Below are 57,671 nucleotides of genomic sequence, written 5' to 3' on the forward strand. Positions count from 1 at the left end.
ATCTTAAAGGCTATCGTGTGGTCGAGCGTCAACCCGTCCAGGGCGAGTATCGCGGCTACCAGGTGATCTCCATGCCGCCCCCCTCATCCGGTGGCATACACATTATCGAGATGCTCAACATGCTCGAGCCTTATCCCATCGCCAAGTTAGGCCATAATACGGCCGATACCCTGCATTTGATGGCCGAGGTGATGAAACGCGCCTATGCCGATCGCAGCGAATACCTGGGGGATCCCGATTTTGTTGAGGTACCGGTGAAAGCGCTCATCAGTAAGGAGTATGCCAAGTCCCGCGCCAAGGGGATCGCCATCAACCGCGTCACCCCAAGCAGCGAAATTGCCCCGGGCAAGCTCGCCGGTTACGAGAGTCCACAGACCACCCACTACTCTGTGGTCGACAAGTGGGGCAATGCGGTGGCCAACACCTACACCCTCAACTTCAGCTATGGCTCGGGCCTGGTGGCCGAAGGCACGGGCATTCTGCTCAACAACGAGATGGACGATTTCTCAGCCAAACCCGGCGTGCCTAACGGTTATGGCCTGATCGGCGGCGATGCCAATGCGGTAGAAGGCGGCAAGCGCCCCCTCAGCTCTATGAGCCCCACCATAGTGATGAAAGACGGCAAACCCTTCATCGTTACCGGCAGCCCAGGAGGGTCACGCATCATCAACACCACACTGCAGATCATCATGAATGTGATCGATCATGGACTCAATATCGCCGAAGCCAGCTACGCCAGCCGGGTGCATCACCAATGGTTGCCCGACGAGCTGAGAGTGGAGAAGAGCCTCAATCGCGACACCATCTCGCTATTGGAAGCCAGAGGCCACAAGGTCAGCGTCAAAGATGCCATGGGCTCGACCCAGTCGATCATGATCACAGACGAAGGCCTATTTGGCGCCTCAGATCCTCGCCGCGCCGGCAGCGCGACTGCGGGTTACTAGTATCATTCGCACTAGAATGACCCACAAAAAAGGGAAGCTAAGCTTCCCTTTTTTCTTTACTCAATATTGCTACTCAATGTTTTATCACTTAATGCGCAGACTCTGACGCCAGAACTGCTGAGACAGGTGATGAGTCTTGGCCGACAGGCGCGCCACCTGGCCGCCCCGTTCTGCCGCGGCCTGGGTCTGACTCAGGCTGGCCAATGCTAGCTCGTTGATCAACTGAATCGACTGGCTGATCTCACTGGCCACCGCCGTCTGCTGGCTCATGGCAGCAGCGTTGGCATCGCTCATCTGATTGATCTTATCGATAGAGGCGCGCAGCTCCTCGAAGGAGGCATCCACCTGCTGGGCCAAGCCTACCGAGTGCTGTGCCTGACGCTGACCCGCCTGCATGGTCTGACTCGCCTTTAAGGTGCTGTCTCTGAACTTGCTGACGATCGCCTCGATATGGCTGGTCGACTCGCTGGTGCGGCTAGAGAGCTGGCGCACCTCATCGGCCACCACAGCAAAGCCCCGACCCGATTCACCTGCACGGGCCGCCTCGATGGCGGCATTGAGGGCCAACAGGTTGGTCTGCTCGGCGATACCCCGTATCACCTCCAGCACCTCGTTGATCTCCTGACTGTCCTGCTCGATTGAGGCCACCACGGCGGAGAAGTTACTCACCTCCTGATGCAGCCCCTTGATGGCCTGGATCACCTCGACCAGCAGCTCATGGCCCTTCTCGGCCGCCTCATGGCTCATCGACATCTCTTCGGCCGCATGCTGGATATTCTGGCTCACCTCGTTAAAGCTAGCGCTCATCTCCTCCACCGCGGTGGCCGCCTGGCTGGTCTGCTGGCTCTGACTGTCGGCGCGGTCCCGGGTATGGCTGATGGTCTCATTCAGGCTGACACTGAGTTCCTGTATCGACTCGGCCGAGTCCGCCATGCGACCCACGGCGCCGCCAGTTTCTGTCAGCAGATACTGCAGGGCGAAACTGAGTTTGCCCAGCTCATCCTGACGGCCACAATAGACAGCGGTCGCCAGTGGATCGTCTATGATGCCGCTCGCCTGTTCTACCAGCGCATTAAAGGGCTTGAGGATCAGAGCGAGTCCGCCAAGTCCCAGGCCCGCAGCCACCAGCAGTGCCAGCAGGGGCGAATAGCCGGCGAGCGCGACGCCGACGCCGAGGCTCAGCAGAAGGACCAAGCCCAAACGCTTGCCAAAACCGAGGCGCGCCGCCTTGAGGGCACGGGGCTGTTTACCGGCGTTAAGCTCGCCATAGAGTGCCTGGGCGTTATCTATCTGCGTCTGGGTGGCCTTTCTGCGCACCGATTGATATTCGTGCACCTGGCCACCTTCGAACACGGGAGCCACATAGGCGTTGACCCAGTAGTGATCTCCCGACTTAGCGCGATTTTTCACTATGCCAATCCAGGGCTTGCCCTGCTTGAGGCGAGACCACATGGATTCGAAGGCCGCCGGCGGCATGTCAGGGTGGCGCACAATATTGTGGGGCTGGCGATAGAGTTCATCCTGGGTAAACTCAGACACCTGAGTGAAGCCAGCATTAGCGTATTTGATCTTGCCCTTAAGGTCTGTGGTCGACAACAAGATAGTGTCGGCGGCAAACACCTTCTCTTTCTGGGTGACAGGTTGGTTATTTTTCATATTATTGTTCTTCTGGGTACAAAGACGTTAGCTATGCTTATCTAACGCAATTTAAAAGTCATTGATAATTATCAACAAAGACTAAATTACCTTAAAAACAGTCAGGTTATTTTGCAAGCCTTAATCGCTGGTGCGCTGCGCCCCAGTCTTAGTCGCTTGCCCAGTCCCTTGCTTAGCCTGCTCAGATAACTCCTCTGTCGATACGGCCAGCTCGACGAAGGCGGCGGTATACATCTGTAGATTGAGCATAAACTGCGCCTTGGTGATGAATTCGTGCTCGCTGTGGCCGGTATATTCGACGCCAGGCATGGCGGGGCCAAAACTTAATGCATTGGGAAACAGCTTGCTGTTGGTCGAGCCACCGATAGCCACAGGCTTAGGCGATGGCGTATCGGTAAAGTGACCAAATACCGACAGCAGGGTCTGCAGATGCGGCGCCTTGTCCATCAACTTAGGTTCGCCCCAATAGGTCTCGACCCCTTTAAGTGACACACTTTGCTGCGCCTGCCAGCTCTCCAGTGCCTGATGGGTTTCCAGATCCAGCTGCTCGGGCGTCTTACCCACGGGGCGCCTCAGGTTAAGCACTATCTCTGTGCCCTGATCATTTGGCTTCACCAGGGTTGCGGCCAGGGTCATGGGCCCCATGAAATCATCTGCATAGGCGATATCACCAAACTGTTCACCATAGAGCCCTAACCCCACCATTTGCTGAATGAACTGCGCCGTCAACGCCGACTCGCTACGCGCAAATTTGACACCCTTTAACAGCGCTGCCAGATGAGTCACGGCGTTGACCCCCGCCTCAGGCGTAGAAGAGTGGGTCGACTTGCCCTCGGCAGTGATGGTTAGCTGTCCGTTAACCTGACCCGCCGATGAGGTCTGCTCAAATTGATACTTCATCCCCAGCTGTTTGCTGGCCTTCTCCTTTAGCGCAGCGATTGTTTTCTTATCTAGCCCAGAGATCTTGGCCACCGCTTGCTGGGGCACCTGGCTGTCGAAGGCGCCGCCAGAAAACCTATCTAGGCTGGGCAGCTGGTCTCGAACAGCTTTCGTCTCATTAGCCGTATTAGGTATAGTCAGGCGGATCTCGCTCCAGCCCTTCTCGGCGGTCACCACCGGGTACTCGGCGTCTATGGTGATATTGATATCGGCAGGGGTAAATTCGGTCAAAAAGGCCTTCAGCGGCGCCCAATCTGACTCTTCGGCCAGATAGACCAGCAGCTCGATGCGCCTATTCAGAATTAGCCCCTTGTCCTTTATCGCCTTCATGGCATACATGGCGGTGACTATGGGCCCCTTGTCATCTTCGGTGCCGCGACCAATCAAAAAACCTGGCTGTGACTGACTGTCCAGGGTAAAGGGGTCTTGCTGCCAGAAACTGGCATCGGCGGGCTGCACATCGCCGTGGGTGATCACCCCAAGTTTCTGCTCCCCTTCCCCCAGACCGATGAGCACCACATAGCCTTGGTCGCTGTAATCTAGCCCCAGGCTCTGACTCAGGGACTTTAACTGCGCCTTGAAACCGACAAATTCGGGATGGGTCAAGGGGGTCATACCCTCTGTTTCCACCGTCTTAAAGGGGATCAGGGTCGATAGCGCGGAGATGGTCTCACCGCCATAGGTATTAAGGGCATATTGAGCCACTCGGTCAGCCAGGGCCGAGACCTTAGGCGCGGCTTGTAGAGGGGGTTTAGCACTTACAGCTGAATCGGCTTGGGCACTAAGATGTGAATCGGCTTGAGAGGTGGCAAAAGTTAAGCCGCTGCACAGCAATAGACTAAGGGCGCTGGCGGCTTTAAGGGAGAGTTTAAGAGTCATCTGTTATTATCATTTTTAACGTCGAATTGACGCATTTTGCCACATTTATGTGCATCTAGGGTGCAAAAACAGCCAACTCAAAACATTTGTTACAAACAAAACACAAAATCGATAGATTTAACCGTCAGAAACCTGATAATGAGCAGTTTAATGTCGCCGCTTAAGCCAATTTAAGCGCAGATATTTGCGGTCAATTTGGCCGCTTAACGAGTCGTGACACCAGATCGCGGCCTAAAACAAGCCAATCATCGGGGAATTTAACTATGAAGGGATTGACCCTCAAGCCAATCGTGTCGGCCATGGCACTCGCCATCGCCTTAGGCGGCTGTAGCGCCCAGCAAGGTAGCAGCCAGCAAGCGGAAGTCGCACCCAACGTGGTCGCGCAGCGCATCATAGACAACAACGCCAGCAACCCCTTCTTTAAGCCCTACGATACCTTCCTGGGTATGCCAGATTTCGACAAGATCAAGCCAGAGCACTACTTGCCAGCCTTCAAGGCGGGTATCGCCCAGCACAAGGCTGAGATCCAGGCCATTATCGATAACCCGGCGGCCCCTACTTTCGCCAATACCATAGAAGCCATGGAATTTGCCGGCGATCTCACCACTAAGGTGGCCAGCGTCTTCTATAACCTGACCAGTGCCGACACCAACGAGCAGCTTCAGGCGATTTCTAAAGAGGTTTCGCCTATGTTGTCTGCCGCCGGTGACGACATCCTGCTCAACGACCAGCTGTTCAAACGCGTCAAGGCCGTATATGACCAGCGCGATAGCCTGGCGCTTAATACTGCCCAGCAGAAGCTACTGGAAGATACCTACAAGTCATTCACCCGCGGCGGCGCTAACCTGAGCGATGCCGACAAGGTTAAACTCAGAGCCCTGAATGAGAAGATCGGCAAGCTGAGCCTGGAGTTTGGCGATAACCTACTGGCCGAAACCAACGCCTTCGAGCTGGTGATCGACAACGCCACCGATCTCAAAGGTCTGCCGCAAGATGTGATCAACACCGCCGCGCAAACCGCCGAGAAGAAAGGTCATCCGGGCAAATGGGTATTCACCACTCAGCGTCCATCTATCACCCCTTTCCTCACCTACGCCGACAACCGCGAGCTGCGTGAGAAGATCTACAAGGGATACGTTGAGCGTGGCAACAATAACAACGCCCACGACAACAAGAAGATCCTGGCTCATATGGCGGCCCTGCGCGCCGAGCGCGCCCAGCTGATGGGTTATAAGAGTCACGCCCACTTCGTGCTGGAAGAGCGCACCGCCAAGACCCCTGAAAATGTCTATGGTCTATTAGATAAGGTCTGGCCGGCAGCCCTTGGTCAAGCCAAGGCAGAAGTCGCCGTAATGCAGGAGCTGATCGACGCCGAAGGCGGCAACTTCAAGCTGGCGGCCTGGGACTGGTGGTACTATGCAGACAAGATCCGTGTGGCCAAGTACAGCTTCAACGAGCAGGAAACCCGCCCATATTTCTCGCTGGAAAACACCCTGAAAGGCGTGTTCTACACCGCCAACCGTCTCTACGGCATCACAGTTAAAGAGCGCACCGACCTGCCTAAGTACAACGACGAAGTGCGTACCTGGGAAGTGTATGACAAAGATGGCTCGCTGATGGCGATCTTCATGGGCGACTACTATGTGCGCGACAGCAAGCGTGGTGGCGCCTGGGCCAACGCCTATCGCAAGCAGTACAAAATGCATGGAGTCGAGTCTAAGCCGATTATCGTCAACGTGCTCAACTACCCACGTCCGGTAGGCGACGAGCCGGCGCTGCTCACCTTCGATGAGGCCAGCACTCTGTTCCACGAATTTGGTCATGCCCTGCACGCCATGCTGTCGGACGTCGAGTATCGCTCACAGGCCGGCACCTCAGTGCCGCGTGACTATGTGGAGTTCCCATCACAGGTGATGGAAAACTGGATGACCCAACCTGAAGTGCTGGCGCAGTTTGCCAAGCACTACAAGACGGGCGAAGTGATCCCTCAGTCGCTAGTTGAGAAAATTCAGGCGGCCAGCAAGTTCAACCAGGGCTTTGCCACGGTTGAATATATGGCGGCCACCAAGCTGGATCTCGACTGGCACACCCTGAGCGACTTCGAGCCTAAGGATGCGGCTAAGTTTGAAGCCGACTCACTGAGCAAGATGGGCTTAATTGAGGAGATCGCACCGCGCTATCGCAGCACCTACTTCTCACACATCTTCTCCGGTGGTTACTCGGCCGGTTACTACAGCTACCTATGGTCTGACATTCTGGGCGCAGATGCCTTCGAGGCCTTCAAAGAGAACGGTATCTTCGACAAGGCAACCGCCGACGCCTTCAGAAACAACGTACTGTCTCAAGGTGGCAGCGAAGATCCTATGCTGCTCTACAAGCAGTTCCGCGGCAAGGAAGCGGGCATAGAGCCGCTGCTTCGCAGTCGTGGCCTACTCGCCAAGTAAGCAGCACACGTCAATCGACAAGAAGCACGCTCCGGCGTGCTTTTTTTATCCCATCAAACCGCAAGATTGCGCAATTCCCGCGCAACTTGCTCAAGGGTTCACCGATTCATAGCAAGTCGATACAAACTGTCACATAAACAGTCGCTTACTGTCACAGTTTTTACATTTCATCTCTCTATAATTCGCCAGGCGGCACTCGGGGTTAAGCAGGCCAAAGATAAGCCTGCCCAGGCCTTGCCGCACAAATGAAGCCCAACTGAAATTAACAGCGGCTTCGGGGTCAAACAATAATTAATAGAGATTGATGGATATGTTTAATAAAAAACTATTAGCCGTGGTTATCGCATCGAGTATCGGACTCACCGCCTGTAGCTGGAACGACGATGATGAGGATACGATCACCTCGGCAAACGTGGAGCTCAGGGTACTGGAAACCACAGATCTGCACACTAACATCATGGACTATGACTACTACCAGTCTAAGGTCGATCCCACCATTGGCCTGGCGCGCACCGCCAGCCTGATCCACGCCGCCCGTAAAGAGGCAACTAACTTCGTGTTAGTGGATAACGGTGACCTGTTGCAGGGCAGTCCCATGGGCGACTACATGGCCAAGATCGGCCTGAAGGAAGGTGATGTCCATCCAGCCTACAAGGCGATGAACACCTTAGACTATGAGGTGGCCAACATAGGTAACCACGAGTTTAACTATGGCCTGGATTTCCTTGAGAAGGCCCTCAGTGGCGCCGAGTTCCCCTATATCAACGCCAACGTCTACTGCGCGGCCGATGACTGCTGGAATGACATCAAGAAAGGCGACAACCTGTTTACCCCTTACCTGATCAAGGAAAAAGTGGTTATCGACACCCAGGGCCGTGAACACACCATCAAGATAGGTTACATAGGCTTCGTGCCACCACAGATCATGTTGTGGGACAAGCAGCATCTGACCGGTAAGGTCGAGGCCAAAGATATCATAGAGACCGCCAAGCTGTTCGTGCCTAAGATGAAGGCCGAGGGCGCCGATGTGATCATCGCCATCCCCCACTCGGGCATTGGCTCGACGGAAAACCCAGGCGATGTCATGGCCGAGAACGCAACCTTCGCCCTCACCAATGTCGAAGGCATCGATGCCATCATGTTTGGCCATAGCCACTCTATCTTCCCACACGCCAACTATGCCGATCTGCCCAATACCGATGTCGAGAAGGGTCTGCTCAACGGCGTAGCCGCCGTCATGCCGGGCCGTTGGGGCGACAACTTAGGGGTGGTGGATCTTAAGCTGACCCTTAAAGATGGCGCTTGGTCGGTAACCGATGCCCAAACCGAGGCGCGTCCTATCTATGATGGTGCCAAAAAGGTAGCGCTGGTCGATGCCGATAAAGATATTCACGATGCGGTCGAGCTTGAGCATCAAGGCACCCTGGCCTTCGTTGATCAGCCCATAGGAGTCGCCGCGGCGGATATGTATAGCTTCCTGACTCTGGTACAGGATGATCCTACGGTACAAATCGTCTCGGATGCACAGATTGCCCAGGTGAGCGCCAAGCTACCCGAATCGCTGCAGGGGATCCCTGTCCTCTCAGCAGCGGCCCCCTTCAAGGCGGGTGGGCGTCACGCCACTGAGGCCGATGCCTCACAGTTCGTGCAGGTGGATGCCGGCGATCTGACCTTTAAGAACGCCGCCGATCTCTACCTCTACCCTAATACCATGGTGGCGGTGAAGATCACAGGCGTCGAGCTGAAAGACTGGTTAGAGTGTAGTGCCAACCAGTTCAATCAGATCGATCCAAGCTCGAGCGAGCCTCAGTCGCTGATCAACTGGAATGGCCATCCCACCTACAACTTCGATGTGATCGACGGCGTGACCTATAAGATAGATGTCACTCAGCCAAGCAAGTTTGACCGTGACTGCGCCGTTATTGCTGGCAACGAGAACGCCCAGCGTATCGTCGATCTGGCCTACACCACGCCAACGGGCGAGGTGTTAACCGGTGAGGCGCTAAGCGCTCAGGAGTTTATCGTAGCCTCTAACAACTACCGCGCCTTTGGCGGCAAGTTTGCCGGTACGGGCTCAGAGTATGTGGTGATGGAGCTACCAGACACCAACCGTGAAGCCCTGGCCGCCTATATCACGGCGCAATCCAAGCCAAACGATCAGGGGGGCTATGATGGCATGGTCGACCCAAGAGCCGACTACAACTGGGACTTCAAGACCATCAACACTCAGGTGGCGCTGGACATCCGCTTTGAGACTCAGAACAGCGACAAGGCCGACAAGTTCATCAGCGACAACCAGCTGCGTAAGATGGAAAAGCTGGCCGAACCAGATGCCCTTGGCTTTGCCATCTACCGCATCGATCTGACCAGCGACCCCGTCGCGAAATGATCACGCTGTAAAGAGCGTCATAGCTAAATAGCCAAAAGCGCCTGCGGGCGCTTTTTTATTGGCTTGCGAACAGGCGCTGAAATATCGTAGATTGACACTCTCTGCCCACAATTAACATGCATTATGTCTCTCAGCCAACTGCCCTTTTCACAATCCTGCGAAAACAACAAGGCGCCAATTCTGGCGGTACTGCAACAAAGCTTTAGGACCACACGGCGAGTGCTTGAAGTCGGCAGCGGCACGGGCCAGCACGCGGTATTCTTTGCGGCGCACCTGCCCCATCTCACCTGGTGCCCCAGCGATCAGCCGCGATTTATCGAGCCGCTCGAGAAGCGAATCACCCTGCAGGGCGGCGATAATATCGCGCCGCCCGTTAGCCTGGATGTCACCGCCCCCTGGCCCCTGGCCCAGGGAGAGGTCGACGGCATCTTCAGCGCCAACACGCTGCATATCATGAGTGAGGCCATGGTGACCGATTTCTTCAGGGGTGTTGATCGACACCTTAGCGAAACTGGCAGCCTCTGCGTCTACGGCCCCTTCAACTACAACAACCAATACACCAGCGAGAGCAATCGCCAGTTCGATATCTGGCTCAAGCATCGCAACATCCACAGTGGCATCCGCGACATAGAATGGATAACTGAACTCGCCGAAGCTGCAGGCCTATGCCTAGAGGCCGACCATGAGATGCCCGCCAACAATCGGCTGCTGCATTTCATGCGCTAACGACATCCCCCTGTCGCTTACTCTTTAAATCGGCAAGTGAATGGGCATTAAAAAAGGGCCTTGCGGCCCTTCTTGCTAGATCGAATCTGGCTCAATCCTAACTTGCCCATTCGAATCTGGCCGAATCGAATCTGGCCTAGTCGAAATCGCTGTCTTGTAACTGAGTCAGCAGCTCACAGCTACGCTCCATCTGGTAGCGAATACTCCTGGTCTGAGGCGCCCAGTAACTCATGTAGAATTTCGCCGTCACTAGCTTGTTGGCGTAGAAGGCCTCCTCTTCGCCCGCCGCCATGGCCTGATGAGCCTTGACCGCCATCCGCGCCCACATCCAGCCCAGGGCCACTATACCCAGGATCTGCAGATACCCCATGGAGGCGGCGCCTATGATGTCTGGATTCTTAACCCCATTAGCGACGATATACTGGGTCGCCTTCTCGAGATCTGTGGTGGCCTCCATCAACGGCATCAGGTAAGGTTTTAGCGCCTCATCCTCGAGATGTTTAGCCACGAACGGCTTAACCATCTCAGACCAGAGCCCCAGCGCCTCGCCTTTATCCGCAAGCAGCTTACGGCCAACGAGGTCCAGCGCCTGCACGCCGTTGGTGCCTTCGTAGATCATGGCAATACGACTATCGCGCACAAACTGCTCCATGCCCCACTCGTGAATATAGCCATGGCCTCCATAGACCTGCTGGGCATCGACACAGGCCTTAAAGCCCTGATCGGTCACGAAGCCTTTCACCACTGGGGTAAAAAGCGCCGCTAACTTGGCCGCCATGGTCGCCTTGGCCTTGTCCTGATGACGGTGAGACTCGTCGAGCCAGAGAGCCTGCTGGCCCATCAGGGCTCTGGCGCCCTGGTTGAAAGCCTTCTGGGCCATCAACATGCGTCTGACATCGCCATGAACCAAAATCGGGTCGGCCGGTGACTCGCTTGCCTTGACCCCACTTAAGGCGCGCCCCTGCAGACGTTCTCTGGCGTAACTCAGGGCATTTTGATAGGCGATCTCAGAGACCCCGAGCCCCTGCACGCCCACGCCGAGTCTCGCCTCATTCATCATGGTAAACATGGCCCTCAGCCCCTGATGGGGTTCGCCCACCAGCTCGCCGATGGCGCCGTCGAACACCATGACGCAGGTAGAGTTACCGTGGATCCCCATCTTATGCTCCAGGGCACTGGCCTCGACGCCGTTGCGGCAACCTAAGGTGCCATCGTCATTTACCAGGTATTTGGGCACAGCAAACAAGGAGATCCCCTTCACGCCATCGGGCGCATCGGGCAGACGCGCCAGCACCAGGTGCACTATGTTGTCGGCCAGGTCGTGATCGCCAGATGAGATAAAGATCTTCTCGCCGCTGATGGCATAGGTGTCTTCGCCCACCGGCTTAGCCTTGGTGCGCAGCAGTGCCAGATCGGTGCCCGCATGGGCCTCTGTCAGGTTCATGGTGCCGGTCCATTCACCCGACACCAGCTTCTCGAGGTACTTGGCCTTGAGCGCGTCGCTGCCATGGGCATGGATAGCCGCATAGGCGCCGTGGGTTAAGCCCGGATACATGGCAAAGGCCATGTTGGTCGCCGTCTTCATCTCGGTGGCAAACACCCCGATACATTCGGGAAGACCCTGACCGCCATATTCTGGGTCGCTGGTGAGCGTCGCCCAGCCGTTATCCACATATTGCTGATAGGCGTCTTTAAAGCCTTCGGGGGTGCGCACCTGACCATCCACCAACCGGCAGCCCTGGGTATCGCCCTGGCTGTTGAGCGGCAGCATGATCTCTGTGGTGAAGTCGGCGACCCCTTGAAGAATGGCCTCAGTCAGCTCGGCGTCGATCTCATCGAATCCCTGAAGGTCATCGCGCCCATAGATGTTAAGTAGCTCGGAGAGAATAAACTGATAGTCGCGCAGTGGAGCTTGATAGATTGGCATTCCTTAATCCTTCTTTTGTCGAAACCCAAAACGAACAGGCGCTAGCCGGGACATTAGCGCTCGCTCAACTATAGTGCTCCGACCACTTTACCCAAATCTGTTCAAAAATACAGCCCTTAAACTCGGCTGTTTTATTTCAATCGTCAAAAAGCCTAAAAACAATCAAGGTCATACTACAGCTTAGCGCGAAAACTCTGTAAGCTAGGTCATCAGCTAAATGACCAGCCCGGCTTAACTCGTGAGGAGCATTTATGGGTTCTGTAACCGTAAAAAAACATCCCCAGGGACTCGAATATGTCGAGGTCGATACCGATCTCTGTCAGGCGCGCATCTTCATGCAAGGCGCCCAGATAGACAGGTTTCAGCCTAAGGGCCAAGCCCCGCTGCTCTGGGTGTCGAGCGCCGACGACTATCAGCCGGGTAGCGGCATCCGTGGCGGCATCCCTGTCTGCTGGCCCTGGTTTGGCATGCATGAAAACCCTCAGTGGCCGCAACACGGTTTTGCCCGTACCCGTCTATGGAATTTAGATTCGGTGCAGATGCTGGATCAGGTCGTGGAGCTCAGATTCAGCCTGACGGTAAGCGATGAAGACAGGCAGTACTGGGCGCATCCAAGCAGGGTCGAGCTCATCTTTACCTTAAGCGATAGCCTAAGCGTCAGCCTGGTCAACACCAACCTGGGGGATACCCCGTTCAATCTGACCCAGGCGCTGCACACCTACTTCCCTATCGAAGATATTCATCAGCTTAAGGCCAGCGGCTTTAGCGGCGCCCGCTATATCGAGTTTGGCGAAGGCCCCTTCGAGCAGGAGGGAGATGAGGTGCACTTTGATCGGGAAACCGACCGCGTCTATACCCAGCTTGGCGACTGCCAGCTACTGCATACCCCACAGGGGATCATAGAGGTGCGCCGTGATAACAGCCGATCGGCGGTGCTGTGGAATCCCTGGATAGAGAAATCTAAGCGTCTGTCGCGCTTTAACGATCAGGATTATCTCACCATGGTCTGCCTCGAGGCCGCCAATGTATTAGAAGATAGGGTCGAGCTGGCGCCGGGTGAGTCCCATACCCTGAGCACCCATATCCGCTGGCAACCTCAGGGCTAAACATGAGATTCTGGGCACCAGGTGAATAAGGAGCCCTCTTTAGCCCGGTAGACTAGCGATTCATCGACGCCGCTCTCTCCTATTGATCAAAGATTTTACTGGTGGTCATAGGTTTTACTGCATAGGTATTACTGCATAGGTTTTAGTGGATAGGTTTTACTGGCAAGAGCGCTAAAATGAAAAGGTTAGTTTCAATCATTGAGACCTCAGTAGGCAGAGCTAACAGCTAACGCTAAATAATCAGAGACAGGGACAGATGTCGCGACGCTTTTTTACCTCCCGCAGCATAAAATGGATAGCCGGCGCCATGGCGCTGTCCCTGCTGCTGTTGCTGCTGCTCCTTGTGCTAGCGGCGAGTCAACTGGAATACCTGGTTAAACGTCTCGCCAATCCCTATCTTGCTGATGCTGGCATCAGCATAGAAGCGCTGCGCTTAAGCTCCAGCGATCTGATGGCGCTTAAGCTGCCCATGGCGCAGCTTAAGGTCGATGGCAACCTGGTGAGACTCGACGATCTTCAGCTTACACTCGCCGAAGACTGGTTATCGGCGCCAATGGGTCTCACCCAGATAGACTCGCTTTCGGTGCGCCGCGCCGAGGTGTCACTGAGCCAGGACTATTTCGATAATTTAGGTCGTGAGCAAGAATCAGGCGCCAGCAGCGCCCTCAATCTGGGCGCCCTGCCGCAGATCGCCCTAGGCGAAGTCAGCTTCAACCTGTTAGGCAAACAAGCTAGCTCCTCAAAGACGCACCCCCTGGGCCTCAAGCTGGATTATCTTAACCTGGATAACCAGGGTCAGCTTACCGGCGCCCTCAGTTTCTATCAAGCGCCACTGCTGAGCCTAGCTGCTACACTCGAGAAGACCCGCTGGCGACTCGATAGCCGCCTCGAATTCGAGCCCCTTGGCCAGCTCATCGGCGAGCTCAGCATGCTTACCTCAGCCGGCCAAAGTGACCAAGAGCCAGACACTTCAGCAGCGAAACAGACATCTAATGTTTCAGAGGCGTCTGGCGTTTCAGAGGCGTCTGGCGTTTCAGAGGCGCCTGGCATTTCAGACATGCCTAGCCTTTCAAAGGCTCCGGCATTAGTCACGGCCCTGCATGATGTTAATAAGCGTTTAACCGAAATCTTTTCCCTAAGCGGCAGCCTCAGCTCCCGCGGCGAATTAGACCTTATCAAGGGCGAACTGCATTCAAGCCATGAATTTGATGGGCTCAAGATCCAGCTAAAACGGCTAGGTGGCCGGACGCTATCGCCAGAGCTAAGCATTACCGTGACGGGCCAGGCGCTAGCTAAACAAGAAAGCGCTTATCTGACTCAATCAAGTCATGCTCAATCCAACCAGGCTCAGTCCAGTCAGAGCACGATACTTGGACTGAATGGCCCCCTTAACGATCTGCATCTCACGCTGTCGCCAACTTTAGTCACCAGCAGCACATCGCTGGAGCAGCTTGGAGAACTGGCAGGTGAATCAGAGTCCATCGCCGCCCTGCTCACGGTACTTAAGGCCCAGTCTCATGATAAAAAGTCTCATGATAAGCAAGCACATGATAAGCAGGCGCCAGACAAGCGCTCAGCCGATGAACACACGACTAAGCTTTCTCTGGAGCTTGGCCAAAAGATGATTGGTGAAGATGTGCTCGATTTTTCGCTCCAAGATGTAAACTTACAGCTAGGAGCTCTCACCGCCAAGGTTGAAACTCAAGGCCTGGTGCTCGCAGCTAAGCTTAAAAAAGCCAGGCTCGAAAGGGCTAGGTTAGAAGAAACCAAGCTCGAAAACGGTCCTGAACCGAAGCCGACTTCGGCCTGGCAGCTCACCGGCAACTGGCAACTTGATGCAGCGCTTAAACAGCCGCTATGCCTAATCCTGCCACCCTATCCAGAGACAAGCAACGGTTATCAGGATCGGCCTAAGAATAAAACAGACATAGACAATCGCCTCACGCTTGCTAAAGCCAATCTACAGCTCGAAGGCGAGCTGGATGCCAGACAAGCAGATGCGACAGACGATTCGACAAATGATTCGCAAAAAAATAGCACTCTCAATCTAACCCTGGCGGGCGAGTTGGACCTAGCGCAACCCGAATTTAATCACAGAGACCTAAAGGTGGGCGCTAGCCAAATCACCACAGAAATTCCGGCGCCACTCAATCTCAGCCTCGAAAAGGGGCCAGAACTTAAGCTAAACCTCGATTGGCAAGGGCTAAAAGTTGCGATCGATGGGCATCATCTAAGCTGGCCTGCGATCCAGATGGCAAGCAAGGAGCCAAAAGCAGAGCAATTACAAGGTGATGTATGGCAAGGGCAAGCAGAAGCCCAGCTGACCAGCGAGCAGACTCGCACCACTTTTGGCGCCGGTCATTTTACCTTTAGCCCAGGCAGGCCGCTTCTGGTCGAGCTAGCGAGCTTTATGAGTGTCACTCACTCCCCTCATCTGACGCTGCCACAGGCCTCAATACCTGAGGTCTCATTGGCTAACACCTCAATAACAGACGCCTCAAAGACAGGCGCCTCAAAAACAGAGAGAACAGCAAAGCCGCTGGAGCGCGAACTTACCGCCAGTGAATTTGTACTCGAAACCGCGCAGCCACTGCGCCTCGATGCGCAAACATTGGTGATCCCGCCCGTCGGGTTAAAGGTTATTGCGCTGGCCACCAGCGAGCAAAAAGCCGTTCAGGGAAAGGGCCAAGAACAGGCTCAAGCTCAGGTGAAAACCACTCAAGTTAAAACCACTCGAGTCAACCTGGATGAGTTAAGCCTTGCCACCCAGACCATAACGCTAACGCCAAAAACTACCAAGGCTGAGAAAAATACAGGTACAGAAAGCGCCGCGGCGACGCTATCTCAGTCGACACTATCACAGTCGACGTTATCACTGTCACCAGAAGCCCTGTTAGCCTCCCCCTGGCAGGGTGAGGTGAACTACCAGCTGACCAATCTTAAGGTGAGCGAGGAGAGTGTTCGCCTCAATAAATTGCGCCGCAAGACGCTAATTAAACTCCCCAGCGCCAGCCTAAGTCAGTCGCTTCGTTGGCAAGGAGCCCTGCAATCAGGGGCCGCCCCAAGCACTAAGTCCTATTCAGAGCCTGTAGCTGAGTCATCAAAAAATTTGATCCAAGCTGAGCGCTTTGGCTTAAAAACGGATTCATCGCCAGGCTATGAGCTCGCGACCGAAGAGCGGTGGAACCTGGATGGCCTGCCGTTTTACAGCGAGCATCTTCTTGCGCTGACTCATTCACTTAAGCCAAGCCTGCTTACCGGAGAGTTCACACTAGCAAGTGATGCCAACGAGCTGATGAAGCGTTTATCTCGAATGCAGGGCGCAAGCCTAGAAAATCCCTTAATTGGCGATATCAATCTCACCAGCCAGCATAACCTCAAATGGCATGGCGATAAGATGGACTTTGCCTTTGCCTTGACCCCAGAGGTTAAGCTCAGCGAGGGTAGCTATAACGCCCTGCCGTTCGAGCAGGCAGAGTTTATTGGCCAATGCCAGTTAGATGGTGTCAAAGCGCCTCACTCTCAAACGGCAAAGCTTGCCTGTGAGCCGCTGTCACTCAAGGTCGCCGCCTTCAATCCAGGGGTGTTGATCACCGACATAAACGCCCACGCCAGGCTAGAGTTAGATCTGACCCAGGGAGAAACAGAAGCTGCACTCGGTGCTCAAACAGGTGCTGAATTGGCGCTCAGCGGCGCCGATGTCAAGCTCGATGCCAGGGCCAACACCTTGGGGGGCGAGATCTTACTGCCCATCTTTAACCTTAACCTCGGCGCCCCCTCCTCCGCCTATCTGGTACTGCAGGGGCTGGATCTCGAGCAGCTGCTCGCCGCCCAGCCCCAAACCGGCATCTATGCCGACGGCATCTTCGACGGCGTGCTGCCGGTGCAACTGGAGCATGGTCAGGTAAGCATCACCAATGGGCAGCTCGCGGCGCGCGCCCCCGGTGGCCTCATCAAGGTGGATGACAATCCGGCCGTGCTGCAGATGCGCCTGTCGCAGCCCTATCTCGATTTCGCCTTTTCGGCGCTGGAGGAGCTGCACTACACCCAGCTATCCAGCAGTTTCGACATGGCCCGCAACGGCGATGCCCTGCTAAAGGTTCAGGTGAAAGGCCGGGCCAAAGATATTGAACGTCCTATCCATTTAAACTACGCTCAGGAAGAAAATATGTTGCAGTTACTCAAGAGTTTACAAATCGGTGATAGACTGCAGACTGAAATCGAGCGGGCCATGGCCAACTAATTTCGCACAAGCATCGACATAAGAGTCATAGCCAGCGACAAATGCAAACGTTCAGCCTATGGTCATCTTAGGGATCTACACTAAGACCATAGCCAATAGAATTTTCAACCAGATTAAGGAAGCACTGTGAAGAAATTGCTAACCTTGCCGACGATAACCCTGAGCCTGGCTGCCCTGCTGCTCATGGGCGGCTGCACGCCAACGGTCAAGATAGAGCCACCTGAGAAGCCTATCGTTATCAACCTTAACGTTAAGATTGAACATGAGATCAAGATTAAGGTGGATAAAGAGCTCGATGAGCTGATCAACAACGATGAACTCTTCTAATCAAGGTATAAGGTGATCCCAATGAAAAGCAAAATACTCCTCCTCATGGCCGGACTTCTTCTCAGCCTCAATGCCTTCGCCATCTCGTTGCAAGACGCCAAGGCGCAAGGGTTAGTGGGCGAACAGGTCAACGGCTATCTAGGTGTGGTGGTCAGCAATAGTGAAGCCAGCGCCCTGGCCAAGTCGGTCAACGCCAAGCGTAAGGCGCACTACGAAAAGATCGCCCGCAAGAACCAGATCAGCGTAGATGATGTGGCCAAGCTAGCCGCCGAGAAGGCGATAGCGGCCACCGCCAAGGGCCATTACATTCAGACTCCCCAAGGAAAATGGGTCAAGAAATAAATGGTCAAAGAATAGATGGGGTAAAAATAGATGGGCAAAAAGTCGCCGTTGATAGTCCTGGCTGCTAGTTCCCCTCAATTTATGATGAGTGCCTAACCAATAAGCGACGCCTAATGCGTCGCTTATTGGTTTCTTTAACTCTCATTTATCTAACCGACTAACCACCTACTCTCACAGTGGCTCATTCAACTAAAAAAACTAGATGGCGTGAGCGCTTTGGGGTTTAACCACCAAGAGATCGCACTGGATCCTGTCGATCACCTGCTCCCCCACATGACCGCACATGTTGGAAAACATGCTGCCATTGCCGGTATCGCCGACGATCACCAGCTCAGAGTCCACCTCCTTGGCTAAGGACTCGATGGCATCTTCCGGCAGTGACTTGGCCAAATGAAGATGATGATTACTCACCGCCGCCCCTTTTGGCTGCAGGTGATAGCGGCTGGAATAACTGGACATCTGCTGCAGATGGTAGTTCTCATCATTGGCAGGGGCCAGCGCCTGATGGAAGGAGATGCTTGGCGTCTCACCATAGTAGCAATCGATAAGATGACAATCCCCCGCCAGCAGCAGAGAGAAATGCTCAGAGGTCTGCAGCACGGCGTCATTGAGCGCCCTATGGGTAACATCATCGGCGCAGGGCTCAACCAGGGAAAGAATGTGCCCGCCGGGTTGCCACAGATGGTCCTTAACCACCACCACGGGGCGGGAAGACTCGCGGATCAGCCGCACATCCAGCGGTTTGATGGTCAGCCAGTTCCATAGCTTATGGCGCGAGGCGGCCAAGATCACCGCATCCACCTTGAAGTCGTCGCAAAACTGCAGCACATCGTCGCTGCTATGACAGGCGATAGACGCCTTGGAGATAGAGAGCCCCGATTGGGCGGCCTGACTGATAAAGGCATTTAAGCAGCTCAGCTTACGCTCCTTGGTCAGGGGTTGGGTCTGCCCCTCGTTGCCATCGGCCTCGAAGGTGTCCACCAGACGATTGACGAAATGGCTGTGCTCTAACATCATCACTATGATTGCCGCGTGGGTTTTACTGGCCAGATACACGGCGCGGGAAACGGCCTTTAAACTGAAATCGTGTTCATCTACAACCACTAAAAGTCTCTGATAGCTATCCATAACTTTGCTCTCACCTAGGATTCGCACCTAATTGTAGCTCAAGCCAGAGGCGCCAAAATGGCGCTAGCCCTTTATTGGCGTGGGTTTGCGGCAACTTTATGATAATAGAAATGATTATTGTTAAGAACATTTTTAGCTAACCTAGCCCCAATGCAAACCTTTAGCTATTAGCTGAGCGCAAAATGGCTTTTTAACCATTAAAATCACCAGATTACATAGAATTTGATATATATTAAGCATAAAAAAGGCCACCCTAGGGCGGCCTTTTCAAACTGTATTAGCTAAACATTAGAAGTTTAACTTAGCCTTACCCTTGAGGCCGTCGTTATCCTCAACGGTCAGCTTCACCTTACTGGCGCGGTGACCCAAGCTGATGGCCACAGGGCCCGTCTGCTTGCCGCCATTGTTAAACTTCCACGACTGCGACACTATCTCACCGTCAGTGTCATAGCTTAGCGAGACAAACAGATGCATAAACCAGAGATCCAGATGCTCGATAACGGCAACAGGCTTTTGCTGCTTCACCTGTACCTTCACCACCTGAGTCACGCTATGGCTCAAACCATCGTTGTCGGTTACCGTCAGGGTCACTGGGTACTCACCGGCCTTGGCATAGCGATAGCTTAGCTGCTGGCCGCTGGCGGTCTCACCATTGCCAAGATCCCATTGATAATCGACAATCTCGCCATCTTCATCCGTGGCGCTGCTCACCAGGCTCAGGGTGCGGCCCTGCAGCTCATAGCTAAAGCTGGCAACTGGCGCTATGGTCTCACGCTCTAGTAGCAGGGAGATCACCACAGGGTCATGGTCCGAAGAGCGATAGGCATCGCTGCTGTAGAGGGACTCAATCTGACCGGCAGACTTAAACTCTTCGTTGTAGTCCAGCAGTCTTGGCTCGTCGGTATTGATATGCCACTCGGTCACATCGACAACCCTGTCGGCCAACTGGGTATTGGCCAGTGCATGATCCAGTTGCCCCGTCTCACCGGAGAAGACATAGGAGTATGCTCCCGACTTGCCCAGATGGTCGAACAGCTCGAGGTATCCTGCGCCACGTAGTGCATCGATTGGATCTTCTTTGGCATAGGCGTTCATGTCACCAATCACCAGGGTCGGCAGCTCACCATACTCGCTGGCCAGCCAAGCCCCCAGGGCGGTCGCCGCACGGGTACGAGTCAGGTTACAGTTACCCTGACCGTCGTTGAGATCTGGGTCGCCCAGACTGACACAATCACTGCCCTTAGACTTAAGATGGTTCACCGCCACCACAAGTTGTTGCTCTTCACCCAAGACCTCGAAGGCCTGGGTCAGACTCGGACGATTCTTACCATCGTTAAACAGCACCTCACCCTGCTCATCCAGCGGCGAGTTGGCGCTAGACAGCACCTTGGCCGCGCCCACGGGCGTGACGCGATCGCTACGATACAGCATGCCCACGGTAATGGCGTCAGTACCTATGGTTGGCGTTGGCGCCGAGATAAACTGGTATCTTGCCTCACCCACCGCCTGGTTCAGACCGCTAACCAGGTCATTGATGGCCGACTCAGTACCAAAGCCGTCGTTTTCTATCTCCATCAGGCCGAAGATATCGGCGTCTATGCTCACCATGGCACTGATGATCTTGGCGCGCTGACGGGCAAACTCGCTCGGCGTGTCGGCGCCGCGATCCGTCGGGAAGCCGCCGCCCAGGCCATCGCCGTTAAAGTAGTTCAGCACGTTGAAGCTGGCGACCTTGAGGTTACCGCCGGCGACCAGGGCTGGCTCGCTGCTTCTTGGGTTGGTCGCCACGAAATTAACCGTATCGATTGGCATCAGACGGTACTTGCCAAAACCATAGTGCATCACGGCGTGAAGCTCGGTAATTGAGTCGCCCACACGCACAGTATTATCGGCGCTCAGGCCAGGCGCTGGATAACGCACAGGATCTGGGTTTTGCGAGGTTAATCCATCGTCCAGCAGCACTGAGTCTAAGGCGTTGGCCTGACTCACCGCCAGCGCCTCGCTGCCAGGCTCGGCCACCTGAGTCCCGATGAAGTGACGCTTGCTTCCAAGCAGGATCTCGCCGTAGCGTCCCAGGTTATAGACCTCGTTCACCACCAAGTTCTGGGTAAAGTGTACGCGCATGCCTTCGACCGCTTCCAGGTCGCTGCTCTGGGCCAGTGGCAGGCTCACCTCGGCGGCGCTCGGCAACTCTTGAGCGCTGGCACACAAGGCGTGCTCGCTGACATTGGTCAGCTCGGTCAGGCCGTTGTACTCCTTGACCGTGGCGGTCAGACGCACGCGATCGCCCGCCTGATAACCCAGCGAACCACCGGTATAGACGAAGACCCCCTCTGAGGTGTTGATGTCAGCGTCAGCCTCAGCATCGGCCATCTGCAGGAACAGACCCTTGAGGCCAGCTTCCTGATTGCTGGTGACGATCGCCTCGACCGTTACACTTTGACCATTGAGCGGGCTGATATCGCCACTGCCCTGAACTTCTGAGATCTTGGTGGCCGGATCATGACAGACCAGGCTCTCTGGCGGCTCGGTAGGATCCGTCGGGTCGGTTGGATCTGTCGGTCCCTGACCGGCAAACTGGCCGAGATCGCTAAAATCATCCTGTGCATGCCCTGTCCAGGTGGCCAGGGTCACGGCATCATCGAGCTGAGTATCGGCGATCAGCTGGTTAGGATCCCGGCGCAGGGTGTTATTCTGGGTCGACAGATCGCCGCTGCCCCACTCTGACCCCGGATCTGTGCCCAACTGGCCAAGGCTGTCGATCACCTGGCCCTGCTTGCGCAGCACTAAGGTGTCGTCACCATTGAAGAAACTGGCGGTGCTTAGCTGGTCGGCGACCGCTAAGATCTCACCGGCGGCATCGTTGTCGGCCAGAACATAGGTCTTGCCGGCGGCCAGGCTACCGGTAAGGGCTATGGTAGAGCCGGCACTGGTGCTGCCGTTAAAGTAGAACTCGAGTTGATATTGACTTAAATCGATGGCGGCGCCGGTGGGATTGTAGAATTCGACGGCCTTGTTGTTGCTGCTGCCTTCTACATACTCTGAAATGATCAGATCGTCTGCGGCCTGGGCAAAGGTGGAGACACCACCAATCGCCAAGGCAAGCGCGCTTGCTTTGGTAAACATATTAACCCCTAAAATTATCCATTAACCTAGTGTTTAACTAGTGCTGTGCTAGACAGTATCCGAGTCTTATCGCTCAAATTACTGCGGTGCTGATCCTTCGACCAGCGCACACTATAAATCAGCTTAGTGACAAAGAGGTTACAAATTTTACATAAAGTTAATGCGTTGGCTGTTAAGCACAATTGACAGCTTAGAGGCGATTTTGCAGCACAATTCTCTTTTATCAGCGGCTCAATGAAGTCATTCAATAGAGGCTTACAGAGGTAGACGGATTTAGAAGCTGACGTGAAGAAGTACGAATAGGTATTTGAAATAAGGCTAAAAAGAGATGTTAGAAGCAAAAGCCAGACCCAAAGCTTAACGCCAGGGCCCGGCTAAAAACAAGCCAATACTTTAGATAGCTTATTGTTGAATGTACTGGTTGTTAAAAGTGCTTAGTTGTCCTGCCAGATCATCACCTTGGCCGGCTCGCCGCCCTTGCGGGTCGCGCGGTACATGCCTTCGGTGTTAAATGGGGTGGCGATGTTGCCGCGCTGATCGATAGCGATCACCCCGCCGGTACCACCTGCGGTGATCAGGCGCTGATTGATCACCTCATCCGCCGCCTGCAGAATCGATTTTTGCTGATACTTCACCTTGGCGCAGATATCCCCCGCCACATGGTAACGAATGAAATACTCACCATGGCCGGTGGCCGATACGGCGCACACCTGGTTTTCGGCGTAGGTGCCGGCGCCGATCACCGGCGAATCGCCAATACGGCCAAAACGCTTGACCGTCATGCCGCCGGTCGAGGTGCCGGCAGCCAGGTTGCCTTGCTTATCCAGGGCCACGGCGCCCACGGTACCAAACTTGTAATCCAGATCCAGATAGTTAACCGAGGCCTGATAGTCTGGCTTGCCCGCCTCCTTGCTCTCGGCCGCCTTCAGCTTGGCCTTAGCATCGATAAGCTGCTGATAGCGGCTGTCGGTATCAAAATAGGTCACAGGAACCAGGCTAAAGTCCTGGCTCAGGGCAAACTCCTCCGCCCCCTGACCCGATAGCATCACGTGGGGCGACTTGTCCATCACGGCGCGCGCAAGGTTAATAGGGTTCTTGATATGCTTCACCCCGGCCACGGCGCCGGCATTGAGGCTGCGGCCATCCATGATGGAGGCGTCCATCTCATGGGTGCCGTCATAGGTGTAAACCGCGCCTTTCCCCGCATTAAACAGCGGACTGTCTTCGAGAATATTGATGGCAGTGGTCACCGCCGTCAGGCTATCGCCCCCCTTCTCCAGCACCTTATAGCCGGCGTCCACCGCCTCTTTTAACTTGTCGCGGTAGGCTTGCTGCTGGGCCTCGGTCAGATTGGCCTTAGAGATAGTGCCGGCGCCGCCATGGATGGCGATGGAAAATGGCTGGGTTTCGGCCACAGAGCTAGTGCTGATCAACAGGCCCATCAGGCCGGCCAGTAGGGAGGGGGTAATAGTGCTTCTCACGGTAGGCTTCCTCGTTATTGTTTGCCTTCTTTGTACCGATTTTCATCATTAATTACAATCACCATCTTGCTTGGCCTCTATAATCTGCGACAATAAACAGCAACAAACTTTTCAACTAGATAGAGCCTTTTTCTTGCGGATCTTTGCGACCTTATCCCGGCTATCGATACTCGCCCTACTCAGCCTCAGCGTGGGTATCTCCCCCGTCTGGGCAAACGACTGGTTGAAGGTAGAGGTCGACGGCGCGAATGAGTCGCTTAAACGCAACATCACGGCCCACCTCGGCGCCCTGCCAGGCTCAGAGGTGCAGCGCCGTGCCTATATCTTCAACGCCGAAGAGAACATAGAGGCCGCGCTACACTCCCTTGGCTACTACAAGGGCAAGATAGACCAGCAGCTGGAGAGCCCGGAATCCGGCCCTTGGACGCTCCGCCTCACCGTCACCCCGGGCGCCCCGACGGTGATCCAGTGGATAGATATTCAGCTCTCTGGCGAGATCCTCGATGATGAGGTGATCAACGCCTGGCTCAGGCAGATAAAGGTTAAACCCGGCGATGTGCTCAATCATGGCGAATATGAGGCGATCAAGTCGCAGCTGCTCACCTACGCCCTGGCCAGAGGCTACTTCGAAGGCAAATATCTGACCAATAAGATAGTGGTCAACCGGGATCTGGACAGCGCGCAGATCAGCCTGCACTACGACTCGGGCCCGCGCTATCGCATCGGCGAGGTAAGCTTCAATGGTCACGACCTGGTGCCTGGGTTTCTCGACAAGCTGATCCCTTTTGAGCCAGATTCTCACTACAGCACGGGTAAAATAGGCGCCCTCAATCGTGAGTTGGTGGATACCGGCTACTTCACCAATATCAAGGTGCTGCCGCAGCTGGACAAGATGCAGGATGACAGGGTGCCCATTCGGGTAGAGGTAACGCCTAAACCCAGCCACTCCATCGAGCTAGGTCTGGGCGCCGACATAGGCAACTCCATCGACAATAACATAGAGCCGAGAGTCAGGGTCACCTGGCGCACGCCACAGATCAATCGCTATGGCCACTCCCAGGAGACCAGCCTGGAATGGTCGCCGGATAGGCCTAAGTTTCTGACCACCTATACCATTCCCCTCACCCATCCGTTGGACGATCAGCTCAAGCTACGCCTTGGCCTGCTCAGGGACAAATATGGGGTGACTCAGATCTACGACCCCGATAAGCGCGACTATCGCAACACGGGTGAGCTGGAGTCGGTCAAGAAACTCGTGGGTGTCGTTAGGCAAAAACGCCTGCACAATCAATGGCTGTTTACCTATTCGTTAGATGCCATTAACGAAGAGTATACCCAGTCGGATATCAAGTATAATCCCGATATCTTGCTGCTCGGCACCAGCCTCTCCAAGACCAACAGGGGCGATAAGAGCCTGGATCCCAAGTCGGGCTTCTTCCAGTATTACAGCCTGGAGCATGCCGACCCGAGTCTTGGCTCAGATCTGCGTCTGACCCGGCTACAGGCCAAGTTTAAGTGGATAGACACCTTCTTCGACAAGCACAGGTTTGTCTCCAGGCTGGATCTGGGCGCCAACTTGGTGGGCGAAGAGGATCTGCCCATGGTGCCCCCTTCGCTGCGCTACTTTGCCGGCGGCGATCAGAGCATCCGCGGCTATAGCTACCAGGAGCTAGGCCCCTATATCGAATATACCAACAGCCAAGATCAGCTGGCCCGCATGGTAGTGGGTGGCCGCTACCTGATGGTCGGCAGCCTGGAGTATCAGTACTACCTCACCCCCACCTGGCGCCTAGCCACCTTCGTCGATGCCGGTAACGCCTTCGACAATCAACAGTTCGAGCCTATCGTTTCTGTGGGCGGCGGTGTCCACTGGATCTCCCCTATCGGCCCCATCAAGCTCGACCTGGGTGTCGGCCTGAAAGAGACTGAGACAGTTGATCGCAGTTGGCGCATCCATATCACCATGGGGGCCGAGCTATGATAGAGCGGCCAGATGGAATCGACCAAGGCCAGATGACGCAGGAACAGCTGCTATCGTCGCAGAGCGGCAAAGCGCCGCCGAGATCTTTGCTATACCGCCTGCTCTGCTGGCTGCGTAACCTGGTTAGGGTGCTGCTCTATCTGCCACTGGCCCTGCTCATCCTGCTGGCCATCTTGATAGGCACCCCTTTTGGCAGTCGCATCGCGGTCAACCTCGCCGATCTCTTGGTGCCGGACTTAAGCCTGAGCTATGGCGGCGGTACCCTCAATGGCCAGCTGCAACTGGAACACGCCAAATGGCAGATGACGGGCATAAAGGTCGAAACACAAGGGCTTAGCCTCAACTGGCGCCCCCTGTGTCTGCTGCAGCGCCAGGTGTGTGTCGACTCGCTAGGCGCCGATGCGGTGCGGGTCGATATCGACACAGACGAGCTCACCTCAACATCGCCAGACGCTCCTCTCGAGGAGACAGCTCCGACTGACGAAACAAGCGAGCATGGTCCGCTCACCCTGCCTATCGGCATCATACTCAATCAGAGCGATCTCAATCAGATTAGGGTGCGGGTCAATGAGATGCAGTTTAACGCCGAGCAGCTCGCGGCCAAGGCCAGCTGGTTAGAGACAGGCCTGAGGGTCAATCGGCTCGACAGCAGCGGACTCTTGGTCTCGATTCCCCTTGGGCAGAGCGAAGATGGCGCGCAGCAAAATCAAACTAATAGCCAAATGCAGGCTCAAAATCAGGTAAAAACTGACCAGCAAGAAACGAAGGCGAGTTGGCCCTTGAGTCAGCTACCCAAGGTCGAGATCCCCATGCCCATCTTCGTCGATGGCGCGCATCTGGTTGACAGCGAACTCAGGCTCGGCGAGCGCATAGACAAATTTTCCGCTATCGATCTTGCCGGCAGTTACCTTGGCTATAAGATCACCGTCGATAGCCTGGCCTTCAGTCATGACTATGGTAAGGCGCGCCTCGATGGCGAGATGAGCCTGACTCAAGACTATCCCATGGCGCTGCATCTCGAGGCGGATCTCACTGCCAACAAGGTCAGCGAGCTGCCGGAACTCAAGCACCAGCGACTGAACGCCGAGATCAACGGCGGTTTCTCGGCCCTTGCCGTCAAGCTTAAGGGCGAGGGTCACCTCGAGCTGGATCTCGACGCCAAAGGGAATCTGAGCACGCCTGCGATGCCCTACGAGATGACGCTTTCCAGCCCGCACCTGATGTGGCCACTTGCCCAGGCGCAATATGAGGCCAAGGCATTGACCCTGGAGTCCAGCGGCAACCTAGCGTCCCAAAATCTCAAACTGACGGGAGAGCTTAAGACCCCTTATCACCCCTGGTTAAGCCTGAACACCCAGTTGACCCATCAGGACCAAAACGTCGAGGTGGCGGTGCTTACCGTCGACAGCGAGATGGGCAAGCTGGATCTTAAAGGCAAGCTGGGTTACGGCGAGGCAATTAGCTGGCAGCTCGAGGCCGACACCCAAGACCTAGATCTTGCCCAGCTGGATGTGATGCCAGACAAGCCCCTGCCCGAAACTCAGATTAGCGGCAGCCTGCATAGTCAGGGACGCTTCAGCGACAAGCAGTGGTCAGTAGGCATCAGCCAGGCAGATCTCGAAGGCCAGGTGGATCAATATCCCCTGAGACTTCAGGGGGATATATCCCTGAACGATAAGTTCCAGCTTAACGCCGAGCATCTACAGCTCGACGCCCTTGAGTCACAGCTCACCCTCTCCGGACGAGTAGATGAGGCCTGGGCGCTGGACGGACAGCTAAGCGTGCCCGCCCTGAGCCTATGGGATCCGAGCGCCAGCGGCGCCATCAAGGCGGTGATCAACGTCTCGGGCGATGACGAGCACCCGGAAGTGGCCATCAACGCCGACACCATAGAGTTTAAGTACGCCGATATCACGGTAGATAAGGCTAAGCTTATCGCCTTCTATCGCCCCCAGGATGCGCACCAATTTGCCCTGTCGCTAAAATCTTCGGGCATCAAGGGGCTAGGCATGGCGCTGAGCGACCTCACCTTGGGCTTCAAGGGGGATATCGCCAAACAGAAACTGGGCCTGCAGACCTATGGTGACCTGCAGCTCAACACCTCTATCGCCTCGACCTTCGACGAGAAAACCCAGCGCTTCGACGCCAAGATAAAGCGCATTAGCTTCAATTCTCGCCTCGGCGCCATGGCGCTGGATGAACCCTTTGACCTCTATTGGGACAACAAGCACGCCAAGGGCGAGATCTCTCCCTTCTGTTGGCGCCATGACGCCGCCAGCCTGTGCCTCACCGACACAGCAGAACTTGGCGACAAGGGCGATACCCGATTGCAATTTGCCGGCGATCTCGGCGCCCTGCTGGCACCCGTGCTGCCGGAAAACCTTAAATGGAAGGGGCCGACTCAGCTCGATGGCGAGCTGCAATGGGCCAAGGGCGCCAAGCCCACGGGCCAGCTGACACTGGCCATGGCGCCGGGACAGTTTGATCTCACGACCACCAAGCGTCATATCGAAGCCCAGTACCATTACCTCAACCTCACGGCCCGCCTGGATGAGCTGCAACTGGCCATAGACACTCAGTTGGAATCTGAGCGTTTTGCCAAGATAGACAGTCAGCTCACCATAAGTACCGATCCCGAACACAGGCTGAGCGGCAAGATAGATCTCAAAGATATCGACCTGCATGCCCTGGCCGACTTTACGCCCCAGCTTGAGGTGCTCGACGGTAAGGTCTCCAGCGCCATCATCTTGGGCGGTACGCTGAATGAACCTGATCTCAGCGGCACGGTAGATCTCATCGACGGCCAACTAGCGGCCGCCGCCAACCCGACCCTCTTGGATAACATCAAGCTCAAGCTTACCCTGCTGGGGCAGACGGGCCAGGTGAAGGGTCAGTGGACCATGGGCGATGGCAAGGCCAAGGTAGATGGCGTGATTGGCTGGCAAGAGGGACTCAAGGGGGATCTTAACTTTAGCGGCGACAAGCTGGCGATCATTCAGCCCCCACTGGCGATACTGGATGTGTCACCGGATCTCGACATCAGCTTTAGCGATAAGCACCTGGATATTCGCGGTAAGCTGGATGTGCCCTCGGGCCATATCAAGATCGTCCAGCTGCCCGAGGGCGGCGTGGCCGAGTCCAGCGATGTGGTGTTCAACGACAGCCTGGCCAGCCAAGCCCAAGTAAAAGATCCCATCGCCGTCACCAGCCAGATAGCGGTCAAGGTAGGCGACAAGCTCACCATAGACGGCATGGGGCTGCGAGGCATGCTGGTGGGTACCCTGGAGCTGCGCCAGGCCGCCTTTAAGCCGCCACTACTCTATGGCGACATCAAGGTGGTTAACGGTAACTACAAATTTATGGGCCAGACACTGTCGATCAAGGCGGGCGAAGTGCAATTTATCGGCCCCATGGCGGTGCCTAACCTGAATATCGAGGCGATCCGCGAGATCAAGGATGAAGATGTGGTCGCCGGGGTGCGCATTACCGGCACGCCGCTAAAACCTGTGGTCACCCTCTTCTCCAATCCCGCCAAGGAGCAGGCGGAGATCCTCTCCTACATCATCAAGGGCACAGGGCTGAATAACTCAAGCTCAGATCAGAACAATGCCCTGATGATGGGCGCCGCCCTCACCCTGGGCAATCAGCTGGGGGATAACGCCTTTAGCAATCTTGGCAGCTCAGCCTCCGGCATCATAGAGAAGTTCGGCATCTCCAACGTGCAGTTCGACGCCAACGACGAAGGCAAGGTCGCCATCAGTGGCTTTATCGGCGAAGATCTCATGGTCAAATATGGCGTCGGGGTGTTCAACCCAGGCTATGAGATGACGGTGCGCTACTACCTGATGTCCCAGCTCTATCTGGAGAGCGTCTCGGGCACCATCTCCAAGACCCTGGATATCTACTACAACTTCGATATCGATTAGTGCCGCGAGAAACTATCAGATAAAAAGACGCCATAAAAAAAGCCGCTTCAATGAGCGGCTTTTTTATCATACGGTTTTGCGACTGGCGCTTAAGCCTTGCTCGCTTCGGCCGACTGCATCAGGTTGGCCTTATAACGCTGCCACACCTTACCGCTGTTGATGCCGTAGCTACGCATCAATACAGGCACGTCGTTGTGGTTGTGATCTTTGGCCAGGGCTTCGAGCGCCTGGTAGAAGTCCAGCGCCAGCTCGCGCGCCTTCTCGATGGCAAAGTACTCTTCACCCACACGGCTATAGAGGCCCTTGAAGCCGTTGAGGATCAACACATAAAGCGGGTTACCCGAATGGTACGCCAGGGTGTGATGCAGTTGGTAATCAAACTCGATGAAGGCCTTGGCATCGTCTTTCAGCGTGGCCAGTGGCGCTAACGCCTCAAGCACCTTGTCTGGGTTGTAACGCACGGCGCCCTTAAAATAGATGGCGCTGATGTTGGTGCGGGCAGATAAAAGCTGCTCTAGCAGCACAGGTTCACCGGCTGGGTTAAGATCGGCGATGGTTTCCAGCACGTTCAGACCCGAGGTTTCCCAGATATCGTTAACTCGTGTCGGCTTACCGTGTTGAATGGTCAACCAGCCGTCACGGGCCAGGCGCTGCAGCACTTCACGCAGCGTCGTACGTGTCACGCCAATCAGTTCAGACAGTTCTCGCTCGGCAGGTAGAATGGAACCGGGTGGAAACTTTCCCTCCCAAATCGAACGAACAATATACTTTTCGGCAAAGCTCGCAGGACCTTTCGCTTCAATAATATCTTTGTCTTTAGGCGCTACAGGTACTTGGGGGACAGTTGTCATCAGGCCACTATTCCAATTTATTCAAAGTTATCTTGGGAACTGATCATACCAGAGCGGTAAAAAATGGAAACCTAATCCGTAACATTACTGGATAAGATCAAGGACTCAGATCTCATTAATGAGCAAAATACACACCACATCAACAAGCTTGTGATATAGATTGCAGTTAATGTCTGTTTTTGGGCAATGGGGACCATAAAGGTATTAAATTCTACATATCATTAGGATACACTGAATTGAACAGCGGACAGTTCGTTAACTTTCTGTCAAAAAATAATTATATAGATGAGAGGATGCCATGCCTGTGACCATGAGTCAGGCGTTTATTGACAATTTCTTAGGAAATTCTCCTAAGTGGTTCAAAATCGCAATTTTATCATTCTTAGTGATCAACCCGATCGTCTTCTACCTCAACCCATTCGTCGCCGGATGGTTACTGGTAGTCGAGTTCATCTTCACGCTGGCAATGGCGCTGAAATGTTATCCCCTACAACCCGGTGGTCTGCTGGCCATCGAAGCCGTCATCATAGGCATGACATCGCCCAGTCAGGTGCTGCATGAGATAGAAGCCAACCTGGAAGTACTGCTGCTATTGATCTTCATGGTGGCCGGCATCTACTTCATGAAACAGCTGCTGCTGTTCGTGTTCACCAAGATGATCACCAAGATCCGCTCTAAGGTCGTGGTCTCCTTGATGTTCTGTATCGCCTCGGCCTTCCTGTCTGCCTTCCTCGATGCGCTGACGGTAATCGCCGTGATCATCGCCGTAGCAGTGGGTTTCTACTCCATCTACCACAAGGTAGCCTCTGGCAAAAGTTTTACCGACGATCACGACCACACCTCAGATAGTCACGGTGAAGGGCATTCCCTGTGTGAAGATGAGCTGGAGGCGTTTCGTGGCTTCCTGCGTAACCTGCTGATGCATGCCGGTATTGGTACCGCATTGGGTGGCGTGTGCACCATGGTGGGTGAGCCGCAAAACCTGATCATCGCCGCCCAGGCCAACTGGCAGTTCGGCGAATTTGCCCTGCGCATGGGCCCGGTCACAGTGCCAGTGTTCATCTCGGGTATCGCGACCTGTTTCCTGGTGGAGAAGTTTAAGTGGTTTGGCTATGGCCAACAGCTACCAGAAGCGGTACACAAAATTCTATCCGATTACGCCTCTTATGAAGATGCGCACCGCACCAAGCATGACAAGATCAAGCTGGTTATCCAGGCGTTTGTGGGTGTATGGCTGATCGTCGGCCTGGCCTTCCACCTGGCCTCTGTGGGTCTGATCGGTCTGTCGGTTATCATCCTGACCACCGCCTTTAACGGCGTCACCAACGAGCACGCCCTGGGCAAGGCCTTCGAAGAGGCACTGCCCTTCACCGCGCTGCTGGCAGTCTTCTTCGCCATCGTAGGCGTGATTATCGACCAGCAGCTGTTCGCCCCAGTGATCCAGTGGGCACTGAGCTACGAGGGTAACACTCAGCTGGTGATCTTCTATATCGCCAACGGCCTGCTCTCTATGGTGAGTGATAACGTGTTCGTGGGTACCGTCTATATCAACGAGGTGAAAGCTGCGCTGTTAGATGGCCAGATCACCCGCGACCAATTCGACCTGCTGGCGGTTGCCATCAACACGGGTACCAACCTGCCATCTGTGGCGACCCCTAACGGTCAGGCGGCCTTCCTGTTCCTGCTGACCTCGGCGATTGCTCCATTGATCAGACTCTCCTACGGCCGCATGGTGTGGATGGCGCTGCCCTACACTATCGTCTTGTCTATCGTGGGCATCCTGGCCATCGAGACAGGATTCCTGGGCGAGATGACCCAATACTTCTACGATTCCCATATGCTGATCCACCACTCGGTGGCGGAAGCGGCCAAGGGCGCAGTTACCGGACACTAATTTGTTGATTGACTGAACTTATCTAGTTTCGTAAAGTCTTAAAAACGCCTCTAGCAGTTAGAGGCGTTTTTTTATAGGAGAATATCGTTGAGTGCTCTGACCCGATTTGCACAGTCTCGTTTAGCCTGGACCCTACTGCTACTGACCGCCGTAGGCCTGGAAGCTTGTGCCCTCTTCTTTCAACACGTGATGAAACTCGACCCCTGCGTCATGTGTATCTATCAGCGCTTAGCGGTACTCGGCGTACTCACCGCCGGCCTCATCGGCGTGGTTGGCCATCAATTCCGCCTGCTGCGTTTCCTCGGTGTACTCCTTTGGGGCGTTAGCGCCGCCTGGGGCCTCAAGCTGGCACTTGAACTGGTCGAGATGCAGACCAACCCATCGCCCTTCTCCACCTGCTCCTTCCTGCCGGAATTTCCAGAATGGATGCCGCTACACGAATGGTTCCCGTCAGTCTTCCTGCCCACCGGCATGTGCACCGACATCCCATGGGAGATGTTTGGCATCACAATGTCACAGTGGATGGTTGTGGCCTTCAGCACTTACCTGATTGCCCTGGTGGTGTTTATTGTTCCGGCGTTAATGCCGACTAAGAAAGCCTAATTGCGTTTAGGTTAGCGCTTATAAGAAACGCCCTTAATGGGCGTTTTTTTGTGGCTAGCTATCGCCTAGCCACGTGTGTCGCTTGGTGACATACCAAACTTGAGTTCGCTTAAAGTTCGCTTAAGTAACACCAAGCTTTACGGCTACCTACCAAGAATCTTTTAATTCGCACCTTAGCTGCAACCTAACGCCTGCCCGGCGGGGGTTTTGCAGATACACCTGTGAGACGCCGTGAATAAATCCCTTTAGGCTCTGCCGAAACATCCCTGTTTCGGAAGCTCACCGGCGTATCTGCACCGGATGTCTAACGTCTCTTCGATTTAACGATATTGATGGCGAGGAGAAGATTGAAAAGGAATTAAGAGCTTCAATCCCCTGCTTAGGAATGAGGAACTGTGGTGCGCAAATAATATTGACTAAACACCATTGTCACTGATTAGTTGCCATATGCTTGATATGCCCTTGAAGAAGCAACTAAAGCCTCATCTAAAATCGAAACATACCAATTTTCTGATTTTCTGTTTTCGTAATAGACCCTGACAATTTTTCTGGCATGTTGTTCAATAGTGAGATCGCCAACAGCCAGAGTATTAGCAATTTCATTGACAATATCTACTCCAAATTCTCTTTTTAAAGCTTCCCTATATTGCTGATAGGTCATTGGAAATTGTGCTATTAACCTTGGTTCAATTTTGCAAAGTTCATCAGCTTTAATCAAAGAACCAATGATCTCTGACGGCTCTGGCTTTCTTATAGATTTAATTTTTTCAATTAGTCCTTTAAGCACAATACACTCCTTTGCCAACTAACGCCGTTTGAAAGTGGCCAATCACAGTTAGCTATAATGTGTGAGGAACGAACAACAGCCAACTGTAATTTGTCCGATTTAAAAATCATTATTATAGTGAATTACACCTCAAAATACACAGCAATGGGATCAATGACGACTTCATTTTCTTGCTTACCTGAAATAGAATATTCAATATTAGTTAAATGATCAACAAGATTTAAAAGCGCAGCCTTCATATTTGAATAATCTTTGCCTTCTTCATCCAATTCCACTTCATCACCTGAAAAAGCTTGAGATATTATTCCAAAGACAACAACTTCTTTTTCAGTTTTTCGAGAATACTTTTTAACCAATATATCCTCACTCTCCCTCAAAAAATCACGTTTTAAACATGAGGTAAAAAGTGACTCACCGAAAGACTGAGTAATTTCAAATTGATCTGAAAAGCCATATTTAGTTAATAACCCTAAGTTATCTAAAAACTTTTGATCTTGATAAAGGTTGCCCTCTTTAGCTAATGTTTTGAGGTTAGTTAGTCTTTTATGCTCAGCTTCGAGTTGGGATTTTTTATTCCTATCTTGTGTTTGCTGCTTCAACAATGCAAGCTCGGCATTTAGTTCGTTAATTCGGCTAAATGCCCCCATATGTGCTAGCGCTTCACCAATCGTATTAAACTCAGAAAATAACTCAGTTATTTTATTCACATCATTAAATGTTGATTTAGCCTTTATTTTTATAAAAGAAAAGTCAGTAATGGATGCTTTAAGCTCTTCTAAAGAAAGAGCTGAACTTGTTAGCTCTAAAACACGACCTTGCTCCATTAAGTGGTTTTCAAATAATGTAAATGAGTAGTCATGAAAGAACTTTTTTTCCGTTGCCTTACTACTTGAAATAATTACATCAGCTAAAACCTTACCACTGCCTACTGGACCTTTTTGAGTTTCGCTTTCTTGACTGTCTGAAGTATTTTCATTTAAAACATATTCAGTAATTCCTTCAAATATTTGAGATGATAACGAATACATTTTGTCTTCATCTAAGTATATAAAATTTTTTATCATTCGTTGCGCTTCCTTGACTTGTATTCTTCGTAAAATTTGTTTCTTGTATTAATGAATGACCAAACAACAGTCGAAACACCAACAACGCCTATAACCAAAGTCAATGAGACGATAATTGTAGTAGCCATTATGCTATCTCCTCATTAGCTGCAATTTTAGAAATTCTATGGAATACAGAAAAACTGATTAAAAACGAAATCACAGCTAAACCTACAGCGCAATATTTTATTGCTTCAATATCTATAAAACTTGGAATTCCCTCACTTATCATTATCAATGCAAATAAAACGCTATAAAAAGCAATGAATGCTATAGAAGTACCATTTTGAACAGTTTTCCACGATTTTTCATCATCAGTTAGATGCTCAATTTCATTGATATTGGAAATATGTAAAATTAAACCAAAAGCAATAAAGTCTGATGCCATTATTAAACTGACCACTCCGGACTCAGTTACACACCAAACAAATATCCTCGAAAAGATAGGAATTAACCCCACTAAAACAGTGTAAATCAGCCATTTTATTTTTTTATTTTCCATGTTTAATGCTACTCCACGCAAGAATGTACCCTATAACACTTGACTCTGAGATATCATTAAGCGAAGCGCAGTCCCTATCAGCCATTTGTTTTGCACTAATCGAACGCCTTTTTAATTTCTACTATAGCTTCGTCAGCCACTTTAACCAAATCATAAAAATCAATTTCTCTAGAATCATGATATGAACGCCTCTTTATATTTCTAAGCCCAAAGTCAGCGTCAGCCTGCATCCAATACACGTCTTTTGAATGTTCAGGATGAATGACCGAAGCAGCATATTTCCCCGCTTCACCATCCAAGTTAACATGATGAAATATCGCACAAAAATCAACTAGCTTTTTGTCTTTTGTGGCAATCCATGTGTCTTGTTTAACACCACCAACACCATTGTGATCGATAATATTAGCTGCCTGCAATAGATGAATATCACAAGCACCGTTGAAGGCGATACTCATAACTTCAGATGAATTTTTAGGTAATTTTTCATCACTTGTTTTAAGAAAGTTATTTCTAATCTTCCTTCTTAACTCTATGGTATCTCTACAGTCTGCAGGAGGCTCAGCAAAGCAGTATTTTGCTACTTCAATTTCAGCAGCACTCAGAATATCAACTTTACTTTCAAGCTTATCTAAGAAACATTTAAACTTATCTATCGGTTTTCCTTTATATTTATTGTCAATTAAATTCAAGTACAGAATACATGCAAACGAGATAGCTAGAACAGACTTAGATTCAAGCGAAAGGTCATTATACCCATAATTTTCCTTTTTCCCTTTATACTCTGAATATATGCAATTAGGAGTATCCACAAATCCTGGCAGGTGTTCAGAACAAAATAACTCGTACTTTTCTCTTGACTGTTGTGCTAGCTCTGGTGGCATTTCATTCAGAGCTAATCCTGGAGATATACATACACTTTTAGGTGGACATCTTTGCAAAAGTTTAATTAGATTATGTAATCCTTGCTTTTTTACTGACGCCCATTTATTTCCATTGTTTACAACCCTCTCCATACTAATAAGGATATTTGTATCCAAAGTGATAGTCGTTTCAATACCTTGTGATATGTTTTTTGAAATCAAGACTGGATCAAGTTTAATCTCTCTATCAAAAGGTCTGCTTGGCTTAATAAATAATGTTCGCTTTTCCATGATCCTTGATTCCTGAATAAATGGGTTCAGAGTTAACTTTTGAGGGGTTTGATTGGCATATGTTGGTTGGCTTTTTCATTCCCTGAATGGCGTGGTCGATGTTTGGTTCGAGTTGGCCTAGCTCTGTCCTTGATTGGTGATACTTTAATCTATCTTGTTGCTGAGATTCAACATCTCATTTCACACTTTCGTGGAATTTTTCTTTAGGAATAATAACTTGTATCTACTAGCAATCAGAAAGGCTAAATCGAAGAAACGTTAGATACCGAGTGTAGATGCATCTGCGGACGTCGATGGCAGGGATGCCATCGTCGAGCCTCCAAGGATGACTCCCTTTAAAGCAAAGAGTCGGCGTGTAGCAGATGTATCTGCACATAAGCCTGCCGGAGGCAATTGATCCACCATGAAGAGATGATTCTAGGCGCCCTTGCAAATACAAAACGTCGCTAGACGCTCGGCCCAAACATCATCCGATACCAGCAAGGTTAAATCGAAGAGACAATTAACTTGGTGCAGGTGCGGCTGAGGCCTTCGACAGCAGGGATGCTGTCGTAGAGCGCCCAAGGAAGGGTTTACAGCGTGCCGCAGCAGCACCTGCACGAAGAGCCTGCCGCAGGCAATAAGTAACATTGATGACTAACGCTACTGCAAAGTGATTGAAATCAAAAAGACTAAAACCACTTTTCACTAGTTAAGTGAAGAACTAGTCGCAATCTTTGAGCGGCCACAGAACTATATGGTCCTCAAGGTACCTAACCTTGTTCTCATTCACTATCTTGTTGCGGGTCGACATCCCCAGTTCATGCATCTTGGTCTTGTCGCCGGTTAACAGCGGGTGCCAACTGGGGAGGTCCCGGCCCTTATACAGGCGGCGGTAGGCGCAGCTGTCTGGCAGCCAGGTGAGTTCGGCGATGTTATCTACCGTCACCTTAGTGCAGCTGGGGACGAAGGTAAAACGCTGCTCATAGTGCATGCAATTACACGCCTTTGCATCGAGCAGCTTACAGGCGGCGTTGGTGTAGTAGAGCTCATCGGTTTCATCGTCGATGATCTTATTGAGGCAACACTTACCACAGCCATCGCACAGCGATTCCCATTCCTGGGCACTCAACTCTGCGAGGGTTTTCTCTTTCCAAAACGACATCTTTACAATTCTTTCAAGGGCCAACTCTTATAAAAACCATATATTTCAATGATCAAAAGTTGACGGAGTGCTTAGGCGCCAAGCCAGCTCAAACCGGCTCGGCGTCTCGAGTAGCCTATTTTATCTCAGGATACTTAATTCTTTCCGACAGGTAGGTCACAGCCAGGGTCAGATGATCCGACGCCTGTGTCTGTCTCAGTACCCGGTAGTTGTCATACACCAGATAGCTGCGACCACCCTCGCCATCGGGCCTAATCAGCGACACCTGCATATCTTTGCGTGATGGCAGGTCACTGCCATTGAAGCGCCTAACCCCCAGAGCCTGCCACTGATCAAAGCCTTTGTGTACCTCGAGCCCCACCAGATCCTTGGGCAGTTCGCTAGGGGATTTCACCTGGCGTCCCCAGGTGCCATCATAGTCCCAGCCAAGCTGCTTGAGATAATTTGCCGTGGTGGCGAAGGCATCGGCGAGATTCTGCCAGATGTCCACCTTACCGTCGCCATTACCATCTTTGCCGTATTTGGCCAGTTGCTTGGGGGTAAAGTGGGGGTAGCCCATCAGGCCGGAGGCATCGCTCTTGAGGCTGTCGAAGCTAAGTTGGTCACGCTCCATCAGCTTGAGCGCCGCGAGAAACGCCCCATCCAGGCCTTCGCCATGATAGGCGTTGGAGGCGATCACCGTCAGCGCCGGATAGTCGCTGGCATCGAAGGCCGAGGCTATGCCCCAGTAGGCCAGCACAAACCTTGGCTGGACACCGTATTCCTTACCTAGACGGTCGAAAAGCGCCTTGTTATCGCGATACAGGCTTCTTGCCTCCTCTACCAGGGCTTCGCTCACCCGCTCTGGGAGATAGGTATCCAGATTTTGCGGGCTATTTTGCGGGCCATTGGCGGCGGGTTCGTTAACCACCGCCTTCTTGAACAGCTTTATCTGATCGAAAACCGCGTCTATGGTGCCTTGGGCGATCCCCTGCTCGACTGCTTGCTGCTTTAACTCAGAGAGATATTGATCGTAACTGAGCGCTGACTCTTGGGCTTGCAAGGAGCTGGTCAAAACCAAGCCATTTGCAAGTAGAGCACTTAGCAAAACATTCTTCAAAAACATGCACTTTCCTATCGGTAACTAGTCTCTGCTATAACCTATCTCTTTCTTGTACTCTTCGAGTAGGTTAACCGGCGGTGGTGGTAATTGAAGATAATACCCCTTCTCGGCTAGTTCAACTTTTACTTTTTCGATATCGGCAAGGGCTAACTGTTCACGTTTGTTTAGCGGCAGCAACATCACCAGTTCTGGCGTGCCAAACATCTTCATCAGAGGCTCGGGTACACGCTCGAAATCGTTGCGTTTCTCCACAAAAAGATAGCTATCGGGTTTTAAGCGACTCTTATATACAGCACAGATCATATAGGGTGAAATTTCCAGTTTATTCAACTTGCCAGCAAATTGCGCACACTATAACATGGAGCGCAAGGATTATAATAATATCTAGCCGGCGCGAGCCGGTTAATTTTATCAAGAGCAAGTTTAGGAATGCAGAAACCTAGCCTCGAATTAAAAGGCTCTTCATTTACACTTTCAGTGCTGCATATTAATGATGCAGATCTCGACGGAATTGCCCGCGAACTCGACGATAAACTGGCCATCGCGCCGCAGTTTTTTCTTGGTGCGCCCCTGGTGGTTAACCTCAGCGCCATCTCAGACCCCGAATACAATCTCGCCGGCCTCAAAGATCTCTTGATCTCCAGGCAATTGGTGATTGTGGGGATCACTGGCGCGCCGAGTGCTATCGCTAATCAGGCCAAGGCCTTGGGGCTTGCGCTGGTCAAGTCTGGCAAACAGAGTCAGACCCAGCCGCAGCTGCCGAAAACCACCAAGATCGTGAAGCAAAACATTCGCTCCGGGCAGCAGATTTACGCGCAAAATGGCGATCTCATCATCATAGGCGCCGTGGGTAATGGCGCAGAAGTGATTGCAGATGGCAGCATACACATATACGGTAGTCTTAGAGGCAAGGCCATGGCGGGTGCCAATGGCGACAAGAATGCCGTGATCATCGCCCAAAATATCGATGCCGAGCTGGTCTCCATCGCCGGGCAATATTGGTTAACCGAGAATCTACAGGCACATGCCTCGATCAAGAGCGGTTGCATCAGGCTAGACGGCGACAGCCTTACCGTCGAAGCACTATCGCTATAGAAATTGAAAAGGACAGAAACAAACATGGCACAAATTATTGTTGTCACCTCAGGTAAGGGTGGAGTGGGCAAGACCACTTCGAGTGCGGCCATTGCCACCGGCCTGGCATTGAAAGGACATAAAACCGTCGTAGTCGATTTCGATATCGGCCTGCGTAACCTGGACCTCATCATGGGGTGTGAGCGCCGCGTGGTGTACGACTTCGTCAATGTGATCAACGGCGAAGCCAACCTGAATCAGGCGCTGATCAAAGACAAGCGCACCAGCAAGCTGTTCGTGCTGCCCGCCTCTCAGACCCGTGATAAAGACGCCCTGACCAAAGAAGGCGTGGGCCGCGTGCTGGACGAGCTTAAGGAAGATTTCGAATACATCATCTGCGACTCACCAGCGGGTATCGAAACCGGCGCCATGATGGCGCTCTATTTTGCCGACACGGCGATCGTCACCACCAACCCTGAGGTTAGCTCGGTGCGCGACTCCGACCGTATCCTGGGCATGTTGCAGAGCAAGTCCAAACGCGCCGAAGAGGGTCTTGAGCCGGTCAAGGAGCTGCTGCTACTGACCCGTTACTCCCCTACCCGCGTCGCCACCGGCGAGATGCTGAGCGTGGCCGACGTGGAAGAGATCTTGGCCATTCCGCTACTTGGGGTGATCCCCGAGTCGCAAGCCGTACTCAAGGCCTCTAACTCGGGCGTACCTGTGATCATCGACCAAGAGAGCGATGCCGGTAAGGCCTACAGCGACGCCGTGGCACGACTAACGGGTGAAGACGTAGAGATGCGTTTCGTCACCGAAGAGAAAAAAGGATTCTTGAAAAGGATATTTGGTAGCTAATTATGTCTTTACTCGATTACTTCAGAGCGAAAAAAGAGCCTACGACCGCAACCACCGCCAAGGAGAGATTGCAGATCATCGTCGCCCATCAGCGCGGCGAGCGTGATGCGCCAGACTACTTTCCGGCGATGAAGCAGGAGATCATAGAGGTGATCCGCAAGTATGTGCAGATAGACAGCGATCAGGTATCGGTGCAGCTGGATCAGAACGACGACAACCTGTCGGTACTGGAACTGAACGTGACCCTGCCGGAAAAGCCTTAGGCAGCTAGCAGGCCAAACTCAGTAGCCAGAATAAGCATACAGAAAAGCCCTCTATTGAGGGCTTTTTCATGGGCGCCGTTTGGCGTTTAGCAACTTGAATAATCCTGCCTTAACAGCTGATCTCGGCCAAGGCTTGCTGACTTAACTCACCACGCCAGCCCTGTAACACCAAGGGCATCTCGCCCTGGCCATCATTCCAGCGCCACTGCAGGTACTCATGGATATGACGCTTAGAGCCCAGCAGCTCCATTGGCACCTGATGGGTTTCCGCCAACTGGGTTAGCGCCTGTTTGATCGCCTTGAAGGCCGACTTGTAGCCGGGTTTTAGGGCGATCACATCGATAGCCTCGGGCAGGTTATCCAGATCCGCCTTGGCCATCTCGGCGATGATCGCCTTGGCATGCAGGCGCTTCTCCTGCTCGGTCAGCTCAGTCATCCTGAAGATCTCGCCTGTAGACTTAGGCTGCTTCTTGGCCAGCGCCAGCAGCGCGTGATCTTTGATAACGAAGCCCAGGGCCAAGTCTCTGTCCAGCGCTTTTTGCAGGCGCCACTTGGCCAGCACCTTCAGATAGGCAAGCTGCTTAGGGCTTAGCTGGAAGGCGTTCTTCACCTTGAGGTAGGCGGTGTCACCATCCGGGCTCTCAAGACGCCCCTGGGTCATACGCTCGCCCTCTTCCAGCAGCCAAGGCATTCTGCCAGACTCTTGCAGCTTTTCTAGCAGCTGAGGATAGAGCCGATAGAGATAATCCACATCGTTGGCCGCATACTGCAGCTGAGCATCGCTGAGCGGACGTTTCATCCAGTCGGTGCGCGACTCGCCCTTATCCAGCTGCACGCCCAGGCAGTGCTCCACCAGCTTGGCGTAGCCCATACCGTGGCCCCAGCCGCAGAAGGCGGCGGCGATCTGGCTGTCGAACAGCACCTTAGGCTGACAGCGACCGTAACGGGCCAAGACTTCGAGATCTTCGCTGCAAGAGTGCAGCACGCTTACCATATCGTCGCGCTCCAGCAGGGCCCAAAATGCAGAGAGGTCGCTTACCGCCACAGGATCGATCAGCGCCAGGGTCTCGCCGTCATAGACCTGGATCAATCCCAGCTTGGCGTAATAGGTGCGGGTGCGAACGAATTCGGTATCCAACATCAGGACCTTAGCCTGACGATACTTAGCCACCAGCTCTGTTAGGCTGGCGTCATCCTCTACATATTGAAAGGTCAAATCTCATCTCCAAATGCTATGGCTCGGTGAACACAAAAGCCGGCATAATGCCGGCTTTGAGTCACCTACAACGGGTGGTTTCCTATATAACTAGGCCGATTTGGCTTCGTCACGCAACTCGCGGCGTAAGATCTTGCCCACGTTGCTCTTAGGTAGCTCATCCCTGAATTCTACCAGCTTAGGAATTTTATATCCCGTCAAATGATGACGACAGTGCTTGATCACCTGCTCTTCGGTCAAAGATTTGTCTTTTGGTACCACAAATACCTTCACCAGCTCGCCGCTCACCTCATGGGGAACGCCGACGGCCGCCACTTCCAGCACCTTAGGATGCAGGGCAACCACCTCTTCCACCTCGTTGGGGAAGACGTTAAAGCCAGAGACCAAGATCATATCTTTCTTGCGATCCACGATAAAGAAGAAGCCTTGCTCATCCATGTAACCGATATCGCCGGTGGCCAGGTAGCCATCCTTATCGATCACCTTGGCCGTCTCTTCCGGGCGCTGCCAGTAGCCTTTCATCACCTGAGGGCCCTTGGCAAACAGTTCGCCGGTCTCGCCCTGAGGCAGCACATTGCCCTCCTCGTCGCGCACCTGCATGTCGGTATTGGCGACCGGGAAACCAATAGAGCCGTTGTAGCCCTCTAGGTTATAGGGGCAACAGGTCAGCAGCGGCGAGGCTTCGGTCAGGCCGTAACCTTCCAGCAGACGTGTCTTAGTGATCCCCTGCCACTTATCGGCCACGGCGCGCTGCACCGCCATACCGCCACCGATAGAGAGCTTAAGGTTGGAGAAATCCAACGTCTTAAACTCTTCCGAGCTCACCAGGGCATTAAACAAGGTGTTCACGCCGGTGAGCGCCGTGAATGGATGCTTCTTCAGCTCAGACACGAAGGCAGGGATATCCCTTGGGTTAGTGATCAGCAGGTTGTTCGCGCCTTTGTGGAGGAACAAGAGACAGTTCACCGTCAGGGCGAAAATGTGATACAGCGGCAGCGCGGTAACCACAAACTCCTTACCATCGGCCAGCAGCGGCGAATAGGCCGCGTCGGCCTGCAGCAGGTTGCTGACGATATTGCCATGGGTCAGCATGGCGCCCTTAGACACACCTGTGGTGCCGCCGGTATATTGCAAGAAGGCGATATCGTCCCCCTTGATGGTCGGCTTTACATACTGAAGGCGGCGTCCCTTAGAGAGCGACTGACGCATAGAGATGGCATGTGGCAGATGATACTTAGGCACCATCTTCTTGATGTACTTGACTACAAAGTTCACCAGGGTGCGCTTAGGCGCGCTGAGCAAGTCGCCAAGACCTGTGAGGATCACGCTCTTCACCGGCGTCTGCTCCACCACCTGTTCCAGGGTGTTGGCAAAGTTAGATACCACGACGATAGCCTTGGCACCCGAGTCGTTGAGCTGATGCTTCAACTCTCTTGGGGTATACAGAGGGTTCACGTTGACCACCACCATGCCGGCACGCAATATGCCAAACAGGGCGATGGGATACTGCAGCAGGTTAGGCATCATGATCGCCACGCGATCGCCCTTCTGCAGCTTGAGTTCGTTTTGCAGATAAGCCGCAAAGGCACGGCTGCGCTCTTCGAGTTTTCGATAGGTCAACGTCGCGCCCATGTTCACAAAAGCGGGCTGATCGGCATACTTGGCTACCGAGCTTTCAAACAGGTCGATCAGCGAGCTGTATTGCTTTGCATCGATAATAGCGGGCACATCATGGGGTAAATTTTTCGTCCAAAGCTGTTCCACGAGTCTCTCCTAAATCCCCAGGCAGAGTTAAGTGAATGAGGTCATTCACTTAAGGTTTCAAAAACAGAAACTAAACACTGACTTATAAATATTGTAGGTAACACCCAAAAAATCATACGGGCGTTTTAATTTTGAACATCATCACACAATTAGAGTAAAAATCCTAGTGTAATTTTACCATCCCTCCCCGAGGGGCTGTCACGCTAAAAATGCCTTAATTGCCGCGGCCACCTCCAGGCTATTGCCCATATGGAGATGATGGTCACCTTCGAGGGTCACCTGAGTGAGATCTTGATACCAACTGGCGGCGATTTCGCACAGATCTTCGCCAGCGGAATCATGGGCTTCAGACACCTTTTCTGTCTGGTGATAGCCCATCAGGGGATAACCCTCTTTGCCTCTAATGACCAGCACCTTGCCAGCGTGGCCCTGCATCAGGCCGCTGACATGGTCAAAATCGAGCCTCATGGGGGAGTCTAGTTTGAGTCTGGGGTCGCTACGCCAGTAGTAGTGACCGTCTGTTAGCTGCAGGTTGCGCTCGAGAATTAGCCTACACCAGGGCATGTCCAGCCCGGTGAGTTTATGCCTTGCCCTGACGGCGGCATCCAGCATCACAGGCTTAGGCGCGAGCTGATTCATGGCGGCCCGCTGATGGGCATCGAAGCTGCGCCTGAGCCTTAACTTGCTCTTAGCGGGCGCCTCAAACAGGGGCGCGAGCGCCTCGATAACGATCCAATGCTTGGCCTTCTCGGCAAAGGCGGCGCTGTAGGCCGAGGCCACTATGCCGCCCAGCGAATGGCCTATCACACCATGCAGGGGCTGATGACGCACTATGGCATCGATAAGCAGCTCGAGATCATAGAGGTAGTCTATCCAGTGCAGCGGATAGCCGCCGGGCCTGTGCTGTGACGCGCCGTGACCGGGCCAATCGATCGCCAGCAGGCGGTACTCGCTGAGGTGCTCCGCCAAGGGCGCAAAACTGTTGGCGTTATCCAGCCAACCGTGCAGCGCCAATAGCAGCGGCTTGTCCGCCTCCCCCCACAGCCGACCAGAGAGACGAATATGGGGCAGTGAAAGCATCACTTCATTGCCATCACTTGAGGGCTGACACAGGGGGGCTAGCGGATCGCTCATGGTTAAGACTTCTTCACAAATTTAAGCGTCATGCGGTCGCTCTCGCCGATGGCAAGATACTTGGCTTTATCCTGATCGCCCAGACGCAGGCTCGGCGGCAGGGTCCAGACGCCCTTAGGATGATCTTTGCTGTCTTTAGGGTTGGCATTGACCTCACTGGTGGCCACCAGGGTAAAGCCGACTTTCTCGGCCAGCGCGATCATCTCATCCTGCACCATGTAGCCTGTGCTCAGATCCATGCCAGGGTTTGCCCTGTGCTCCACCACGCCAAAGGTACCGCCAGGCTTTAACACCTTGTAGGCCGAGTCGAACACCTGCTCCAATACCCCGGACTTGGCCCAGTTGTGCAGATTTCTGAAGGTCAGCACCACATCTGCACTGTTAGGCGCGCCAAGCTCTATAAGCCTTGGAGGGTCGAAACTGATACTCGATGCCTGGCCTAAGGTATCGCCATGATCCTTGAGCCACTTTTCCAGCGCCTTGCCCAGGCGAATACGATAGCCTGGCACCTCTAGGCCCTCTGGCGGATTGGCATCGAAATTCGCGGCGATATAGTGACCCTCTTTCGCCAAGTATGGGGCGAGGATCTCGGCGTACCAACCACCGCCCGGCCAGAGTTCCACCAGAGTATCGCTTGGCTTAACGCCGAAGAAGCTCAGGGTCTCACCCGGGTGACGATACTGATCACGCTCCATGTTTGCCGCTTGTCTCAGTGGATTGGTGAGCGCATCTGTGACCTGCTGATTGACCAGGTGTGTCTCGTTAGCCTGGGCATAGTTTGGGCTGACTAGGCTAGGTGCCGCCACGCCTATGGCTAATGCCATTGAGGCCGCTAAGGTTAAACTTTTCATATTCTCTCCCTAGATATTAGATAAGGCTAAAACACCTAAGCTATCAGGCTAATAACGAAAATTAAACTAGATATACAGTCGGTTACACTTTTTGCGCGCTCAGCTGATTGGTACTATCGACCCGGCGCCAACAGAGCCAGAGCATGGTTAAACTGGTGAGCAGCCAGATGCCTACCCAGAGCCAGGCCGGGATCCAGGTCTGCTCAGCCAGCATGGCCGCATCGCCGCGCCCCGGCATGCCAAGCAGCACTGTGGGGCTGGCGAGCGCGTTCAACATCACCATCAGCGCCATCACCCGCAGGGCAAAGGTCAGCAGTGGACTATGACTGAGTTTTAACGGCAGCAGAAACAGCAAGGCGAGCATCAACAAGATGGCGACGGTGAGCAGGTCCCGCCCCCAGAGCACGATACTCAGAAGCACCACCAGCCCGAGACAGCTAAAGCTGACGCGGATCCCCCTGGCCCAGGTGGCCAGATGAAAGATGAGTAGCCCCCAGAGCGCGGCGCCGAAATAGCCGGCAAAGCCAATCAACACGGGCCAGCCCCCCTGGCTCACACACAGACCCGCGCCATTGGGATAGAGCTCGATATGACTCACCATACCGCCGCTAATCAAGGTCGCCAGGGCGTGAGACGCCTCGTGAAAATAACTCTCCAGCCACTTAAAGGGCACGCTTAGATAGGGAATTCGTGTTAGCACCAAAGCCAGCAATAGCTCGACCATGAAGAGGCTGCGAGATGGCATACCAGGGCGAGAAGAGGGAGAATCGATAGAAAAAGCCATACTGAAGAACCCGTCCTATAGGTTGTTGATGCCTTAATGGCCGGCAATTTAGACACGCTGGCGCTACGCCGAAACATCTTCCTTTATTGAAGACTAAACATATCCCTGTATACGAGACTAAACATGAACCTAGCTAAACATGAACCTAGACATAGGTGTCTATGCCCACCATCTGGGAGATGGCATCGCGCTGGGCGGCGTGTTGGTGCAGCAGATATTGGCCTATGGCGCCGCGACTGCCACCGGTTTGTTGATCGTATTCAAGCTTGGCGTTGAGCCGCTCTTCGAGGGACTCCTGCTTGCGCTCGACCAGCCCCGTAGTGTCGCTATTTGCATCGCTAGTGGCACTAGCATTTGCCGCAACTTGGATCTCGTCTCTAGCAGGTACGGCGGGACCCACTGGCGTCACGTCGATAACATCGGTCCGCAGATCCTGCTGGGGCGCGATAGCATCGCTAATGGCAGAGGCACCCGACGAGAGGCCAGGCATCAGGTTAGATGACGAAACTTGCATCAAAGTAATTCCCCCTTCTCTCCTGACAGTCTGGTTACGCGATTATGCTTCAAGCCTACACTAAATTACTCGCGACCGGGCAGTTTTTTCCAGGTCACGGTATCACGCAGATACACTGGCTTTAACTGATCCACATCGGTCGCCTGCCCCGCCTTTATCGCGGCTTCTGCCAGCGGCAACATAAAGCGCGCGAGTGGGAACTTAGCCTCCTCGACCAGGGTCATCGCCTCAGTCACCAGCGCAGGGTAAGCATCAAACCCTGTGCCGCATGCAACGATCGGCGCACTAAAGTCAAGTGCACTCGCATCCTGTGCATTGGCCTCCAGCTCGCTGAGCTTCTGCTCGGGCGCGCAGACTTGCTCTTCACCGACCAGACTAGCCAAGCCATCGACAGCCAAGTACTCGCCGTAGTAAATCTCGCCCATGCGCGCATCGATAGCGGTCGCTACTTGAGTCGCGCCCTTTATCTCGATAGCCGCCTGGGCCATGGCCGCCAGGGTTGAGATCCCCACCACGGGAAGATCTTGGCCTAAGGCCAGCCCCTGGGTCATAGAGGTGCAGATGCGGATCCCGGTGAAGCTGCCTGGCCCACGGCCATAGGCGATCACATCCACCTGACTCAGCGCGATCCCCGCCTCTTGCAGTACCTCCTGCACCATGGGTAGCAGGCGTTGGCTGTGTTCCCGCGGCGCATCGGCCTCACGGGCAAACACCTGTCCCTGATATTGCAGGGCGACCGAACAAAACTCGGTGCAGGTGTCCAGGGCGAGTAAACTTAATGGGGCTGAGAAATCTTTATTTTCCGGCATGCAAAAACGAACCAAATCTGTCGCGATATCATGGCATTGCGCAGCTAATCGAACTGCGCTAACCCCTCATCGCCAAAACCATAGGATGAATGGCGCCGATTATAACGTAAAACCCGCTTAGGTATAGCCTTAATTGCCCGCATCATAGCGGTAAACCAAGCTATTTTATCGGCTAGACATTACTTGCCCTTTGGCCCTATAGCCCCTTGAGTTGATATATACGCTATGGCAAAAAATCCGTTTTCTCTTTGAGATAAACCCGATAGGATAGGCTCACGCTTATCGGCTTCTTAGCTTAAATTAGCGCTCAAGTCGTTGCTTAAGTTTTCGCTTAAGTCGGCGGTTTAGCCAGCACGCAAGCTAATGGCCTAATACAAAATCAAATACAGAAAGCTAGCACAGACACTCAACCCAAGGATCTAGAGTCGCACTCAGATGTAGGCTAATGACGTAATGAGTCAATCAAGAGCACAGTCCCAACCTCTGTCACAATCGCCATCGCATTTATCCTCCCAGGCCGTGATGATGGCCCTAGGCTCGGCCATTTTAATGGGCACAATCGGCGCACTGGCGCGCACCGCCAACCTTGAAGCCAGCATCATCACCTTCTATCGCCTGCTGATCGGCGCCGCCTGTCTCATCGCCTACATGCTTGCCACAGGCAAGGCCAGACAGATCCTGCATCGTCCGGGGAAACGCCATCTGTTTAATGGCGCTATGCTAGCCGGTTTCATGGTGTTTTACGTGCAATCCATAGGTTACATCAACATGGCCAATGCGGTGATGCTGATCTATCTCGCCCCCCTGGTGAGTGCCATTGGCGCTCACTTCCTCTTCCATGAGCGGCTTAGGCGCCAGGACCTGCTAGCCATAGGCATCGCCCTTGTCGGCGTCGTAGCCATCTTGCCGAGCCTTGAGAGCCTCACGGGCAGCACGGCCGAACTCAAGGGCTATGGCTTTGCCCTGCTGGCGCTGTTGAGCTACAGCGGTTTCATGTTAATCAATCGCCGCCCCGCCAGTGCCAGCCCCTATCAGAGCACGCTTATCCAACTGAGTTTCGGCGCGCTCTGCCTGCTGCCCTTCGCCCTGCATCAAGCCGTGGTGCCCAGCTTAACCCAGTGGTTCTGGCTGGCACTGATCGGCGTATTTCCCGGCTTTCTGGCGATCTTATTCGCGGTCAAGGCGCTACGGGCGTTGCCCGCGGCCACCTTCGGCACCTTGGCCTATATCGAACCTGTGACCGTGGTGATCCTCGGCTGGAGCCTGTTTGCCGAGCACCTCACCCCGATACAATTAATGGGCTGTGGCCTGATCATCTGCGCCGGACTGATACAGACGCGCAAGCGACGCCGGGCCCCTAATCCCCAATAGAAGGAGTTGTCGATGAGTGCAAAGATCCCAAGAATCGTGATAGTGGGCGGCGGTGCCGGCGGACTCGGCCTGGCCACCCAACTGGGACACAAGTTAGGCAAGAAGCAGCGGGCAGAGATCCTGCTGATAGACAAGAACCGCACTCATATCTGGAAACCCTTGCTCCATGAGGTGGCCACAGGTTCACTCGACGCCGACCTCGACGGCGTGGTCTACTCCGCCCATGCGGTGAAACATGGCTACCAGTTTCAATTGGGGGAGCTCACCGGGCTGGACCTTCAAGGCAAACGCCTGAAGCTTGCCGCCATCAGCAACGATAAGGGCGAGGCACTACTGCCCGCCAGAGAACTAGAGTACGACACCTTAGTTCTGGCCGTTGGCAGCGTCAGCAACGACTTTGGCACCCCGGGCGTGAAGGAGCACTGCTTCTTTCTCGACTCCCACCACCAGGCGAACCGTTTTCACAACGCCCTGCTCGACAGCTTCACCCGCATGCATCAATCGGAGGAGCAGCAAAAACTCAATATTGCCATCGTCGGCGGCGGCGCGACTGGGGTGGAGCTGTCCGCCGAACTCTACCATGTGACCGATCTGCTCAAGAGTTATGGCCTGAGCAAGATGACCGCCGACAGGCTGAGTATCACACTGATCGAGGCGGGCCCGCGCATCTTACCCGCCCTGCCCGAGCGTATCGCCGCCTCGGCCACCCGCGAGCTGATTAAGCTGGGCGTGTCGGTGCGACAAAACACCCGCATCGAAGAGGCGAGCTCTAAGGGCTTTGTCACCGCAGACGGCGAGTTGATCGCCGCCAACCTGATGTTATGGGCGGCCGGGGTCAAGGCGCCTGATTTTATCAAGCAGATAGAGGGACTTAACCTCAATCGCGCCAATCAGATATTGGTGCGTCCTACCCTACAGGCCCAGGGGCACGACGATCTCTATGTGATCGGCGATTGCTGCGCCTGTGAGCAGGCCGATGGCAGCTTCGTGCCGCCCAGGGCGCAGTCGGCGCACCAGATGGCCCAGTGTGTCGAGCACAATATTCTCAATGAGCTCAGAGGTTTGGGTCTCACCGAGTATGAGTATGTGGATCACGGCTCCCTGGTTAACCTGTCACGCTTTAGTACCGTGGGCAGCCTGATGGGTAACCTCACCAAAGACAGTATGTTTGTCGAGGGAAAGATCGCCCGCTTCATGTATATCTCCCTCTACCGCATGCACCAAAAAGCAATTCACGGCCTGGCCAAGACCATCGCCCTCTGGTTGGTGGAGAAGATGATGCGAGTGGTGCGCCCACGGATGAAGCTGCACTAAGCAGGCTTAGCGCTAGTCTATGGTTTGTAGGAATCGCACCGCACTGTCGAGATCCCGGGTGCGATGCATGGGCGGCAGCGAGTTGATAAAGGCCTGACCATAGGGGCGATTGACGATGCGATTGTCGCACAGGATCAACACGCCCCTGTCTTTCTCATCTCGAATCAGGCGGCCGACGCCCTGATTAAGCGCTATCACCGCCTGGGGCAGCGACAAGGTCATGAAGGGATCTTTGCCCTCTCGCTGCACCCCGTCTGCCCTGGCCTTGTAGAGATTATCGTCCGGCGAGACGAAGGGCAGCTTGTCGATGATGACGCAGCTCAGCAGCTTACCGCGTACATCCACCCCCTCCCAGAAGGCACCTGTGCCCAGCAGCACGGCGTTGCCCAGCTGTCGATACTTCTTCAAAAGCGTCTGCTTGCCCGCCTGCCCCTGCACCAGGAGCGGATAATCGACCCGCCCCTGTAACATCACCGCCACTAGGTTGAGCATGCGGTGGCTGGTGAACAGCATGAAAGTGCGCCCCTTGGCGGCGTTTATCGCCTTTACCGCCACCTCCACCAGCTGCCTGGCGGCCCGCTCCTGACTGGTAACCGACGCCAGATGGCGCGGCACACAGAACAGGGATTGGCGCCGATAGTCGAAGGGACTGTCCAATATACTCGTGTTGGCCTTCTCCAGCCCCATCGCCTTGGTAAACAGCGACAGGTCGCGATTGATCTGCAAGGTGGCCGAGGTAAAGATCCAGCTGACATCCGGGCTAAATAGCGACTGACACTCCTTAGCCACCTTGATGGGCGAGATCCTCAAGGTCAGGTGCTGATAACCATAGTCTATGCTGTAGGCGCTATCTGGGTTATCGCATTGAATGAACACGGTTAATTTGCTGAGCAGTCCATCGATTTTTTCGACGCCATCATCGAACGCCTCGTGACGGCCAAGATAGCCCAGCAGCATGGTGCGATAGGCGGTCAGCTCAGACACCAGTGCCCAGGATGCCTCCATTAAGGCCTTGTCGCCGATAAGCCTTCGCCAGTCACGCTCCTCGGTGGCAAACAGCAGCCCCTGCCAATGGATCAGCTGAGTATGGCAGCGGGCCGTCATGGCGCCAATCTGCGGTGAATCGGCCATATGATTGCGATAGAGTTCGTTAAAACGTTCCAGCAGGCGGATGAGGCTCTTGATACTGAGCTGCTGACCGAAGTAAGTCACGGCGATATCTGGCAGCAGATGCGCCTCATCGAAGATCACCACGTCGCTGTCGGGGAGCAGCTCGGCAAATCCCGTCTCTTTTAGGATGCGATCGGCGAAAAACAGGTGATGGTTGACCACTATGATTTTGGCATCCAGCGCCTTGGCGCGGGCCTTGCGGGTAAAGCAGGCCTCATAGTGATCGCAGGCCTTACCTATGCAGGACTCTTTACTGCTCACCACCAGCGGGATCGCCGGGGAGTTTTCCGGCACGGCGTAGAGGCTGCCGATGTCGCCATCCACCGTCTGGCTGGCCCACTGATCGATTCGCAGCAGGTCGTCGAGGATCTTGCCATCGTTCACCTCGACGCCGCTGAGCTGCTTCTCCATCAGGTATTGGCACAGGTAGTTGCTGCGCCCCTTGAGCAGGGCCACTTTGGGCCTGATCCCTAAGATGTTGAGCAGTGCGGGCAGATCTTTAAAAAACAACTGCTCCTGCAGGTTCTTACTGCCGGTGCTGACGATGATCTGCTTACCACTGAGCAGCGCCGGCACCAGATAGGCGTAGGTCTTGCCCACGCCCGTGCCCGCCTCGACCACCAGGTTGTCGCCCTTTTGCAGGGTCTCACTCACCCGAGTCGCCATCGTCTGCTGCTGGGCACGACAGCTATAGCCCTTGATATGACGGCTTAAGCTGCCATCTGGGGCGAATACCTGCTGTACATCTTGGGTCAGTCGTTTATTCAATGAATGGCTGATGATAGTTAATGTTTAAAATGACATGCTGGCATTATGCGGATTTTCTTACCCAGTACAAGCCACAAAGCACCCGCGATAAAGAATCAGGAAATCATTGAGATCCCATGGGGATATTGCAGTGTTAGTTGAATAATTTTCAATCGACCCAAATTAGCGCTTGCATACACCGAAAAACTTGATTAGTTTAAATACAACTTAGGGCAGACACTGCCCATTGATACGCACTAAGCGAGAGAAGACAGAACATGACACAGCGTTTGAATACTATCCATCATCACCATCATATGCGGTAGCCTTCGGATGCTTACTGCCGGAGGACTATTTCCTTCTGGCGGTTGATTCAAAAGCGATCTAAGACCCCTGGAAGGAATTCCGGGGGTTTTTAGTTTTTAGCTTAAGATTTTGTTTTAAAACGATTTAAACAATTTTACTGAATCAACAAATGAGGAAACATCCTATGTCAGAGTCAAACCGATTACGTATCGCCATTCAAAAGTCCGGCCGCCTGTCCAAGGAATCCCAGAAGCTGCTCAAGAGCTGCGGCATCAAGTTTAACGTTAACGAACAACGCCTCATCGCCCACTCTGACAACATGCCTATCGACCTTTTACGGGTTCGTGACGACGACATTCCCGGCCTGGTGATGGACGGCGTGGTCGACCTTGGTATCATAGGCGAGAACGTCCTCGAAGAAGAGCAGATCGAGCGTCAAACCTTGGACAAGCCGAGCGAGTGCATCAAGCTGCGCCAACTTGATTTCGGCGCCTGTCGCCTGTCGCTGGCAGTGCCTACCGAATTTCGCTATCAGGACGCCAGCTCGCTCGAGGGCCTGCGCATCGCCACCTCCTACCCTAACCTGCTACGCCGCTACATGCAGGAGAAAGGCATTAGCTATCGCGACTGTATGCTTAAGGGCTCGGTGGAGGTTGCCCCCCGCGCTGGCCTGGCCGACGGTATCTGCGATCTGGTCTCAACTGGCGCAACGTTAGAGGCCAACGGCCTGTACGAGACTGAGGTGATCTACCGCTCCATGGCCTGCATCATCCAATCGACCCAGGAGCAGAGCGAGGCCAAACAGGCGCTGATCGATAAGATCCTTTCCCGCGTCAACGGTGTGGTGCGCGCCAAAGAGAGCAAATATATCCTGCTACACGCCCCGACCGAAACACTGGATCAGATCGTCGCCCTACTGCCCGGCGCCGAGAACCCGACCGTACTGCCGCTGAACGACGACACCAATCGCGTGGCGATCCACGCAGTCAGCAGCGAAGATCTCTTCTGGGATACCATGGAGGCCCTGACCCAGCTAGGTGCCAGCTCCATCCTGGTGATGCCAATCGAAAAGATGATGGGATAACGCCATGACAACAAACACCATGACATCCAAACAGATGCAGCGCCTCGACTGGCAGGCGCTCGATGACCAGGCAAGGCGAGAGGCGCTGTCGCGCTCGCCCCTGATTGGCGATGCCAACCTTGAGCAGCAGGTCAAGGCGATCATCGACCAGGTGGCCAGCCAGGGCGACGCAGCGCTAAAAGCCTTCTCACAAAAATTCGATAAGGTAGAACTCGACGCCCTGCGCCTTAGCGAAGCGGCTATAGCAGCCGCCACCGAGCGAGTGACGCCCGAGATCAAGGCAGCTATCGAGCAGGCCAAACAGAACATCGAGACCTTTCACCAGGCCCAGGCCTTCAAGGGGATCGACCTTGAGACCCAAGCCGGAGTGCGCTGTGAGCTGCGAAGCGAGCCTATCGAAAAGGTGGGCCTGTATATTCCCGGTGGCAGTGCGCCGCTCATCTCTACCGTGCTCATGCTGGCACTGCCGGCCAAGATAGCCGGTTGTGAGCAGCGGGTGTTGGTCAGCCCGCCGCCTATAGATGATGCTATCGTCTACGCTGCCAAAGCCTGTGGCATCACGGATATCTATCAGATAGGCGGCGCCCAAGCGATCGCCGCCCTGGCCCTAGGCACTGAGTCTGTGCCAGCGGTCGATAAGATCTTCGGCCCGGGCAACCGCTATGTCACCGAGGCCAAGCGCTTAGTTGCCCAGGACAGCCGCTGCGTGGTAAGCATAGATATGCCCGCCGGCCCTTCTGAGGTGTTAGTAATTGCCGATAACGAGGCTAATCCCGACTTCATCGCCGCCGATCTCCTCTCTCAGGCAGAGCACGGCCCAGACTCTCAGGTGATGCTGGTCACCGACAGCCAAACCTTGGCAGACGCGGTCAACCAGAGCCTTGGCGAGCAACTGGCAAGACTGCCCAGAGCCGAGATCGCTATGCAGGCCCTGAGCGCCAGTCGCACCCTAATTGTCGAAGATATGGCCCAGGCCGCCGAGGTTTCTAATCGCTATGGCCCTGAGCACCTGATCATTCAGACCCGTGCACCCCGTGATCTCCTGAATAAAATCCGCGCCGCCGGCTCAGTATTTCTCGGCGCCTACACACCAGAGTCCGTTGGCGATTACGCCAGCGGCACCAATCACGTGTTGCCAACCTATGGCTATAGCCGCGCCGTCTCCAGCCTGTCGCTGGCCGACTTTAGCCGCCGCTTTACCGTGCAGGAGCTGAGCGCCGAGGGCTTGCGCGGCCTAGGCGAGTGCGTGATAACCCTGGCCAGCGCCGAGCAGCTCGATGCCCACAGAAATGCCGTCGCCGTGCGCCTTGCCACGCTAACGGGCGAGGAGAAATAAGATGAGTGTAGAAGCTAAGATGAATGTTAACGCGACATCGCTCGCCGAGCGTCTCGCCAGACCCGAGCTCCTGACGCTTGAGCCCTATCAGTCGGCGCGGCGCATCGGCGGCGAGGGGCAAATCTGGATCAATGCCAACGAGTCGCCCTTTAATAACAGCGACCTGGACAGCCTTAACCGCTACCCTGAGTGTCAGCCGCCAGAGCTTATTACGTGTTACGCCGAGTATGCGGGCGTAAGTAATCAACAGGTACTCACCAGTCGTGGCGCCGATGAAGCCATAGAGCTGCTTATCCGCACCTTCTGTATTCCGGGGCGGGACAGCATCGCCTGCTTCGGCCCCACCTACGGCATGTATGCCATCAGCGCCAAGACCTTCAACGTCGGCGTCAAGGCGCTGCGCCTGGATAGTGAGTATCAGCTGCCACAAGCACTTTGCAGCCAGGTCGGCGATGCCAAGCTGGTATTTATCTGCAATCCCAACAACCCAACTGGCACTGTGATCGCCCCAGACGCCATAGAGGCGGTGATCCGCAGCCTGCCCGATACCTTAGTAGTGGTAGATGAAGCCTATATCGAGTTTTGCCCGGACTACAGCGTGGCAAGCCTGCTGGATAAGTACGACAACCTGGTGGTGCTACGCACCCTGTCCAAGGCCTTCGCCCTAGCCGGTGCCCGCTGCGGCTTCATGCTGGCCAACCCTGAGGTCATCGAGATGGTGATGCGGGTGATCGCCCCCTATCCCGTACCGCTACCAGTCGCCACGCTTGCGATAGATGCGCTAAGTCAGGAAGGGATAGCCCGAATGCAGACTCAGGTCGCTCAGCTCAAGGCCAATGGCCAACGACTCGCTGACGCCTTGCGGGAAGCTGGCGCCAGAGTGCTGCCTGCCTATGGCAACTTCGTTCTGGCCTATTTCGACCAGGCAAATGAGATAGAAGTCGATGAGATGCAGGCACGTCTCAAACAGGCGGGTGTGGTCGCCAGGGCTTACAAAGACCCGGCCCTTGCCGATGCGATACGCTTTAGCTTTGCCAGCGACGCCCAGACCGAGACGCTGCTTGCCATACTCAAGGCCGACTAATAGAGCCGCACCCAGCCAGACAATAACGACAAATTTAAGATAGAAGCAGATTTAAGGTAGAAGCATGATGAAACAGAAAATCCTCTTTATCGACCGCGATGGCACACTGATCGAGGAGCCGGTCACCGACAAGCAGGTCGATAGCCTGGCCAAGCTGGTATTTGAGCCTCAGGTGATCCCCGCGCTGCTTAAGCTACAGGGCGCCGGCTACCGCCTGGTAATGGTGAGCAATCAAGACGGCCTTGGCACCCCCTCCTTCCCCAAGGATGACTTCGATGCGCCCCAGGATATGATGATGCAGATCTTCAACAGCCAGGGGGTCAAGTTCGATGAGGTGCTCATCTGCCCTCACTTTGACGATGAAAACTGTAGCTGCCGCAAACCTAAGCTGGGTCTGGTCAAGGCTTACCTCACCGAAGGCAGGGTCGACTTTACCCAGTCTGCGGTGATCGGCGACAGAGAAACCGATCTGGGCCTGGCCGAGGCCATGGGCATCACAGGCATACAGTACAATCGCGAGACCTTGAACTGGGATGCCATCGCCGAACAACTCCTCGGGGGTAATCGCATAGCGACCGTGGTGCGTACCACCAAGGAGACCGACATCAAGGTCACTGTCGATCTCGACAGTCAGCTAAAGAGCAGCATCAATACCGGCATCGGCTTCTTCGACCACATGCTGGATCAGATCGCCACCCACGGTAACTTCAGGCTGGATGTGAGCGTCGATGGCGATCTTGAAATAGACGATCACCACAGCGTCGAAGACACGGCCCTGGCCATTGGTGATGCCCTCAGACAGGCCCTTGGGGATAAACGCGGCATCGCCCGCTTTGGCTTTAGCATCCCCATGGATGAAGCCAACGCCAGCTGCCTGCTGGATCTCTCGGGTCGCCCCTTCATCAAGTTTGAGGGGCAGTTCGAACGCGAGATGGTAGGCGAGATGGCTACTGAGATGGTGCCCCACTTCTTCCGCTCCCTCGCCGATGGCCTACGCTGCACCCTGCACCTCTCGACCCAGGGCGATAACGATCACCACAAGGTGGAGAGCCTATTTAAGGTCTTTGGCCGCACCCTGCGCCAGGCGGTGAAGGTCGAAGGTGACGCCCTGCCATCGAGCAAGGGGGTGCTATGAGCAAGTCCGATACCATCATCATAGATACTGGCTGCGCCAACTTGAGCTCGGTGCGTTACGCCTTCGAGCGGATCGGCGCCGACGTCGAGGTGAGTGACGATATCGACAAGATAAAGGCGGCCACCCGTGTGGTGCTGCCGGGCGTTGGTACCGCCAGGG

44 protein-coding genes and 1 other annotated feature (2 of these 45 only partly in view) are annotated in these 57,671 nt (G+C 54.0%); of the genes, 22 read left to right on the forward strand and 22 right to left on the reverse strand.

Annotation, left to right across the window (positions count from 1 at the left end; translation table 11 throughout):
• Positions 1-944 carry the 3' portion of a gamma-glutamyltransferase gene (ggt, locus tag K0J45_RS11050; RefSeq protein ID WP_220042600.1) on the forward strand. It extends 787 nt beyond the left edge of the window, so 944 of the gene's 1,731 nt are visible here — the last part of the coding sequence; its start codon lies beyond the left edge, outside the window; it ends in the stop codon at positions 942-944.
• A gap of 84 nt (positions 945-1,028) precedes the next feature.
• Here the strand turns inward: ggt and K0J45_RS11055 are convergent, their stop codons facing one another.
• Together K0J45_RS11055 and K0J45_RS11060 are read right to left on the reverse strand one after the other, a co-directional pair.
• Entirely contained in the window at positions 1,029-2,600 is a 1,572-nt protein-coding gene (locus tag K0J45_RS11055; RefSeq protein ID WP_220042601.1) for a methyl-accepting chemotaxis protein, read from the reverse strand.
• Positions 2,601-2,720: 120 nt separating this feature from the next.
• The gene (locus tag K0J45_RS11060) at positions 2,721-4,418 is read right to left on the reverse strand and encodes a dipeptidase (RefSeq protein ID WP_220042602.1); all 1,698 of its coding nucleotides are present in this window, start codon (positions 4,416-4,418) and stop codon (positions 2,721-2,723) included.
• 263 nt (positions 4,419-4,681) lie between these two features.
• Between K0J45_RS11060 and K0J45_RS11065 the strand changes: the two genes are divergently transcribed.
• The 3 genes from K0J45_RS11065 (at position 4,682) to K0J45_RS11075 (ending at position 9,977) form a co-directional block, all read left to right on the forward strand.
• Positions 4,682-6,862 (forward strand): M3 family metallopeptidase, encoded by a 2,181-nt coding sequence (locus K0J45_RS11065; protein WP_220042603.1) that lies wholly within the window; start codon positions 4,682-4,684, stop codon positions 6,860-6,862.
• 310 nt (positions 6,863-7,172) lie between these two features.
• Positions 7,173-9,251, forward strand: coding sequence for a bifunctional 2',3'-cyclic-nucleotide 2'-phosphodiesterase/3'-nucleotidase (locus K0J45_RS11070; RefSeq protein WP_220042604.1), 2,079 nt, complete (start codon positions 7,173-7,175; stop codon positions 9,249-9,251).
• A gap of 123 nt (positions 9,252-9,374) precedes the next feature.
• Complete coding sequence (locus K0J45_RS11075) at positions 9,375-9,977, forward strand: DUF938 domain-containing protein (protein WP_220042605.1); 603 nt, start codon at positions 9,375-9,377, stop codon at positions 9,975-9,977.
• A gap of 136 nt (positions 9,978-10,113) precedes the next feature.
• Here K0J45_RS11075 and K0J45_RS11080 read toward each other — a convergent pair whose 3' ends face one another.
• A complete protein-coding gene (locus K0J45_RS11080; protein WP_220042606.1) occupies positions 10,114-11,904 on the reverse strand; it encodes an acyl-CoA dehydrogenase C-terminal domain-containing protein in 1,791 nt (596 codons plus the stop codon).
• A 251-nt stretch (positions 11,905-12,155) separates the two neighbouring features.
• Here K0J45_RS11080 and K0J45_RS11085 point away from each other — a divergent pair, with 251 nt between their 5' ends.
• The 4 genes from K0J45_RS11085 (at position 12,156) to K0J45_RS11100 (ending at position 17,922) form a co-directional block, all read left to right on the forward strand.
• Entirely contained in the window at positions 12,156-13,010 is an 855-nt protein-coding gene (locus K0J45_RS11085; RefSeq protein ID WP_220042607.1) for a D-hexose-6-phosphate mutarotase, read from the forward strand.
• Positions 13,011-13,266: 256 nt separating this feature from the next.
• The gene (locus K0J45_RS11090; protein WP_220042608.1) at positions 13,267-17,253 is read left to right on the forward strand and encodes an intermembrane phospholipid transport YdbH family protein; all 3,987 of its coding nucleotides are present in this window, start codon (positions 13,267-13,269) and stop codon (positions 17,251-17,253) included.
• A 183-nt stretch (positions 17,254-17,436) separates the two neighbouring features.
• Complete coding sequence (locus K0J45_RS11095; RefSeq protein ID WP_160290154.1) at positions 17,437-17,580, forward strand: YnbE family lipoprotein; 144 nt, start codon at positions 17,437-17,439, stop codon at positions 17,578-17,580.
• A gap of 21 nt (positions 17,581-17,601) precedes the next feature.
• Positions 17,602-17,922 carry a YdbL family probable chaperone protein gene (locus K0J45_RS11100; RefSeq protein WP_220042610.1) on the forward strand — a complete coding sequence of 107 codons (321 nt, stop codon included), beginning with the start codon at positions 17,602-17,604 and terminating at the stop codon, positions 17,920-17,922.
• A gap of 198 nt (positions 17,923-18,120) precedes the next feature.
• Here the strand turns inward: K0J45_RS11100 and K0J45_RS11105 are convergent, their stop codons facing one another.
• The 3 genes from K0J45_RS11105 to K0J45_RS11115 all read right to left on the reverse strand — a co-directional run bounded on the left by K0J45_RS11105 (position 18,121) and on the right by K0J45_RS11115 (position 23,618).
• Positions 18,121-19,050, reverse strand: a complete 930-nt coding sequence (locus tag K0J45_RS11105) for a universal stress protein (RefSeq protein WP_220042611.1) — start codon at positions 19,048-19,050, stop codon at positions 18,121-18,123.
• A gap of 288 nt (positions 19,051-19,338) precedes the next feature.
• Entirely contained in the window at positions 19,339-22,176 is a 2,838-nt protein-coding gene (locus K0J45_RS11110; RefSeq protein WP_220042612.1) for an ExeM/NucH family extracellular endonuclease, read from the reverse strand.
• A 434-nt stretch (positions 22,177-22,610) separates the two neighbouring features.
• Positions 22,611-23,618 (reverse strand): isoaspartyl peptidase/L-asparaginase family protein, encoded by a 1,008-nt coding sequence (locus tag K0J45_RS11115; RefSeq protein WP_220045281.1) that lies wholly within the window; start codon positions 23,616-23,618, stop codon positions 22,611-22,613.
• Positions 23,619-23,790: 172 nt separating this feature from the next.
• Here K0J45_RS11115 and K0J45_RS11120 point away from each other — a divergent pair, with 172 nt between their 5' ends.
• Together K0J45_RS11120 and tamB are read left to right on the forward strand one after the other, a co-directional pair.
• Positions 23,791-25,638, forward strand: coding sequence for an autotransporter assembly complex protein TamA (locus K0J45_RS11120; RefSeq protein WP_434086935.1), 1,848 nt, complete (start codon positions 23,791-23,793; stop codon positions 25,636-25,638).
• A complete protein-coding gene (gene tamB, locus K0J45_RS11125) occupies positions 25,635-29,564 on the forward strand; it encodes an autotransporter assembly complex protein TamB (protein WP_220042614.1) in 3,930 nt (1,309 codons plus the stop codon). The genes K0J45_RS11120 and tamB overlap by 4 nt, the downstream gene beginning before the upstream one ends.
• A gap of 89 nt (positions 29,565-29,653) precedes the next feature.
• On the opposite strand, the gene fadR is transcribed toward tamB, so the two are convergent.
• Complete coding sequence (fadR, locus tag K0J45_RS11130) at positions 29,654-30,415, reverse strand: fatty acid metabolism transcriptional regulator FadR (RefSeq protein WP_011865972.1); 762 nt, start codon at positions 30,413-30,415, stop codon at positions 29,654-29,656.
• Positions 30,416-30,713: 298 nt separating this feature from the next.
• On the opposite strand from fadR, the gene nhaB reads away from it, so the two are divergent.
• Both nhaB and dsbB read left to right on the forward strand, forming a co-directional pair.
• Positions 30,714-32,309: a sodium/proton antiporter NhaB gene (gene nhaB, locus K0J45_RS11135; protein WP_011865973.1), complete on the forward strand. Its 1,596-nt coding sequence runs from the start codon at positions 30,714-30,716 to the stop codon at positions 32,307-32,309.
• Between the two features lie 87 nt (positions 32,310-32,396).
• A complete protein-coding gene (gene dsbB, locus K0J45_RS11140; RefSeq protein WP_011865974.1) occupies positions 32,397-32,912 on the forward strand; it encodes a disulfide bond formation protein DsbB in 516 nt (171 codons plus the stop codon).
• Positions 32,913-33,348: 436 nt separating this feature from the next.
• On the opposite strand, the gene K0J45_RS11145 is transcribed toward dsbB, so the two are convergent.
• The 7 genes from K0J45_RS11145 to K0J45_RS11175 all read right to left on the reverse strand — a co-directional run bounded on the left by K0J45_RS11145 (position 33,349) and on the right by K0J45_RS11175 (position 39,004).
• Positions 33,349-33,699 (reverse strand): hypothetical protein, encoded by a 351-nt coding sequence (locus tag K0J45_RS11145; protein ID WP_220042615.1) that lies wholly within the window; start codon positions 33,697-33,699, stop codon positions 33,349-33,351.
• A 122-nt stretch (positions 33,700-33,821) separates the two neighbouring features.
• Entirely contained in the window at positions 33,822-34,763 is a 942-nt protein-coding gene (locus K0J45_RS11150) for a DUF6414 family protein (RefSeq protein WP_220042616.1), read from the reverse strand.
• 127 nt (positions 34,764-34,890) lie between these two features.
• The gene (locus K0J45_RS11155; RefSeq protein WP_220042617.1) at positions 34,891-35,304 is read right to left on the reverse strand and encodes a hypothetical protein; all 414 of its coding nucleotides are present in this window, start codon (positions 35,302-35,304) and stop codon (positions 34,891-34,893) included.
• Positions 35,305-35,399: 95 nt separating this feature from the next.
• Positions 35,400-36,455 (reverse strand): hypothetical protein, encoded by a 1,056-nt coding sequence (locus K0J45_RS11160; RefSeq protein WP_220042618.1) that lies wholly within the window; start codon positions 36,453-36,455, stop codon positions 35,400-35,402.
• A 703-nt stretch (positions 36,456-37,158) separates the two neighbouring features.
• Positions 37,159-37,599: a YcgN family cysteine cluster protein gene (locus K0J45_RS11165; RefSeq protein ID WP_220042619.1), complete on the reverse strand. Its 441-nt coding sequence runs from the start codon at positions 37,597-37,599 to the stop codon at positions 37,159-37,161.
• A 115-nt stretch (positions 37,600-37,714) separates the two neighbouring features.
• Positions 37,715-38,653 carry a lytic murein transglycosylase gene (locus K0J45_RS11170; RefSeq protein ID WP_258406670.1) on the reverse strand — a complete coding sequence of 313 codons (939 nt, stop codon included), beginning with the start codon at positions 38,651-38,653 and terminating at the stop codon, positions 37,715-37,717.
• 69 nt (positions 38,654-38,722) lie between these two features.
• The gene (locus K0J45_RS11175; RefSeq protein WP_011865981.1) at positions 38,723-39,004 is read right to left on the reverse strand and encodes a YcgL domain-containing protein; all 282 of its coding nucleotides are present in this window, start codon (positions 39,002-39,004) and stop codon (positions 38,723-38,725) included.
• Positions 39,005-39,130: 126 nt separating this feature from the next.
• Between K0J45_RS11175 and minC the strand changes: the two genes are divergently transcribed.
• The 3 genes from minC to minE are packed head-to-tail and all read left to right on the forward strand — an operon-like array spanning position 39,131 to position 40,893.
• Positions 39,131-39,796 (forward strand): septum site-determining protein MinC, encoded by a 666-nt coding sequence (gene minC / locus K0J45_RS11180; protein ID WP_220042621.1) that lies wholly within the window; start codon positions 39,131-39,133, stop codon positions 39,794-39,796.
• Positions 39,797-39,820: 24 nt separating this feature from the next.
• Positions 39,821-40,630: a septum site-determining protein MinD gene (minD, locus tag K0J45_RS11185; protein ID WP_220042622.1), complete on the forward strand. Its 810-nt coding sequence runs from the start codon at positions 39,821-39,823 to the stop codon at positions 40,628-40,630.
• A 2-nt stretch (positions 40,631-40,632) separates the two neighbouring features.
• Entirely contained in the window at positions 40,633-40,893 is a 261-nt protein-coding gene (gene minE / locus K0J45_RS11190) for a cell division topological specificity factor MinE (protein WP_011865984.1), read from the forward strand.
• A 109-nt stretch (positions 40,894-41,002) separates the two neighbouring features.
• Here the strand turns inward: minE and rnd are convergent, their stop codons facing one another.
• From rnd to tsaB, 7 genes are all read right to left on the reverse strand, one after another.
• Entirely contained in the window at positions 41,003-42,109 is a 1,107-nt protein-coding gene (rnd, locus tag K0J45_RS11195; RefSeq protein WP_220042623.1) for a ribonuclease D, read from the reverse strand.
• Positions 42,110-42,199: 90 nt separating this feature from the next.
• Positions 42,200-43,873 (reverse strand): long-chain-fatty-acid--CoA ligase FadD, encoded by a 1,674-nt coding sequence (fadD, locus tag K0J45_RS11200; RefSeq protein ID WP_011865986.1) that lies wholly within the window; start codon positions 43,871-43,873, stop codon positions 42,200-42,202.
• 198 nt (positions 43,874-44,071) lie between these two features.
• A complete protein-coding gene (locus K0J45_RS11205; protein ID WP_258406671.1) occupies positions 44,072-45,007 on the reverse strand; it encodes an alpha/beta fold hydrolase in 936 nt (311 codons plus the stop codon).
• 2 nt (positions 45,008-45,009) lie between these two features.
• The gene (locus tag K0J45_RS11210) at positions 45,010-45,858 is read right to left on the reverse strand and encodes a class I SAM-dependent methyltransferase (RefSeq protein WP_220042624.1); all 849 of its coding nucleotides are present in this window, start codon (positions 45,856-45,858) and stop codon (positions 45,010-45,012) included.
• Between the two features lie 82 nt (positions 45,859-45,940).
• Positions 45,941-46,642 (reverse strand): M50 family metallopeptidase, encoded by a 702-nt coding sequence (locus tag K0J45_RS11215; RefSeq protein WP_220042625.1) that lies wholly within the window; start codon positions 46,640-46,642, stop codon positions 45,941-45,943.
• 145 nt (positions 46,643-46,787) lie between these two features.
• The gene (locus K0J45_RS11220) at positions 46,788-47,156 is read right to left on the reverse strand and encodes a hypothetical protein (protein WP_220042626.1); all 369 of its coding nucleotides are present in this window, start codon (positions 47,154-47,156) and stop codon (positions 46,788-46,790) included.
• Positions 47,157-47,221: 65 nt separating this feature from the next.
• The gene (gene tsaB / locus K0J45_RS11225; RefSeq protein ID WP_220042627.1) at positions 47,222-47,965 is read right to left on the reverse strand and encodes a tRNA (adenosine(37)-N6)-threonylcarbamoyltransferase complex dimerization subunit type 1 TsaB; all 744 of its coding nucleotides are present in this window, start codon (positions 47,963-47,965) and stop codon (positions 47,222-47,224) included.
• A gap of 453 nt (positions 47,966-48,418) precedes the next feature.
• Between tsaB and K0J45_RS11230 the strand changes: the two genes are divergently transcribed.
• Positions 48,419-49,336: a DMT family transporter gene (locus tag K0J45_RS11230; protein ID WP_220042628.1), complete on the forward strand. Its 918-nt coding sequence runs from the start codon at positions 48,419-48,421 to the stop codon at positions 49,334-49,336.
• 12 nt (positions 49,337-49,348) lie between these two features.
• Complete coding sequence (locus K0J45_RS11235) at positions 49,349-50,650, forward strand: NAD(P)/FAD-dependent oxidoreductase (RefSeq protein ID WP_220042629.1); 1,302 nt, start codon at positions 49,349-49,351, stop codon at positions 50,648-50,650.
• A 12-nt stretch (positions 50,651-50,662) separates the two neighbouring features.
• Here K0J45_RS11235 and yoaA read toward each other — a convergent pair whose 3' ends face one another.
• Positions 50,663-52,588, reverse strand: a complete 1,926-nt coding sequence (yoaA, locus tag K0J45_RS11240; protein ID WP_220042630.1) for a DNA repair helicase YoaA — start codon at positions 52,586-52,588, stop codon at positions 50,663-50,665.
• Positions 52,589-52,868: 280 nt separating this feature from the next.
• Positions 52,869-52,989 (forward strand) — a sequence feature (His leader region).
• A gap of 68 nt (positions 52,990-53,057) precedes the next feature.
• Here yoaA and hisG point away from each other — a divergent pair.
• The 5 genes from hisG to hisH all read left to right on the forward strand — a co-directional run.
• Positions 53,058-53,957 (forward strand): ATP phosphoribosyltransferase, encoded by a 900-nt coding sequence (gene hisG / locus K0J45_RS11245; RefSeq protein ID WP_011865995.1) that lies wholly within the window; start codon positions 53,058-53,060, stop codon positions 53,955-53,957.
• A 34-nt stretch (positions 53,958-53,991) separates the two neighbouring features.
• Positions 53,992-55,293, forward strand: a complete 1,302-nt coding sequence (hisD, locus tag K0J45_RS11250; RefSeq protein ID WP_220045283.1) for a histidinol dehydrogenase — start codon at positions 53,992-53,994, stop codon at positions 55,291-55,293.
• Position 55,294: 1 nt separating this feature from the next.
• Positions 55,295-56,377: a histidinol-phosphate transaminase gene (gene hisC / locus K0J45_RS11255; protein WP_220042631.1), complete on the forward strand. Its 1,083-nt coding sequence runs from the start codon at positions 55,295-55,297 to the stop codon at positions 56,375-56,377.
• A gap of 67 nt (positions 56,378-56,444) precedes the next feature.
• Positions 56,445-57,512: a bifunctional histidinol-phosphatase/imidazoleglycerol-phosphate dehydratase HisB gene (hisB, locus tag K0J45_RS11260; protein WP_220045284.1), complete on the forward strand. Its 1,068-nt coding sequence runs from the start codon at positions 56,445-56,447 to the stop codon at positions 57,510-57,512.
• Positions 57,509-57,671, forward strand: partial view of an imidazole glycerol phosphate synthase subunit HisH gene (gene hisH, locus K0J45_RS11265; protein WP_220042632.1) — the beginning only. The gene runs 512 nt beyond the window's last position; the window shows 163 of its 675 coding nt (coding positions 1-163); the start codon lies at positions 57,509-57,511; the stop codon falls past the right edge of the window. Before hisB ends, hisH begins: the two co-directional genes overlap by 4 nt.

It is taken from the genome of Shewanella alkalitolerans (genome assembly GCF_019457575.1).
Taxonomy (GTDB): Bacteria; Pseudomonadota; Gammaproteobacteria; order Enterobacterales; family Shewanellaceae; genus Shewanella; species Shewanella loihica.

Excerpts from the sequence above, each read along its gene's own strand:
- K0J45_RS11220 (WP_220042626.1), bottom strand. The coding sequence starts at position 47,156 with ATGCAAGTTTCGTCATCTAACCTGATGCCTGGCCTCTCGTCGGGTGCC.
- hisC (WP_220042631.1), top strand. The coding sequence starts at position 55,295 with ATGAGTGTAGAAGCTAAGATGAATGTTAACGCGACATCGCTCGCCGAG.
- hisD (WP_220045283.1), top strand. The coding sequence starts at position 53,992 with ATGCAGCGCCTCGACTGGCAGGCGCTCGATGACCAGGCAAGGCGAGAG.
- minE (WP_011865984.1), top strand. The coding sequence starts at position 40,633 with ATGTCTTTACTCGATTACTTCAGAGCGAAAAAAGAGCCTACGACCGCA.
- K0J45_RS11115 (WP_220045281.1), bottom strand. The coding sequence starts at position 23,618 with ATGGGCCTGTTGATCAGCACTAGCTCTGTGGCCGAAACCCAGCCATTT.
- nhaB (WP_011865973.1), top strand. The coding sequence starts at position 30,714 with ATGCCTGTGACCATGAGTCAGGCGTTTATTGACAATTTCTTAGGAAAT.
- tsaB (WP_220042627.1), bottom strand. The coding sequence starts at position 47,965 with ATGCCGGAAAATAAAGATTTCTCAGCCCCATTAAGTTTACTCGCCCTG.
- K0J45_RS11160 (WP_220042618.1), bottom strand. The coding sequence starts at position 36,455 with ATGGAAAAGCGAACATTATTTATTAAGCCAAGCAGACCTTTTGATAGA.
- K0J45_RS11095 (WP_160290154.1), top strand. The coding sequence starts at position 17,437 with ATGGGCGGCTGCACGCCAACGGTCAAGATAGAGCCACCTGAGAAGCCT.
- K0J45_RS11215 (WP_220042625.1), bottom strand. The coding sequence starts at position 46,642 with ATGGCTTTTTCTATCGATTCTCCCTCTTCTCGCCCTGGTATGCCATCT.
- K0J45_RS11155 (WP_220042617.1), bottom strand. The coding sequence starts at position 35,304 with ATGGAAAATAAAAAAATAAAATGGCTGATTTACACTGTTTTAGTGGGG.
- K0J45_RS11060 (WP_220042602.1), bottom strand. The coding sequence starts at position 4,418 with ATGACTCTTAAACTCTCCCTTAAAGCCGCCAGCGCCCTTAGTCTATTG.
- hisG (WP_011865995.1), top strand. The coding sequence starts at position 53,058 with ATGTCAGAGTCAAACCGATTACGTATCGCCATTCAAAAGTCCGGCCGC.
- K0J45_RS11165 (WP_220042619.1), bottom strand. The coding sequence starts at position 37,599 with ATGTCGTTTTGGAAAGAGAAAACCCTCGCAGAGTTGAGTGCCCAGGAA.
- K0J45_RS11150 (WP_220042616.1), bottom strand. The coding sequence starts at position 34,763 with ATGATAAAAAATTTTATATACTTAGATGAAGACAAAATGTATTCGTTA.
- fadR (WP_011865972.1), bottom strand. The coding sequence starts at position 30,415 with ATGACAACTGTCCCCCAAGTACCTGTAGCGCCTAAAGACAAAGATATT.
- K0J45_RS11230 (WP_220042628.1), top strand. The coding sequence starts at position 48,419 with ATGAGTCAATCAAGAGCACAGTCCCAACCTCTGTCACAATCGCCATCG.
- hisB (WP_220045284.1), top strand. The coding sequence starts at position 56,445 with ATGAAACAGAAAATCCTCTTTATCGACCGCGATGGCACACTGATCGAG.
- K0J45_RS11235 (WP_220042629.1), top strand. The coding sequence starts at position 49,349 with ATGAGTGCAAAGATCCCAAGAATCGTGATAGTGGGCGGCGGTGCCGGC.
- K0J45_RS11085 (WP_220042607.1), top strand. The coding sequence starts at position 12,156 with ATGGGTTCTGTAACCGTAAAAAAACATCCCCAGGGACTCGAATATGTC.
- K0J45_RS11080 (WP_220042606.1), bottom strand. The coding sequence starts at position 11,904 with ATGCCAATCTATCAAGCTCCACTGCGCGACTATCAGTTTATTCTCTCC.
- K0J45_RS11090 (WP_220042608.1), top strand. The coding sequence starts at position 13,267 with ATGTCGCGACGCTTTTTTACCTCCCGCAGCATAAAATGGATAGCCGGC.
- K0J45_RS11205 (WP_258406671.1), bottom strand. The coding sequence starts at position 45,007 with ATGAGCGATCCGCTAGCCCCCCTGTGTCAGCCCTCAAGTGATGGCAAT.
- minC (WP_220042621.1), top strand. The coding sequence starts at position 39,131 with ATGCAGAAACCTAGCCTCGAATTAAAAGGCTCTTCATTTACACTTTCA.
- K0J45_RS11055 (WP_220042601.1), bottom strand. The coding sequence starts at position 2,600 with ATGAAAAATAACCAACCTGTCACCCAGAAAGAGAAGGTGTTTGCCGCC.
- K0J45_RS11210 (WP_220042624.1), bottom strand. The coding sequence starts at position 45,858 with ATGAAAAGTTTAACCTTAGCGGCCTCAATGGCATTAGCCATAGGCGTG.
- K0J45_RS11175 (WP_011865981.1), bottom strand. The coding sequence starts at position 39,004 with ATGATCTGTGCTGTATATAAGAGTCGCTTAAAACCCGATAGCTATCTT.
- K0J45_RS11105 (WP_220042611.1), bottom strand. The coding sequence starts at position 19,050 with ATGGATAGCTATCAGAGACTTTTAGTGGTTGTAGATGAACACGATTTC.
- K0J45_RS11100 (WP_220042610.1), top strand. The coding sequence starts at position 17,602 with ATGAAAAGCAAAATACTCCTCCTCATGGCCGGACTTCTTCTCAGCCTC.
- K0J45_RS11070 (WP_220042604.1), top strand. The coding sequence starts at position 7,173 with ATGTTTAATAAAAAACTATTAGCCGTGGTTATCGCATCGAGTATCGGA.
- K0J45_RS11110 (WP_220042612.1), bottom strand. The coding sequence starts at position 22,176 with ATGTTTACCAAAGCAAGCGCGCTTGCCTTGGCGATTGGTGGTGTCTCC.
- minD (WP_220042622.1), top strand. The coding sequence starts at position 39,821 with ATGGCACAAATTATTGTTGTCACCTCAGGTAAGGGTGGAGTGGGCAAG.
- K0J45_RS11065 (WP_220042603.1), top strand. The coding sequence starts at position 4,682 with ATGAAGGGATTGACCCTCAAGCCAATCGTGTCGGCCATGGCACTCGCC.
- K0J45_RS11075 (WP_220042605.1), top strand. The coding sequence starts at position 9,375 with ATGTCTCTCAGCCAACTGCCCTTTTCACAATCCTGCGAAAACAACAAG.
- tamB (WP_220042614.1), top strand. The coding sequence starts at position 25,635 with ATGATAGAGCGGCCAGATGGAATCGACCAAGGCCAGATGACGCAGGAA.